Genomic DNA, 57,671 nt, shown 5'->3' with positions numbered 1-57,671 from the left:
AGCCCTCCCACCCAGTGGGCGAGCTGTCGGTGGACGCCTTTGGACGAACCCGTACCTACGTGGACCGGGGCCACCGCCTGCGTTGTCTGCTGGCTATGGGCCGGGTGGACTACGGAGAGAGCGACGACCTCATCCCCCGGGAGCCGGGCATCAAGGTGCTGGGTGCCTCCTCCGACCATACCATTTTGGATGTGGAGGGAGCCACCCGGCGGCTGAAAACCGGAGACGTGCTGGAGTTTGACTTGTGCTACGCCACTATGGTATACTTAACGGGCAGTAAAAGCGTCCACATTTATTACAAGAATGAGACGTAACCGTCGGGCGGCTTCTGGCCGCCCGGTTTTTATGAGAGGCGAGCATCATGCACAATGAACTGACGCAAAAAGATCTGGAGCTTATGCGCAAGGAGCTGGACCACCGGCGCATCGTTCTGCGCCCCCAGCTGCTGGAGGCGGTGAAGGAGGCCCGGGCCTTCGGGGATCTCAGCGAGAACTTTGAGTACAAGGCGGCCAAGCAGGAGAAAAACCGCAACGAGAGCCGCATCCGCTTCCTGGAGAATATGATCAAGACCGCCGTGGTCATCTCTGACCAGTCGGGCAGCGACCAGGTGGGACTGTACGACAAGGTCACCGTCTACATGGAGGACGATGACGAGGAGGAGGTCTACCAGATCGTTACCACCATGCGCCAGGACGCCCTGAAAGGGCTCATCAGCAAGGAGTCCCCGGTGGGGCGCTGCCTGCTGGGCCGCCGGGTAGGGGACCGGGTGCATATCCAGGTCAACGAGAACTACGGCTATGACGCGGTGATCCGCGCCATCGAAAAGGGCAGCGACGACGGGGAGATCCCTCTCAACCGCTACTAAATGAGAGAAGGAACCGGAGCTATGGTTCCGGTTCCTTTTTTGGTGTAAATTGGGGACGTGGCGGACCGTTGACAGGGGCGGCCCGGGATGGTACAATCACATAAATTAGTGTAAGCTAACCAGAAAATAAGATAGGAGGTGTCCTTTGGACCATCGAGTATTTTTGGCATTTTTTCTCACCCTGCTGGCTGGACTGAGCACCGGCATCGGCAGCGGCATCGCTTTTTTGTGCCGCAGTACCAATCGCAAGTTCCTTTCGGTCTCGCTGGGCTTTTCGGCTGGTGTGATGATCTATGTATCCTTGGTGGAGATCATGGGAGAGGCCCGGGAGGCTCTGGTGCGGGAATTGGGTACCCGACCGGGGAGCTGGGCCACCGTGGCGGCCTTTTTCGGCGGCATGCTGGTGATTGCTGTGATCGATAAGCTGATCCCGGAGGAAGAGAACCCCCATGAGGTGAAAAGCATGGAAGGGGATCCCAAGGCCGGGCAGCTGATGCGCATGGGGGTGTTTACCGCCCTGGCCATTGCCATTCACAACTTCCCCGAGGGCCTGGCCACCTTTGTCTCCGCCCTCCAGGAGCCCGGCCTGGCTATCCCCATCGTGGTGGCCATCGCCATTCATAACATCCCGGAGGGAATCGCCGTTTCCGTGCCCATCTACCAGGCTACCGGTTCCCGGAGCAAAGCGTTCCGGTACTCCTTCTTGTCCGGTCTGGCGGAGCCTCTGGGGGCGCTGCTGGGGTGGTTAGTATTGCGGCCCATTATGAACGATACTGTGTTCGGAGTGCTATTTGCCGGGGTGGCGGGGATCATGGTGTTCATCTCCTTTGACGAGCTGCTGCCGGCGGCCCGGGAGTATGGGGAGCACCACCTGTCCCTCTACGGTCTGATTTCCGGCATGGCGGTCATGGCGGTGAGCCTGCTGCTGTTTCTATAAGTTTTATTACGCGCTGCACGGGAGTGTTCCTGTGCGGCGCTTCTTTTTGCTTAAATTGTAAATCTATATTTGTTTTAAGTTGACAATTGCGGGAGAGCGTGGTACGATGCACAAGAATCGTAAACCAATAAAATAATAAGGCTTACTAATAGAGGCCGTGCATAAGAAGGAGGATGCCTTATGAACCGGGAACGAACTGTGTCCATCACTCCCAGAACCCTGGCTCTGGATGGAATGTTTACCGCCCTGCTCATCCTGCTGGGTATGATCAAGCTGCCGTCTATCCTGCCGGGAGCCGAATTTCAGCTCTCCGCGCCCTACGCGGTGTGTCTGGTGGCCGGCGTGGGGTTTTGGCGCTATCTGGGTATCGGGGTGTGCGCCAGCCTGGTTCAGCTGATGATGGGTACCCATACCCCGTGGAATGTGCTGGTGGCCATGGTGTTTCGGGTGGCGGCAGGACTGGTGGTGAGCCTGCTGCCCGGGAAAAAGTGGGCTATGGTGCTGGCAGGTCCGGTGGGAACAGGCTGTGCCCGGGTGGTGCTGGCCGGTGTGCTGGGGGTGCCGGTGCTTCCTCTGCTGGGTGCAGCAGTACCCGGGATGGTGTTTACTGGTGTGTGCGTAGCGCTGCTGGAACCGGTACTGCGGCGTATTCCGGGGATGGAGCGGTGTGCCAGGGAGGAATAAGCATGGAATTGTACAGCGTAAAAATGCGGGCCAGCCAGCGGGAAGCTGGACGGGAGCGGCATATCTCAGGAGCAGAAAAGATTGTCCGGGAGGAGCGGCTGGAGAAGGTGGTCAGCCAGCTGCTGGAGCGGGCGCTGCACCACGCCAAGGGCAGAGCGGACTTTGTCAACCTGAAGGTGGAGGCTGTATCTCCGGAGGAGGTGACCCATCTGGAGGCCCTGCCTGTGACCACCTGTCCGGTGGACACGGTGGAAGAGGGACGGGATCAGCTCCGGAAGCTGCTGGCGCAGGCGGGGATCGACCACGGGGAAGCGATTTTGGGGCAGATGGAAGCGGCCTATGGGATGCGGGGAGCCATGCTGCTCCACGTGGATACCCTCCAGCGTCTGGAGCCCGACCCACACCGTGGGATCCGAGCAACCTACATGGATGCGGCACAGGATGGAGAGACCGGGCCGGAGAAAAACCACTTCCGGGAGGCGCTGGTGCTGGCCACCAAGGTAGCCAACCAAAAAAATATTCTGGGGGAGCTGTGTATCTCCGATGACCCGGACTATGTGACCGGGTATTTTGCCTCCAAGGAGCTGGGCTATGTGCGCATCACCAAGCTGAAGGAGCCGGGGAGCCCCAACGGCGGCCGTATCTTTCTCTTTCGTGGAAGCAGAGAGGATGCTGAGGCCTGCATCCGCTATCTGGAGAGGGAAAAGGTACTGGTACATCTGCCGGAGGAGGCGGAGCGATGAAGGAATGGAACTGGCTTTCGGAGGAATTGGACAGACTGCGGGAGCAGGAGCTCTACCGGACCATGACGGTGCTGGAGGGGCCTCAGACCACTGTGGTAGAGTCGGCAGGACGTCCCCAGAGGCTTTTTTCCTCCAATAATTATCTGGACCTGGCCAATGATCCGGAGGTGAAGGCCGCCGCCTGTGAAGCCTTGGAGCAGTACGGTGTGGGGGCAGGGGGGTCCCGGCTGACCACCGGCACCGGGCCTCTTCATGTGCGTCTGGAGGGGGAGCTGGCCCGGTTCAAGGGCCGGGAAGCCGCCCTGGTGTTCAACACCGGATACATGGCCAATGTGGGGATTCTCTCCGCTCTGATGGGGCGAGGGGATGTGATTTTCAGCGACCAGCTCAACCACGCCAGCATCATTGACGGCTGCCGTCTGTCCGGGGCGGAGGTGGTAGTCTACCGGCACAACGATATGGCTGATCTGGAGGCCAAGCTGGGGGCATACCGGGGACGCAAGGGCCTCATCGTCAGCGACGGAGTGTTCAGCATGGACGGTGATCTGGTCCCTCTGCCCCAACTGGTGGAGCTGGCGAAGCGGTATGGGGTACATACCATGATCGACGAGGCACACGCCACCGGCGTAGTGGGGGCCACCGGCCGGGGGACGGAGGAGTACTACCACATGGAGGGCAGCGTGGATGTGCTGATGGGCACTCTGAGCAAGGCGGTGGGCAGCGAGGGGGGCTTTGTGTGCGGCTCGGCGGAGCTTATCCAATACCTGACCAATAAGGCCCGCAGCTTTATCTTTTCCACTGCCCTCTCGCCGGTGACCATGGCGGCAGGGTTGCGCGGGCTTCAAAAAATCCAGGAAGAGCCCCAGCGGGTGGCGCAGCTGCGGGATAATATGGCCTTTCTCTGCCGGGAGTTGGGGCGTTATGGGATTCCCGCTCAGTCAGACAGCGCCATTCTCCCCATTGTCGTGGGAGAGGAAAAAAAGGCCATGGCGGCGATGGAGGCATTGAAGGAGCGGGGATACTACGTCTCAGCCATTCGCTACCCCACAGTAGCCCGTGGGAGCGCCCGGCTGCGTGTCGCCCTCATGTCCTCCCACACCCGGGAGGAACTGGCAGGGCTGGCCCAGGCCCTGGCCTGTGTGCTGGGACGTAATACGGAACGATAAGGCAGGAGAAACATATGAGCCAAAATCTTTTTATTACCGGAACCGGGACCGATGTGGGCAAGACCTTTGTCAGCGCCCTCATGGTCAAAAAGCTGGCCCAGAGTGGCTGCCGGGCGGGCTACTTTAAGGCGGCTATGAGCGGAAACAGCCGCCGGGCGGACGGCAGCCTTATTCCCGGGGACGGGGCATGGGTACAGCAGATCTCCGGGATCAGCCAGCCCCTGGAGGAGATGTGTCCCTATGTGTATGAGCACGCCTGGTCCCCCCACCTGGCCTCCCGCGTGGAGGGAAATCCGGTGCAGCTGGAGGAGGTTCAGCGCCGATTTGTCCAGGTGTGCGGGCGCTATGACTATGTCACCGTCGAGGGGAGCGGGGGCATCCTGTGTCCCATCCGCTTTGACCAGGAGAAAATCTGGATGGAGGATGTCATTCAGGTTCTGGGGCTGTCCTGCCTCCTTGTGGCCGACGCCGGGCTGGGTGCTATCAACAGCGTAGGATTGACGGCGGAATATATGCGCAGCCGGGGAATTCCGGTCAAGGGAATCATTTTGAACCGCTTCCACCCCGGAGACGGGATGGAGGAGGACAACCGGGTGATGTGCGAAGCCCTGACTGGCCTGAAGGTGCTGGCCTGTGTCAAGGTGGGGGACGACCAGCTGGACCTGGACGCGCAGGCGCTGGCGGCCCTGTATGAATAAGATTTGGAGGATCCTGCTATGATCTGGTATCCCTATCAGCAGATGAAAACCATGAAAGAGCCCTACCACATCGTAGATGCCCAGGGCGTGTACCTGTATACCCGGAAGGACAAGCTTATTGACTCGGTGTCCTCTTGGTGGAGTGTGATCCATGGCTATAAGCACCCGGAGCTCAACCGGGCCATCCAGGAGCAGACAGAGCGGTTTGCCCACGTGATGTTAGGGGGACTGACCCACGAGCCGGTGGAAAAGCTGTCTCAAAAGCTGGAGGAGTGGCTACCGGGGGATCTGGACTACTGCTTTTTCTCCGACTCGGGCAGTGTGGCGGTGGAGGTGGCCCTGAAGATGGCCCTTCAGTACCATATAAATGGGGGCAGCAGCCGCAGCAAGGTGCTCTCCCTCACCCACGCCTACCACGGCGATACGTTTAAGACCATGGAGGTGGGGGACGACCCGGACTACCACGGGATCCTGCGGGAGAAGCGGGATGTGGTCCACATCCCCACCCAGGTAGAGGAATTGGAGCGGGTCTTCGCAGAACAGGGAGAGACCTTTTCCTGCTTTATCGTGGAGCCTCTGCTCCAGGGCGCGGGGGGCATGCGGATGTACGACGTGTCCTTCCTGAGACGGGCCCGGCAGCTGTGCGACCAGTATGGCGTGCTGCTGATCTTTGATGAGGTGGCCACAGGGTTTGGGCGCACCGGCCACCGCTTTGTGGCCGACCTGGTGCTGCCGGACATCCTGGTGCTGGGCAAGGCGCTCACCGGGGGATACATCGGCCACGCGGTGACGGTGGCTAATCATAAGGTGTACCAGGGGTTTTACAGCGATGACCCGGACCATGCCCTGATGCACGGGCCCACCTTCATGGGCAACGCTCTGGCGTGCAGCGTGGCGCTGCGTTCCATCCAGCTGTTTGAGGAGGGGGACTATCTGTCCCGCATTGCCCGCATCCAGCAGATCTGCCGCCGGGAGCTGGCAGATCTGGACGATCCCCGCATCCAAGAGGTGCGTATCATGGGGGGATGCGCCTGTATCGAAGTAAAAGACAGTCGGGACGTGGAGGGATTCCAGGAGTTTGCCCGTCGGCGGGGGGTGTTCAGCCGCCCCTTCCTGCGGTATATCTATTCCATGGTCCCCTATGTGATCACAGAGGAGGAACTGGTTCAGGTGACCGACACTATGAAGGCCTGGTTCCGGCGGTAAAAAACGCAAACGAGGACGCGGTGGATACCGCGTCCTCGTTTGCGTTACCAATTCTGCGCCAGAAAGATCAGAATGTTCTGGATAAACTTGGGTGCCCCGTGAGCGGCCTCCCGAATGGCGGCGGCCACGGCTGCCGGGTCGGCGTTGAGGCCAAAGGTCAGCGCGCCCTCCGCCGTCTGACCGATGGCCAGGGGAGCGTGGGCCGAACCGCCGATGGCGATTTCCGAGGCGATAGCTCCGCCGCCCGCAGCGTACATACCAAAGGCTCCGCCTCCCATGGCGAACAGCCCCACCGCCGCACCGCCGAAGGCGAGAAGGCCCACCGCCAATCCGCCGATGGCCAGAGCGCCCATGGCCCAGCCGCCCAGAGAAAACAGCAGACCGAAAGAGAGCCCGCCCACGGACAACAGCCCAAAGGAGAAGCCGCCCAGGGTGAACACACCCACGGCCACATTGCCGATGGCCAGGATTCCCTTGGCCACGCCCATCCCCCGGTGTCCCAGCCGGATGTGGACCAGGGGTAGGCCGAAGAGGGTGCGCTTGCTTTTGTATTCGTAGTGGAAGGGAGTGTAGTAGTTGTTGACGATGGTGGTGGTAACCTGGCTGGGAGAGACCTGTGCCTCCTGGCCGGTGACCAGATAGTCCAGAGACACATTGAAGTATCGGCCCAGGGCGGCCAGGTTGTCCAGGTCGGGCCGGGAGGTCCCTGCCTCCCATTTCTGCACTGCCTGACGGGATACCCCCAAGAGATCGGCCAGCCCCTCCTGGGACAGCCCGGATTGCTTTCTCAGCTCATAAAGCCGCTGTTGAAATTCCATTTCCAGCCCTCCGAAACAAAGAGTAGTCAAGGGCCCTTGACGGTGTTTAGCATAGCAAAAAGCAGGCAGCAGCGCAACCTAAAGTGGGATACAATTTGACAACCAGTGGTTGCAATGGGGAAAAAGGCGTGTTTTTGCAACAAAAAAGGAGGGAACCAGAATTCTGGTTCCCTCCTGATATTCAGGAATTACTCCTTCTCAAAGACATCCTTGCCCATGCCGCAGATGGGGCAGACCCAATCCTCAGCGACCTGCTCCCAGGGGGTGCCGGGAGCCACGCCGTGCTCGGGATCGCCAACCGCGGGATCATAGACATAGCCGCAGGGGCAAACATACTTATCCATGTTCGTTCTCCTTCTTGTTAGAAGATTAGCCGAAGTAGCGCTTCAGCAGGCCCTCGAAAGCCTTGCCGTGGCGGGCCTCGTCGCGAGCCATCTCATGCACGGTGTCGTGGATGGCGTCCAGGTTGTGCTGCTTGGCCAGCTTAGCCAGCTCGAACTTGCCGGCGGTAGCGCCGTTCTCAGCGTCAACACGCATCTCCAGGTTCTTCTTGGTGGAGTCGGTCACGACCTCGCCCAGCAGCTCGGCAAACTTAGCGGCGTGCTCGGCCTCCTCATAGGCGGCCTTCTCCCAGTACAGACCGATCTCGGGGTAACCCTCGCGGTGAGCCACACGGGCCATAGCCAGGTACATACCGACCTCGGTGCACTCGCCCTGGAAGTTCTCGCGCAGACCCTGCATGATCTCCTCGGGAGCGCCCTGAGCCACGCCTACCACGTGCTCAGCAGCCCAGCTCTTCTCGCCGGCCTGCTCCACGAACTTCTCCTTGGGAGCCTTGCAGATGGGGCAGAAATCGGGAGCCTCAGCGCCCTCGTGAACATAACCACAAACAGAACAAACAAACTTCTTCATGATAAAACGTCCTCCTCAAAATGTTTTGACTGCATACATGCTTTGCATTTTCCGTAAAAGGTAAGCTCATGGCGTTCCACCTGGAAGCCATATTGCGACTGCACGGCTTGGTTTAGGTTGGCATCCATCGGGATCTTCTTGAGATCGATGACCGCGCCGCAGCAGGTGCAAACAAAGTGACTGTGGGGGGTGGTGTCCGCGTCGAAGCGCTCCTGGCCGTTGACCACGCCCACGCTTTGGACGGTGCCCTGCTGCTGAAAGAAGAGCAGGTTGCGGTAAACGGTCCCCAGACTCAGGTCCGGGTGAGTGGCCTTCAGAGTTTGGTAAAGCCACTCGGCAGAGGGGTGCGCGTCGGTCTGACGCAGTGTGGTCAGGATTGCCTCCCGCTTTTTACTGTATCGAGTGGTTCGCTCCAAAAAGCCGCCTCCTTCCTTAACAGTAGTAATTCTTGTTTGCGAGATGATAATACCACAGTCGGAAGGGCTTGTAAAGAGGGAAATCCCACTTTTTGAAAAAATTTTTTCTCCCGGAGGCTTACAGATCATCCCGCCGCAGTGCCCGCAGAATCGAGGCCTCCACCCGGTCGCCGTACTTCATGCCCAGCAGGAACAGGGCGGCACCGGCCACACCGATGAGAGCCATACCCCACACCGGGATGGAGAAGGAGGCGCCGCCCAGAGCGCTGGCAAAGAGCAGGCCCCAGGGCCGGGTAAGCAGGGCGATAAAAAAGAAGCGCCGCAGAGAAATGGGGGTGAGCCCGGCCAGGATGCACAGCAGGTCGTCGGGGAAGAACGGAAAGAGGAAGGCCAGCACCAGAAAGACATCGGTCTTGGCGTGGATCACATCCAGGTATTTGGCCGATACCCGCTCGCCCACCACCCGGTTGACAAAGGACTGCCCCAGGTTCCGGGCCAGCACAAAGACCAGCAGCGAACCCAGCAGCACGGCTGCAAAGGTGAGAAAGAAGGACAGCCAGGTACCGAACATCACGCCTCCCACCAGGGCGGTGATATTGCTGGGGATGGGAGCCAACACCACCGAGAGAAATTGCACCAGGAAAAAGCACAGGTGAGAGTAGGGAGCAAAGCGCTGGATATACGCCTGCATGGATTCCTGAGAGGAGGCGGCGGCAAAAAAGCCGCTGTGCCAGAGAAACACTCCGCCGCCCAGAAGCAGCAGAAGGACTGCCGCCAAAGAGAGATACTTGCCCGCTCGCTTCATGTGGTAAAACCTCTTTATTTCTTAGTTCAGACAGGAAAAGGCGGAAGACGCCCGCGCCGTCCTCCTTAACATACCACACAGTTATTGAAAAATTGCGAATGGATTCTTAAAAATCCATAAAGGACAGCAAAAGATCCCTCCGGCATTGCCGGAGGGATCTTTGAAATCTTACAGAAGGATGATGCCAGAGGCGTCGCAGGCACGCAGAGTGTCCTCGCCCCACAGGGAGACCTGGACCTCGCCGATGTGAGCCTTGCCTAGCAGCAGCATGGATACCCGGGACTGGCCGATGCCGCCGCCCATGGTCAGAGGCAGCTGGCCGCTGAGAAGCATCTTGTGGAAGGGCAGCTCCCGGCGATCATCGCAGCCGGCCAGGGTGAGCTGGCGGTCCAGGGACTCGGGGCTGACCCGGATGCCCATGGAGGAGATCTCCAGGGACTGGCCGTTGACGCTGTCCCAGCACAGCAGGTCGCCGTTCAGGTTCCAGTCGTCGTAGTCGGGGGCGCGGCCGTCGTGGGGCTTACCAGACTTCAGCTTGCCGCCGATGCCCATGAGGAAGGTGACGGGGTGGTCCTTCACAAAGGCATGTTCCCGTTGCTTGGGGGTGAGGTCGGGGTAGAGGTCCTCCAGCTCCTGGGTGGTGATGAAGGTGATCTCCTCGGGGATTTCCGGCAGCACACACAGCTGGGGGAACATGGAGCGCAGGAAGGACTGGGTGTCCCGCAGAGCGCCCACGATGTCACGAACTGTGGCTTTCAGGTAGTCCACCGTGCGGTCCTGGGCCTCGATGATCTTCTCCCAGTCCCACTGGTCCACGTAGGCGGAGTGGAGATTATCCAGATCCTCGTCCCGGCGGATGGCGTTCATATCGGTGTACAGGCCCTCGCCGGGATGGAACTGATAGCGCTTGAGGGCCAGGCGCTTCCACTTGGCCAGGGAGTGCACCACCACGGCGGTGTCATCCACGCCCCGGATGTCGAAGGCGACAGGACGCTCCACGCCGTTGAGGTCGTCATTGAGGCCGGAAGAGGCGGCCACAAACAGAGGAGCGGACACCCGGTGCAGCCGCAGCGCGCCGCTCAGCCGGTCCTCAAACAGGCGCTTGAGCAGGCCGATGGCCTTTTGGGTCTCATAAATACTCAGCAGGGGAGCATACCCCTGGGGAATGCTGGAATGTTCCATAGAAATGGAGCCTCCTTTATTTAGAATTGCGTTACGATACGAATTGAAGCGCATGGAGCGGATTTCAATGGAACATATTATAATGCGCCTTTGCAGGAATTGCAATCGCTTCTTGCCAATTTGTCATCCGTCACGTATAATGGGACAAGTAATTTTACGCTCAGGAAAGGGGAGAGCGACCGGATGAAATTGATCTCATGGAACGTAAATGGCCTGCGGGCCTGTTTGAAAAAGGGGTTTTTGGACTTTTATCAGGAACAAAAGCCGGATTTCTGCTGCCTGCAGGAGACCAAGATGGAGCAAGGCCAAGCCGACGTGGACCTGGGGGAGAATATGTTGGAGTACTGGAACTCCGCGGAAAAGAAGGGGTACTCGGGTACCGCCGTCTTTACTCCCCACCAGCCTTTGGCGGTGCGCTACGGCATGGGGAAAGAGGAGCACGACCACGAGGGGCGGCTCATCACCCTGGAATATGAGAAGTTCTATCTGGTGTGCTGCTACACCCCCAACTCCCAGAGTGAGCTCAAGCGTTTGGACTACCGCATGGAGTGGGAGGACGACCTGCGCGCCTACCTCATGGAGCTGGACAAGGTCAAGCCGGTCATCTACTGCGGCGACCTCAACGTGGCCCACCGGGAGATCGACCTGAAAAACCCCAAGACCAACCGCATGAACGCCGGCTTTACCGATCAGGAGCGGGAGAAAATGACCACTCTGCTCTCCTCCGGCTTTACCGACACCTTCCGCTTCCTCTATCCCGACCTGGAGGGGGTATACTCCTGGTGGTCCTACCGGTTCCAGGCCCGGAAGAAGAACGCGGGGTGGCGCATCGACTACTTTATCGTATCCGACCGCCTGCAAAACGCCATCAAGCGGGCGGAGATCCTCACCCAGGTAGAGGGCAGCGACCACTGCCCCGTCCTGTTGGAGCTGGATATTTAAAGGAGGGAGCGGGATGAGACGGAAAGACCGGGAGATCCGGGATCTGGATCAGCTGGAAGATATTTTAAAGGAGTGCGACGCGGTGCGCATTGCCGCCCAGGATGAAGCGGGGCTGTTTATTGTCCCCATGAACTTCGGCTATCGGCTGGAGGGGGAGAAGCTTACCCTGTTTGTCCACTCTGCTCCGGAGGGAAGAAAAATAGATGCCTTCCGTCAGGGCGGCACGGTGGCCTTTGAGATGGACTGCGGCCACGCCCTGCGTACTGCCGACACCGCCTGCGGCCACAGCTTTACCTACCGGAGTATTATGGGCTCCGGCACCATCCGGCCGCTCACAGACCGGGAGGAGAAGAAGGCTGGACTGGGTGTGGTCATGGAGCACATGACCGGCCGGACCTGGGACTTCCCGGATGATGCGGTGGACCGCACCGCGGTATTTGCCCTGGAGGTCGCTCAGTGGACGGGCAAATCCAACCAGGCGGGCTGAGGAGGGAATCGGTATGCCGGACTTTGACAGCCAGAAATACGCCTACTCCTCCCGCCGAAATATGGTCTACGCCCGCCATGCGGCGGCCTGTACCTCCATTCCTCAGGGGGCACAGATCGGCCTGGATGTGATGAAGGCGGGGGGCAACGCGGTGGACGCGGCGGTGGCCATGGCCGCTGCCATGCCTCTGCTGGAGCCCACAGGCAACGGCCTGGGCTCGGACTGCTTTGCCCTGGTTTGGATCGAGGCCGAGCAGAAGCTCTACGGCCTCAATGCCAGCGGCCGGGCACCCAGGAATCTGTCGGCGAAGCTGGTGCGGGAGCTGGGCTTTGACCAGATGCCCAAAACGGGCTGGATTCCCACCATGGTGCCGGGCGCCCCGGCGGGGTGGGCGGAGCTGAATCGCCGCTTTGGCACCAAGCCCCTGAAAGAGCTCTTTGCCCCCGCCATCACCTCTGCACGGGATGGGGTGCCGGTTCAGGTGAACCTCCAGCCCCAGTGGGAGAAGGACTCCAAGCGAATTTTGGCCGCTATGGAGCAAAACCCGGCTCCCCACGTTTGGTGGCGGCAGGTATTTTTAAAGGAGGACGGCGCTCCCTACCGCTCCGGTGACATCTTCCGCTGGGAGGAGTACGCCCAGACTCTGGAGGAGCTGGCAGCCACCAACTGCGAGAGCTACTACCGGGGTGCGCTGATGGAGAAAATCGTGGCCTTTAGTCGGGAGACCGGGGGTTACTTCAGCGAGGAGGACTTCCGGAATTACCACCCCGAGTGGGTGGAGCCCATCTCTACGGACTATAAGGGCTACCGGGTGTGGGAGATCCCGCCCAACGGCCACGGCATCACGGTGCTCATGGCCCTCAATATCCTGAAAGGGCTGTCTATGCCGGAGCAGCGGGACTGCCCGGAGACCTACCACAAGATTTTGGAGTCCATCAAGCTGGCCTTTGCCGACACCAAGACCTATGTGGCCGATCCCAAGTACATGAAGACCCGGGTGGAGGACCTGCTCAGCGAGGAGTACGCCGCCAAGCGGCGCGCTCTCATCACCGACAAGGCGATTCTGCCGGAAGCGGGAGACCCCTCATGCGGCGGCACGGTCTATCTGTGTACCGCCGACCCTCAGGGCAACATGGTCTCCTTCATCCAGAGCAACTACACCACCTTCGGCTCCGGTGTGGCTATCCCGGGCACCGGCATTTCTTTGCAGAACCGGGGCGGAAACTTCTCTTTGGATGAGAACAGCGACAACTGTCTGGCCGGAGGCAAGCGGTCCTACCACACCATCATTCCCGGCTTCCTTACCAAAGACGGGAAGGCCGTGGGTCCCTTTGGCGTTATGGGGGCCTTTATGCAGCCTCAGGGCCATGTGCAGGTCATCGTCAACACCATCGACTACCACATGAATCCCCAGGAGTGCTTGGACGCGCCCCGGATGCAGTGGATCGGCGGCAAGCACATCCAGCTGGAGCGGGAGGTGCCCGCCCATGTGGCTTTAGGCTTGGAAGACATGGGCCACGAGGTGGAGATCGCCAACCGGAACGTGGACATGGGCCGTGGAGAGATCATCTGGCGCACGGAAAACGGCCTGCTGGCCGCCGGTACCGAGCCCCGCTGTGACGGCTCCGTTGCCGCCTGGTAACCTACTTTTCTTGAAAGAAAAGTAGGCAAAAGAACTTTGTGCAAAACTTCGTTTTGCCTCTGGGGCAGAGGCCCAAAGGCAGGCGCGTAAACAAGCCAACTGCCACAGCTCTGCTGCACCAGGCGGTGCCATCTCAGCGCAGATTTTTCAAATTTTGCATACATAGGGGCCAGTGTCCCCAAGGCAAGGAGGACCAGTTATCCAGATTTTGCCCGCCGGAAAATCAGCACCAGCCCTTCAGGAGTGCGTCCCCCGTAATCGGGGGTCCGGGGGATGACGCCGATGAACACCGGCGTAAGCCAGGTGTTCATCGAAGGAGTCACCCGGCGATTCTTTGGTTCCTTTCTGATCGCTCAGAAAGGAACAACCGTTTCCCGCCCTGCCGGGCGAAACCGTAGAAAACCAGTTTAGAAAGAAGGCAAATCCCATGAAAATTGCAGAACTGTTCGGAAAAGGTAAAACCGTATTCTCCTGTGAGGTGTTCCCTCCCAAGAAGACCAGCCCCGTGGACAGCATTTATAAGACCCTGGACGGCTTGAAGGATATCAAGCCCGACTTCATCAGCGTCACCTACGGCGCAGGCGGCTCCAGCACGGTGAACCAGTCCACCCGTGAGATCGCCTCCATCATCCAGAACCAGTACCATATCCCCGCCATGGCTCACGTCACCTGTGTGGCCTGCACCAAGGGAGAGGTCACCGAGCTGCTGGCCGGTCTCAAGCAGGACGGCGTGGAGAATGTGCTGGCTCTCCGGGGCGACCGCAACCCCAACTTCCCGCCCAAGACCGACTTTGCCCACGCCGACGAGCTGGTGGCCTTCATCCGCCGCCGGGGCGATTTCGGCGTGTCCGGAGCCTGCTACCCCGAGGGACATCCCGAAAGCCCTGACCTCATTACCGATGTGCGCCATCTGAAGAAGAAGGTGGACGTGGGCGCCCAGCACCTGGTCAGCCAGCTTTTCTTTGACAATGACGACTTCTTCCGCTTCCTGGAGCGCTGCCGTCTGGCGGGCATCGAGGTGCCCATTGAGGCAGGTATCATGCCGGTACTGAACAAGGCCTCCATCGAGCGCATGGTGTCTATGTGCGGCGCTTCCCTGCCCCACAAGCTCACCCGGCTGCTGGCCCGGTATGGCGACCACCCCGAGGCCCTACGGGAGGCTGGCATCGCCTACGCCATCGACCAGATCTCTGACCTCATTGCCGCCGGGGTGGATGGCATCCATCTCTACACCATGAATAATCCCCAGGTGGCCAAGCAGATCAGCGACAGCGTGGCCTCCATCCGCCGCGTATAATTTAGGAGGTACCCTGTGATCAGCGCTCTTTCCCCTCTGGATTTGGACGAGGTGCTGCGGTACATGGGCTGCCCTGCCGAGAAGGCCGACCCCGAAACCCGGACTTTGGTAGAGACCTGTGCCCGGGAGATGGAGGCGGCGGCCCGTCCCCGGTGGACGGGGCGGGTGCTGGACATCACCCTGGAGGAGGACGGCGTACGCCTGGAGGGCGGCCTGCTCCTTCCGGGGCGTGATTTGAGAAAGCACCTGGAGGGTTGTGAGCGGGCGGCGGTGTTCTGCGCCACCCTCTCCGCCCAGGCCGATGCCCTCATCCGCCGCTGGGAGAGCCGGGACATGCTCCGGGCTCTGGCTCTGGACTGCTGTGCCACCGCCGGGGTGGAGCAGGTGTGCGACCAGGTGGAGCAGGAGATCGAGAGCCAGTTCCCCGGCTGCTCCTTCCCGTTCCGCTTCAGTCCCGGCTACGGCGACCTTCCTCTGGAACTCCAGGGGGAGATCCTTCATCTGCTGGACGCCCCCCGAAAGATCGGCCTGTGTGCCAGCGCCAGTCATATTTTGACCCCCCGCAAGTCGGTGACCGCCATTCTGGGCATCGCCCGGGGGGAGATCCAACAAACCGTGCGCAGCTGCCTGAGCTGTCCCGCCCGGGAGAGCTGCCAATACCGAAAGTCAGGTGGACATTGTGGAATTTCTTGAACTGTTAAAAACCGACCGCCCCGTCCTGCTGGACGGCGGCATGGGCACCATGCTTCAGGCCCGGGGCCTGCCCGTGGGCGCCACCCCCGAACTGGTGGCTTTGGAGCACCCCGACTGGCTGCGGGACATCCACACCGCCTACCTGGACGCCGGGTCCCAGATCATCTACGCCAATACCTTCGGGGCCAACCGGGAGAAGCTGGAGCGCACCGGCCGGAGCGTGGAGGAGATCGTCACCGCCGCAGTCACCGTGGCCAAGGAAGCCGCTAGCGGACGGGGACTGGTGGCTCTGGACATCGGCCCCTGCGGCCAGCTGCTGGAGCCTACCGGTATGCTGGGCTTTGAAGACGCGGTGGACCTGTTTGCCCAGGTGGTCCGGGCAGGCGTGAAGGCGGGAGCCGACCTTATCGCCATCGAGACCATGACCGATCTGCAGGAGGCCCGGGCCGCTCTGCTGGCTGCCAAGGAGAACTCCAACCTCCCGGTGCTGGTCACCATGACCTACGAGGCAAGCGGCCGCACCTTTCTGGGCTGTTCTCCCGCCGCCGCCGCCCTCACCCTGGAGGGGCTGGGAGCGGACGCCGTGGGCGTCAACTGCTCTCTGGGTCCCAGGGAGATGCCCCCTCTGGTGGAGGAGCTGCTGAAGTGGACCAACCTGCCCATCGTCCTCAAGCCCAATGCCGGACTGCCCCACCCCGACGGGTCGGGCTATGACATCACCCCCCTGGAGTTTGCCCAGAGCCTTGCCGCCCTGGCCGAACTAGGTGTAAAGGTGTTCGGTGGCTGCTGCGGTACCACGCCGGAGTATATTGCCTTGCTGTCCCAGGAGCTGGCGGGCAAGACGGTGAAGGCGGTGCCCCGCCATGTCCCCGCCGCCGTGTGCAGCGCCACCCAGGCCGTGCCTATCGACCGGGTGCGGGTCATCGGTGAGCGCATCAACCCCACCGGCAAGAAGCTGATGAAGGAGGCCCTCCGGCGGGGCGATGTAGACTATATGCTGGGTCAGGCTTTGGCTCAGACCGAGGCGGGAGCCGACATTCTGGATGTGAACGTGGGTCTGCCGGAGATCGACGAGGCGGACATGATGGTGCGCACCGTCAAGGCCCTCCAGGGAGTCACCGACGCTCCCCTCCAGGTGGACTCCACCGACCCCAAGGTGCTGGAGCAGGCCCTGCGGGTCTACTGCGGCAAGGCCATCGTCAACTCGGTGAACGGAGAGAGTGCCTCTCTGGAGACCATCCTGCCCTTGGTGAAGAAGTATGGTGCGGCGGTGGTGGGCCTCACCCTGGATGAAAACGGCATCCCCAACACCGCCCAGGCCCGCTTGGATATCGCCCGGCGCATCCTGGAGCGTGCCCAGGCCCTGGGCATCCGAAAAGAGGACGTGTATATCGACTGCCTCACCCTCACCGTCTCCGCTGAGCAGGCGGCCGCCTCCCAGACCCTGGAGGCCCTTCATCGGGTGAAAACGGAACTGGGCCTGAAGACGGTGCTGGGCGTGTCCAACATCTCCTTCGGCCTGCCCGCCCGGCCCCTGGTGAACCAGAACTTCCTCACCATGGCCATGTCTGCCGGGCTGGACCTGCCCATCATCAACCCCAATGTGGACGCCATGATGGCGGCGGTGCGGTGCTTCCACTTGCTCACCAACGTGGACACCGATGCCCGGGAGTTCATTGCCGCCTACGCCAATGCCTCCGTGTCCACCTCCATCACCGCTGGGAGTGCCCCGGCGGCTCCCCAGTCCACGGGACGGTCTCTCAAGGACCTGGTCATCGCGGGACTCAAGGGAGAGGCGGGTCAGGCTACCCGCGCTCTGCTGGAGACCACCGCTCCCATGGACATTGTGGATAACGTGCTCATCCCGGCTCTCGATCAGGTGGGAGCCGACTTTGAGCAGAACAAGGTGTTTTTGCCCCAGCTCATCCAGTCGGCCGGCGCTGCCCAGGCCGCCTTTGAGGTCATCCGGGAAAAGCTGTCCAGCGGCGAGGGGGGCAATGTGAGCCGCGGCAACGTGGTGCTGGCCACCGTGAAGGGGGACATCCACGACATCGGCAAGAACATCGTCAAGGTGCTGCTGGAAAACTACGGCTACACCGTCATCGACCTGGGCCGGGACGTGGACCCTGCCGCCGTGGTGGAGGCCGCCCGGAAGTATGAGGCCCCCCTGGTGGGCCTGTCCGCCCTGATGACCACCACCCTCAAGAGCATGGCCCAGACCATCGCCCAGCTCCATGATGCGGGGCTGCCCTGCAAGATCATGGTGGGAGGCGCGGTGCTCACCCCCGAGTACGCCAAGGAAATCTCCGCAGACTTCTATGCACGAGATGCCAAGGAGAGTGTGGATATCGCCAAGCGCGTGGTGGGATAATGGGCAGAAAGCTTGCCTTTTGAACCGAAAACTGGTACAATATTCTCCGCCCTTTCCCCAAAACCGGGGGAGAGGGTGGAGAATTTTACGTATTGGCCTCCGGGCCGAGCATAGGAGGCTTATCAGAATGGACAAGGCAGGAGCTGGAAAGCGGAGCGAAAAACGGCCGCTGCTGCAGACCGGCATCGGAAAGGCGCTGTTCGGATTGCTGGTACTGGCGGTGGCCTACGCCGGAGGCTACTGGTTCTGGCGGAGCCAGCAGCCGGATACCTTTTATTACCGCAATATGGAGATGACCGCCCTGGACGGGGTGGAGCGCAACACCTATATCCCCCAGGCCTTTGTGCAGGGAGAAAACGGGTGGATCTCTTATCCCGACGCCCTCCAGGGTGTGGACGTGTCCGTCTATCAGGGGGAGATCGACTGGCAGGCGGTGGCTGACGCGGGGGTGGACTTTGCCATCATCCGGGTGGGCTACCGGGGCTACTCTCAGGGAGCCATCCAGCCCGACACCAACTTCCAGAAGAATATGGAAGGTGCCCTGAAGGCAGGGTTGGATGTGGGCGTGTACTTCTTCTCTCAGGCTACCACAGTGCGGGAGGCAGAGGAGGAGGCCGACTACGTGCTGGAGGCCATCCGCAACTACCCGGTGACCTATCCGGTGGTCTTTGACTGGGAGTTTATTGACGGGCAGCAGGCCCGTACGGACGAGATCGATGGAGAGCGCATGACCGAGTGCGCCAAGACCTTCTGCGAGCTGGTGCGGGCAGGAGGATATACCCCCATGGTCTACTTCAACCAGGAGCAGGGATATCTGTACTATCAGCTGGACCAGCTGGACGAATTTCCCTTCTGGCTGGCAGAGTATGATGAAAAGCCCGACTTTTTCTACAATTTTGCCATGTGGCAGTACACCCATACCGGGACAGTACCCGGTATTCCGGGCAACGTAGATCTGAACCTGGCCTTCCAGGACTTGTCGAAAAAATAACAACGAACCCCCGCCGTGAGATACATCTCCCGGCGGGGGTTCTCTTTATTTTTCCAGAATGGTCTGGGCCAGCTCCTGGGCGGTGCGGTCTACCAGGGAGAAGTCCACGTAGGGGTGGTAGATGGCCTCCAGGTCATCGTGCATGGCCTTGGCCTGGGCCAGGGAGGCCACGGCCTCCTCCATGAGAGCCTCCCCCACCTTCTGGGCAAAGCGGATGCGGGGGCGGCTGCGGCGCATCAGGTCGCCGCCCACGCCGGTTTCGATGCGCACCCGTCGCCAGGGCTTTTCCGCCGGAGACTGACCGGGGGTGACGGAGAGGAAGGCCAGCCCGGCCTGGGGAATGAGCAGATGGGCCAGACGCTGGGGGGCCATGGGATCGGGGCAGGCCACCACGTCGTAGCCCTTGGCCACCGCGCCGGAGAGCAAATGGGTGAGCAGCCCATGGGCCAGACCACAGCGGTCATGGAGCTCATAGACCTTGGGACACTGAATGAGGGCCGTGTCGTACAAGGTCATAACCCCCTTGTGGGTGACCGCGCCCAGAAAGCGCTGCTTTACCTGTCCGGGCAGCGCGGGTCGAGCTTTCAGCTCCCGGCTGAGAATCCCTCTGGCCCGTTTGGCCAGCCGCTCCTCCAGGGCAGGGGTGGTGAGGGTGGCTCGCAAATCCTCCTGAATGGCTGCCGCGGCACCCAGACACCGATAGGCCCGCTGGTAGCAGGCCTTGTAGCCTGTCATGCAGGACATGAGCTCTCCCTTCACTTCCTGCAATCCTTCTCTCTGATAGGCCCGGCCCAGGTTGACGTACTCCTCCACCGCGCCGGGATATTTGGGCTCGACCACGTGGGAGTGAGTAGCAATAGGACACGGAATTCATCAAGACAGAGCTCCGAAATGCTATGTTGAGAAATCTGTGAAAGTATCCCGCTAACGTTTAAACTGATCGGACAAGCTATTTGAATTTAGGCGTGACTGCTCAATCTGATAACCCCATAGAATCTTAGAACAGAAGACTTATAAAAGAAAATACAGCTAATAAAATAGAAATGCAATTTTAAATTGGCGAAGGAGACAAATATGTGTAGGATTATAACAATCACGAACTCAAAAGGCGGCGTTGGAAAGACCACTACCTGTGCCAACCTGGGTGCCGCCTTGGCCGCTGCGGGCAAACGTGTCCTTCTTGTGGATAATGATCCGCAGGGAGACCTGACAAAGGTTATGCGGGCTGACCCGAAAAACCTCAAATACACTTTGGCAAACCTAATGAATGCAGTTTTGGACGATACGGAATTTGAGTTCTTTGCAGATAAGACTGTTGTCCAAAGAGAAAGCGTCCACTACATCCCAGCGAACTCAAAGCTGGCCGCTGTGTCCAGTCGGCTGGTGGCGCTGCAAATGAGCAGCCGGTATCGGGGCGGCGACAGTGGTGGTACCCCCTGTGAGTTGGTCATGGCCAGTGTCCTAAAGTATTTTGAGGAGCGGTACGATTACATCCTGATCGATTGCGGTCACAGCATGGATCTGCTGACAATCAACGCCTTGGCTGCCGCGGACCAGGCTATTGTTCCCGTACAGGCGCATTACCTGGCAATGGAGGATATGGCCGATACGTTGGAAGTTATCAAAACGATCCGTCAGGGGATCAATCCCGCCCTCACAGTAGGCGGAATTCTGCTGACCATGTATCAGGGACGCACCAATCTGTGTCGCAGTATCCAGGACGAGATCCAGGCTGACTACGGCAATGTGTTCACCGTTTTCTCCGCCCCCATTGATTTCTCCATCCGTGTTGCGGAGCATCCCATTGACGCGGCAAGTATTTTTGAATATGAGCCCACCAATCCCGCAGCGAAAGCATATTCTGCGGTAGCGCGGGAGGTGCTGTCCTATGCCAAGAAATAGAGTGCAAAATGCGCTTAGGCAGCGTAAGCAGGACGAGGCAAGTGCCAACTTGGCCACAGGGCAGCCACAGGAAAAAGCTTATGATTGCTTTTTCCATCATGATGACCTTCCATCACCTATGGAAAATGGCACCCTGTGTACCCTTCCGCTGAAACAGCTGGATGGCTTCCCAGGACATGAGGAACATTTTCCTCTCTATACCGGGCAGCGGTTGGATGATATGGTGGACAGCATTCGTCGGCTTGGGGTGCAGACACCCATTCTAGTCTGGAAAACCAGCAATGGACGTTACATCATCATCAGTGGACATAATCGAGTCAATGCCTCGCTCCCCGCGGGCTGCACCACAATTCCGGCAGTGGTACGGACTGATTTGACCATGGAAACTGCAGAGGACCTCTTCTTTGAGATGAACTTCCGGCAGCGCTCTCTGGCAGACATGCTCTTTTCCCAACGGGTGCTTTGTGTGGCGGCCCATTACAATATGATGAAGCGACAGGGGTGCCGCACAGATCTTCTGACAGCGGCAGAGACTTCTCCTGACACTCAGGAAAAGTCCCATACTGACGAGAAGATTGCTCAGGAATATGAGTTGACCCGAGATAAGGTGTCCAAATACTGTCGATATGCGACGCTGTACCGTCCCCTGCTGCTGCTCATGGATACCGGAAAGCAGTTGGGACAGTTGGCCGCTTACGAAGTCAGTTTTGTGGAAGATCACGACCTTCAGAAATGCATCTATCAGCACATTTCCACTGGGAAATCAACACTGTCCACTGCAAAGGGGAAAAAACTCCGGGCACTCTTTGAAGCGGGAAATTTGGATGCTGCCCAAATCAAAGCTATTTTGACCGAGGAGACCACTACCGCAAAATGGCCCGGGCGCCGCATCTCGGTTACGCTCTCAGCGGATTTCGAGTCGTATTTCCCAAAGAAGGCAACTGCAAAAGAAATCGAAGAAACCATTCAAAAGGCACTTGAACTTTATTTTAAGACTACAAAGAGTTCTTTATAGAGTCAAGCAAAAAGTACTGGCTCGGCGCTTCCGATAAGGAAGCGTCGGGCCTTTCTTTTTCAAATCAAATAGGAGGTAGGTAATATGCCAAAAAACCTGTATCTTCGTGTCTCAGATCCTTTTGATGAATCCACAGCGGCACGTTTGGAGCGTATGGGCATTCTTCACCCCACCGGCGAAGTAAACATCGAGACCATGCGCGCCTTTGTGCAGATATTTGCAGGCCTGTTCTTTGATGATCTGTGTGATTTCTACTCGGACCAGGAGGAGGTCTCTGCCGTGGCGGCTGCATTCTCTGAGCTGTCCGCCCGAAAGGACTGCCAGAATATCTATCTGCTGATTTCGCTCCAGTATGATACTATCCGCAAACCGCTCCCTGATCCCATCTGGTGGCTGGCCGGCTGTGCCCCCGCCTTGTCCCTATTCTGTCTGGGATTTGTGGAGCGGCTTATGGAGCTGATGAAAGGCCAGGCCTGCACTGGGAAGGAGAGAGTTGCGCATGAAGTTGCAGATTGTTGTACCGGTTGAGGGCGCTACGCCCTTCCTGGAGTTCTTCGATACTCTGGATGAAAAGCAGCGACAAAAGCTCATGTCGCTTTTTGCCATGCTTTTGCAATCGCCCGCAGCAGTGATGCGGGAACCCTATGTGAAGCATTTTTCCATCGAACGATACCAGGCTCTCTATGAGCTGCGAGCCAAAAGCAAGAACTTGGTTCGGATCATCTTCACACTCACCGACAGCGGCGACATTCTCTTTCTAGCTCCGTTCATCAAGCGCCATAAGAGAAACACCATGCAGGCGCTGGAACGCTCTCTGGACTACCTGGCGTACATCAAGGATGGGTCATGCTCCATTCAGGAGCTATCCATAAAATTTTTTCTCAATGGAGGTATCACAGTATGACGAAACACAAATTGATCTGGGCGGGGCTCATCATTGGGCTTCCCACGCTGTTCCTGGCGCTCTGGAAAGGCTGGTGGGCGAAGGTATGAAGAGAACGGCTGTATTATTGATGCTCCTGTGTATGCTGACTGTCACGGCCTCTGCGGCCTATGTCCCGGAAGATGTGGTATCGGAAAACCGGGACGGCAGGCAGCTGATCATCAAGACCTACACCCTTCCCCCTGATGCCGACCCCAGCGAATTGATCGAGGAACCCTTTGAGCTGGAGGGCTACACCTACCATCACCTTGAAACCGTCAAGGAAGAGCAGGCATTTAAGGATTCCAAGGCACAAACGGAAGTTGTCACATTGGAAACCAGTACGGATGATCTGGCAAAAATACTTGAGCAGCTGGCCCCTACCATGGAATACAACAAGGACGGCTATTCTGGTACGTTAACTCTGGATCATACCACCATTCAGACTGAGGCCGCAGGCTACACCACGAAATACTATACCATCACTGATACGAAGCAATTTCCGGGACTGTCCCGGAACGATCCTTCCTGCGTCCCCACAACGACCGTGAAAAACGGCAGTACCTTGACGCTGAGTGATATTTCCTGGACCGTAACAGGCACGGGTCTGGCTGATGACACTCTCGTCCCCACCTCGTACACAGCCACGGCAACCTATACGGCAACTGGGAGCCGGAGCGTGGCTACCGGCTATGTGACTACGGCCAGTTATACCGGAGAAGTCATAGCTGAAGGCATTCAGTCGATTGCTTACACGGTCACCTACTTGGGCACCCCTGTTGAAACGCCGGTTACTTTCCAGCCGCTCTGGCTGGCTGTGCCTGGCGCGATTCTCCTGCTTCTGGTATTAGGCGGCATCGTGTATGCAGTGCGCTTCCGACCCAATGCAGTAATCTATGCCATGAACGCAAGAGGTGTCGCCTACAAAAAACTGGGCAAGCAACGGGTTTCCACCCGCACCCCCAAATTGGATCTCACTAAACTGCGGGAGTACCCGGCGGGCGATGCAAGCGTGGAGTTGCCCAACAAGCTGGCACACAAACTTGCCGGCAGGATCATCACCATCCAGATGTATGGCGGGAGTCGTACACACCTGGTGGAACCTTTCGAGGGGGATGACAACTACTGGTTTGCAATCAATGAAGACGAAAAGGAGGATGATGAATTATGAAACGATGCAGAGGGCTATTGCTCTCCTTGGCGGGCTTGATGCTCATGACCACCCCTGCTTTTGCTGCGGACTACAATTTTGAAACGCCGTCGCCTAAGGATTATTATGGGAGCACTTCCTACGAGGAGGTTTACGGTGCGCAGTACAATTACGGCGGCATCAACGCTGTGGACTTCCTTGACCCCTTGGCTGACGGCGCCCCGGTCTCCACGGTGGGCGGTGGCTCTACTGTGGAATATGGGATCAACGCGGGCAACGGAAGCATCTATCCGGACAGCAGTTCGGACGGTTACCCCATCCAATGGGGAGATGTTTCCACACTTCCGACAACGCAATTCACTTCCGCCAGTGAAGTAAAGCGTTCCGATGGCAGTATCGGTACCCTGGTTATCCCTAGCCTTGGGATTCGCTATAAGGCCTATGAGGGTACAGACTCGGCCGCCATGCGAAATGGTGTGGGCCACTTCCCCAGCACCAGTGCATGGGGTGGAAACATTGGCTTATGTGGTCACAACAGAGGATCGAGTCACAACATCGGCTCAATCAAGAACCTGGATGTCGGCGATACCATTCGCTATGAGACCAGTCTGGGAACGCGTACCTATGCGGTAAGCGCTGTCAAGATCATCGACTGGACAGATTGGAGCTATCTGAATGCCACATCGGATAACCGCATTACCATTATCACCTGTCTGGCAGACCAGCCTACTAAACGGGTTTGTGTCCAGGCGGTCGAGGTCAGTTCATAAAAAATTCAAAATAAACTTTTATGACCTCAATTCGTCCCTCGAAAAGCAAAAAACGGCAATAACAGGAATATAATAAGTAACTTTTGATTTATCGGCAAAGGCGTTTCAAAAAAACCTTTGACATGGCTCCTTTTTCGCATTATTTTGGGCTTGAGGAAACATTTCAGGTGGAAAGGGGGCACCGTTATGACATGGAAGTTTCCAAGCGAAAGGGGCCGGAAACCGGATGACTCTACTCTTCGCATTTGCTTGGATATGACATTTGACGTCCCCAATGAGATCGCAGAACAACTTGAATTATGGGGACTCAATACATTCCAGAAATGTGAGTACGATCAGGATTGCCGGCAGTTAAAGGTGAGTGCTCAAACAACGCTGTATCGAAAGGGGGCTTAAATCAATGAACTGGAAACGCTTTTTGCCATTCCTTCTCAGCCTGTGTCTACTGTTTGTTTTTTCCGCAGAAGTAGCTGCGGCTGCCGTTTCCTCTGAACAAGAGACCGCGGCCAGCTATCTTAAAAAGCAAGGAATCATGGTGGGCGATCAGGCCGGAAACATGAATCTGGACAAAGGGCTTACCCGGATAGAACTGGCCACGATTTTAACTCGCTTGAATGGAAATCCAGAGCATGTTCAGGCCGAACAAGTATTTTATTCCGATCAGTGCAAATTCCCGGATGTCCCAGATTGGGCCCGTCTCTATGTAGGCTACTGCTATTTTAACGGCCTTATGGTCGGTTATGATACTGGAGCCTTCGGCGCCTATGATGGTGTGACCCCTGCGGCTGCCTCTACAGTTGTTCTAAGGTATATGGCCTTGCAGGAGGTTGAATGGGATTATTCCACCGCTTGCCAAACTGCCCTGGAGCAGGGGCTGATTACATCCGAAGCTGCGCTCAAAGCAGAAGTTACGCGAGGCGATCTGGCAGTCATGATCTACCGGGCTTTGGGGAATACAGGTCCGACGGACACAGAGGAGCCGGAGACTCCGTCTACCACGGGTATCAGTAAAAATCCAGATGGTTCGATCAATCCGCCCGCTGACGGTTCTCGGTATGTTCCCCAGGTCGGAGATGTGATCCGCTGTGATGATGGAAATAACTATACGGTTATCAATGTAGACAGATATTATCTGGGAACTGCTGCACCTGGAAACCTCCAGAATCTGCCAAGTGCTGTCTGGGACGGAAGTATCTTCCCGCAGGTAGAACTCCCGGAGCCGGTAGCCCGCCACTTTAATAACGCAGGAGATGAGCTCTTTCTCCGTAACCTCTATGAGACCCGGCGGATGCAGTACACCCTGTATGCGGTAGCGCAGCGTGAGGGAAACAACAAGCTCAACATTCAATTGGGAATTCCGGCAGCGTATGAAGCTATGACACAGGTGTTCTGGCCCTGGAACGAGGGGGAGCTGACCAAACAAATTTCAAACTTACCTTATGGAACCTACTATGTGGAAGCCTGGGACTACTACCTTAACGGAGTGTTCCAGCATACCCGATACTATCTGACAATCCGATAAATCACTTCTGGGCCAGGCACACCAAACGGTGTGCCTGGCATCATGTTATGAGGAGGTACAGCATGTTACGAAGACTTTTTTCTCTCCTTCTGGCTGTCCTGGTTTTGGTGGGTACATTTGCCCTTCCTGCCAGTGCGGCCCCCACACTGGAGGAGGCTATGGCGGAGGTCAATGTCTATGCAAAGAACATGGATCTGAACTGGCTCACCATGAATGGTAGTATCAAGACCCAGCACTATACCTACTACAACTACACATCACCCATCTCCGGGGAGACTCAGGAGATCCCGGCCTACTGTGTGGACCCGCGCTTGTACGGAGTCCCTGCTCTGGTGCCGGAGGGGACTGCCATCAAGTATAGCGGGGAGCGTCTGGTATCGGACCCCAAGGTTTGCGGTATCATTGCCAACGGCTATCCCCATATCACGTTGGAAACCCTGGGCGTCAACAACGTGGAGGAGGCCTACTACGCCACCAAGACGGCCCTTTGGATCTATCTGTTGGATTCCTGGTCCCTGGACGGCTTGGGTATCAATCCCAACCTGAACAGCTCGGACCGGGCGGCGGCTGAGCGCGTCCTTCAGGCCACACGAGACATCTACTGGCGAGGAATGCAGTGGGATTCGCTGGTGTCTCCCAAGTTAACGGTCTCCGCAGACCGGGAGACTGCCTATCCGGTGCAAGTGGATGGACAGGCCTACTACCAGCAAATTTTTACTGTGACCAGTGACACCTGGGCTATCGGACAGACGATTGGTCTCACACTGCCTGAAAATGTACCCTCCGGGACCAAACTGGTAGACAGCAGCAACCGGGAAATCGAGGAGGTGCCACTGACCACTACGGGGGATGTGTTCCAGGGACAGTTTATATGCACACCCTGATCGAAGTAATCGCCGACGATCCGGACACTCTGGAACAGCGCATGACCGCGGTGGAAACGCTGTGCGTTGCCTCCGATATGCTGGCCAAGCGGTGTGAGTACAAACATGAGCAGGCGTTTCTCTCTTTCCTTCCGTTGCTGATCTCTGACCCTGACATTGAACGCAAGAGCCGCCGAAATGCCTTGACTTCTGGTGTGGCAGCATCGTTCCCCTTTGCGTCTTTCGAGTTGAGCGACCAGAAAGGCATTTTCCTCGGCCTAAATCTCTACAACCGTTCCCCGGTGTTCCTGGACTTCTATGACGACTACAAATACACCAACGGCAATTTCGCAGGTTTTGGCAATACCGGTGCCGGCAAATCCGTGCTCCTCCAGTGCATTGGAAAGCGTGTGAGGGAGCAGCAGCGCAAGGTAATCTATATTGTCCCGGAAAAAGGACACGAATATATCCCGCTCTGTGAGGCTCTGGGTGGCCAGTACATCAAGCTGGGTCCGTCCTCCGACGACAGTATTGGCCTGATGGACATTCGACGCTTCCGGGACGACCCCTATAATGCCCGTACCAAAGGCCTGCGCCACGACTCACTGATGGCTGAGAAAGTGTCCTGGCTCACCGGATGGTACTCGCTGAATAAGAAAAATCTGACCGAGGAGGACAGAGCCTACATTGATGCCGCGTTGATCGAGTGCTACAACAATTTCGGGATTACCTTCGACAATGCCTCTGTGTTTGAGGAGGACGGCGTGACGCCCAAACGAATGCCCGTCATCAAGGATTGGTATGACGTTCTCATGTCCAAGCCCCAGACAGAACATCTGGCAACGGTACTGACACGCTATGTATCCGGCTCCGCCATCTCCATGGGCGGCCCGTGCAACATCGACCCGGATAATCCCTATACCGTCATCGACTTGTCCGGTCTGCCTGACGATCTGATGCTCCCATGGGTCTATGCAGCCACGGGCTTTGCCACGGACATCATCCTCCAAAACGGCGATGTGGGTACCGCCCTGCTATCAGATGAGCTGTGGAAGCTGGTGGGCGCCCACTCCAATCCGTTGGCTGCCGACTATACGGTGCGCATGGTAAAGCTCATTCGCTCTCAGGGCGGCATTGCCGGCGTTACCTCCCAGGGTATGGCCGATATGATGGCGTTGGACGGCGGCAAGTACGGCAAGAGCATCCTGGACAGCTGCCGCATTAAGGTGGTCATGCAGATGGAGGAGCAGGAGGCCCGGCTCATTCAAAAGGTCTTGAATCTCACCGAAGAAGAGACCAAGATGATTACCCGTTTCCATCGTGGAGAGGGGCTTCTCTGCATCGGCCACAACCATGTTCCTATCGCAGTACATGTATCGCCCAAGGAGTACGACGCCATTACCACTTCGCCCACCGATTTGAGAGCAAGAAATAATCGTTGACCACATAAAGGGCACACCACGCAATCTTGAGTGGTGTGCCTCTGTCGTTATAAATCATCTATTTTGATATCAAGGATAGTACCTCCTTCTGGATGGCCCTTAACGAAAGGAAGGCGATAACGAACTGAAAAGCGTCTTCCAATCGTGTTCCACACCAAAAAGTCAAAATCTATAGTTTGTGTCTCTCCTGAGAGGTGTGGAGTCTCTAAAAAGCAGACTTCGCCTGGAGCAATTACAAATACTTCGGGTGAACTAGTTGCTTCATATGGAATATCGTTAATGGATAATTTGTTGCATACAATGTTATTAACACCAGAGATTCCAATGTTTTTTAAGTGTACCGATATTGTTCCAAACGTTAATTTTTGAGACAATGAAACCGTGATACGGCGCAATCTTCCGGAGTCTGTAAGCCCGCTTCCTATTTGGATGTTTGGGATCATTTTCTCATTTTCTAGCGATAACAGCATCCGAGTTTGTCGGTCTATGTTTTCCTGCAAAAGTAAAAATTTCTTATTTGTGTCTTCTAATATTGCCTCTTGCTCTTGTTGATGCTTATCAGCTTCATCTTTATAACGTTGATTTTGCCAATAAGCTATCCACGCCAATAAAATGGTGCTGATATAAGATAATATGTCGCCAGCGCCCCATACATGTTCAAAAAATGGAAGCGGTGCAGGTATCTTAAACAAGCAATGAATACCAAGAGCAAATAAAGCAGACCAAAGAAGCCATTTCCAAAATTTATCAAATAGTTTGTTCATAAGCACCAAAGTATAAATAATAGATTTATTTTAACAGTCCTAGCTGAATTCATCAATCTACAGTCTATGTTGAGAAAATACACGGAAGTAGCATCATTATATTTACGCGAATCGAGGAATAAATTATGGCACAGCAAAAGGAAAATATCAAACGAATCCAAGAGATTACTTTTGAAGCATTCAAGTCCAGCGGGCGGATCGCTGCCTTGCTGGACCAGAGTTTGGCCCCGTCTGTGGAGTTGTCAAAGGAATTGGAGCAGACTGCCTTCCAAATGGAACAGGGCACTGTAGAGCTGCGGACGCTCTGCGCCCACTATCTGTATCCCACCCAACCCATCGGCTATAAGCCTGTATTGGAGCCTCTGGAGATTGCCGGCCGGGCGGAGTGCAACGAGTTTGGATGGCTGCACATCCAGCTCAACACCCTGCTGCCCAACTGCCGCTTTGCAAGCCCCATATGGATCACTGACACGGTGACCCGTCTTCTGGACCGTCTGGAGCGAAGACATGGAAAGCTCCCCATGTTGAAAGAGGCTCTACTGGTAATCGACGAGCACAGCGACATCCACGGCCGGCAGGTCTATGATCAGGACAACAAGGGCTGGAAGGCGATCTCCAACGCCCTCAAAGGACGAGTGGTCGAGGACGATGACCAGTACACCCTGGGCGTGTGTCTCATCTCCACGCGCTCGTCGGAGCAGGTATGCCATATCTATGTCCTTCCTGGGGCGGATGCCGGGGATTTCTTCTGTATGCGTGCTGATCAATACCCCATCTTCCGTTGATTGCTCCAGACATTTTCCTGCAAGGATTTCGGTTACATTCCGCTGCGCTGGCGGCGGAGATGCCCGATTTCTTCCGTTACATAAGGCGCCCCATTTCAATCCGGATGATCGGTGACTCCCAAGCCGGGATGTAACTGATGGTCCGGCACTTTTTCTATGCGCATACGGCCTTTTGAAGCGTTAGACCATCGGTTACATCTCAAATTTGTAGATGTCCTATGCCACCTACCGTTACAAATGAGCCCTGAATCCGAGAGGAGGGCTACCATGCTTTATGACCGCAGGGACTTTGGCCTGCTCCGTCTGGCAGGAGCCTATCAATGGCTCCCCCTGGCGCCGCTGCGAAGCCGTCGTTCCCTGAAACAGCTTTACCGGGAAGCGGAGCTTTTGTCCGCCCTGGGACTTTTGACCTTTTCCCGCAGCAATCAGTATCTGATGCCCTCCCCGGAGGGTTATCAATTTCTGACCTCCCTGGAGGTCCCCTGTCATGTACCCACCAAACGACCATACGCCCAAAGCCCGGCCCTGCGTCGCCGCTTAGAAGTCGGGACCGTTCTGCTTACCTGCCTGGGGGCAGGAATTGAGCCCGCCTATGACAACGTAGAACGGCTGAAACGGCAGCCTGTGTTTTTGCCCGCTTTCGCTCTTCGCGGCGGAAATGGAAACCTGATGAATGCGGCAAGCTGTGTCGGCTTCGGTCATTGGGGAAACTGTGCTTACCTTCTCCAGTACGCCAGTCGGCAAAGTCCCGGCTTTTTTATGAACAACGAGCTATCCCATCTTCATAACCTGGCCAGCGTGTTCAGCGAACGGCTGGATACGCCCCAGGCGCTGATTCTAGCGGGGGAAAGCTATCGTTCCCTCTATGAGCTAATATCCACTCAGACGCCTTCTGAGCGGAATGGAAAGAAGGGATTTATCGATTACAGTCAGGCTTATCCTCAGCTGGGCATTCCTGTGTCTCTAGTGGCCTGCGATGACACTGGAGTCATGCAGCTGGCGATCATGCGTCAGGAGAACTATCGCGCCCGCATTGCACAAGCGGCCTTTGGCGCCCGGTGGAATCCCAAAGACAGCCGGCTCCCCGAAGCTGACGGCCATGTGGACGGGAATCCGTTTGTAATCGCTGTGGACATGGACCTGCGACGTTTGGAGCGGGTTTGCCGCGATGCCGTCCAACAGAGTCGGCGTGAGATCCTCGTGGCTGCCTTGGAAGGTCAGATGTCCGGGCTTCTTTTGGATCAATTCCCACGGGGGGCTCCGATCCGGGCGCTTCGTATCAATCATCAGGTGCTTGCGGCCGCGTTTGGAGATCGCTGTGTCACAGGCGACCCCTGGCCGGATGAACCGCTGAGATGGAAAGGCGGGCTGGTACATGTTTAGACTATCGGAAAAGTTGGCTCACTTGGAGGACCGCATTTCGGCCCGCTGGGGGAAAAAACTGGACCGCTTTTTGGAGCGGCGCAAGGGAAAGTGGAAACTCTACATTCCTTTGGCGCTGTTTTGCTGGTACTTTTACGGAATGCTGATCAACTCCATTCGCCTGGGCATCGAGTCAACCTTTGGAGGCAATCCGGCCGTTGTGACCACGATCTGGGTGGTCAATCCCTTTTCCAACTGGCTCGCCGTGTTTACCCCCACCGGCCTGGGGGTGACCGGCTTTTGCTTCTTGATGTTTTGCCTCCTCACCAAGAAAGGCTATATTTGGTTTTCCGGCTATAAATACATTCGAGATAAACGTGGGTTTGACATTTTGCCAGACGGTACCCACGGTACCTCCGGCTTCATGTCAAAAAAAGAACAGGAAAAGGTCTTGCTGACCGGTCCGATCTCTGAGCTGTCCGGGACGATCCTGGGGAAGCAGAAGGACGATCCGGACGATGCCGACAAGTACGCCGAATATGTATCGCTGCGTCCCGACAGCGGCCTTACTGAACACATCATGGCTTATGGCGCTACGGGTTCCGGAAAGACACGCGGTCTGGTGAAGCCCTTTATCCTCCAGTGTGCTGCAAAACGGAATACACAGGAAAGTCTGATCTGCGTGGACCCCAAGGGAGAACTCTATGAAAGCACCTCTTCGTTTCTGCGAGAACAGGGCTATGAGGTGAAAATGTTTAATCTTTTGGACATGGAGAACAGCGACGCATGGAACTGCCTGAGTGGCATTGAAAAGGACAAGGATCTGGTACAGTCCATTGCAGAAGTCATCATCAAGAATACCTCTAACGCCAATGAGCGGCAGGACTTCTGGGAAAAAGCAGAGCTTAACCTCCTCATGGCCCTGATGCACTATGTCGCGCCCCAGACGGTTCCTGGGACCAATGAGCTGCTGCCGATCCAGCAAAGGTCCCTGGGCGCCATCTATCGAATGCTGTCCAACGAATCCTTTGCAGATCTGGAGCGGCGCTTTGAGACGCTTCCCAAAAATCATCCGGCATTGGCACCATACGGCATCTTCAAGCTGGCAAACCGCCAGATCTGGGGTAACATCGCCATTGGCTTGGGCAACCGTCTCTCGGTGTTTCAAAACCCGCTGGTAGACAAGATTACTTCCTACAACGAGATCGACCTGACTTTACCCGGCAGGAGACCCTGTGCGTTTTTCTGCTGTATCTCTGCTCAGGATTCTTCGCTGGAGTTTTTAAGCTCGCTGTTCTTCTCCCAACTTTTTTCTCGGCTTATCGACTATGGGCGCCGACACGGAGAGCATGGGCGGCTTCCCATCAAGGTCAATGTCTGTTTGGAGGAATTCTGTAATATTGGAAAGTTGCCCGATTTCAAAAAGGTTTTGAATTTCTGCCGCGGCTCCGGGATCTTCTGCCAACTCGTGGTTCAATCCATCCCTCAGTTGCAGGACCGGTACCCCAAAACCGAGTGGGAGGAGCTCATTGGCTGCACGGATATTCAGATCTGCCTTGGATGCAATGATGTGGATACAGCGACCTATATCTCCAAAAAGTGCGGCATGGTCACCATCAAGGTGGAAAACAATCAGATGCCCCTCCAGCCGCTTTTCTCCCCAGTCTATAATTCCACCCGGCCATACAGCCAGACCAAGAGCAATACCCAGCGCGCCCTTATGCTCCCGGACGAGATCCTGCGGATGGATAACCGGGAGAGCATCGTTTTGCTGCGCGGCCAGAAGCCGTTGAAGCTCTATAAGATCACACCGGAAGAGCATCCCAGCTTTTCCAAGCTGCATGATGTTCGGATCGCCGATTATGTTCCCGAATGGCGCCGCTGGGAAGAGACCGCAAAAACAGAGACCGAGCAGGCTGCGGCACAATCCGCAGAACAGCCGGTTCCGTCTGCAGGCGATCCGGTCCCGACAGTTTCCGAGCCAGAAGCGGCTCACCAACCCGCATCGGATACCGGGAAGTGCACCAGCCAAGAGTGCGAGCGGGCCCCGGAGCCGGACGCTGGCGGTGAGGATCAGCCGGATGTGGATTCTCCCTACGGAGCCTTTGATTTGATTGAAATGCTGCCGGACGAGGTGGGCGGGTCATAGGCAGAGGAGGAAGAAATCTTCCTCCTTTCCCTTTTGCCTGGCAGGACGGCAATCCCCAAATTCGATTGATAGGAAAAGGAGTGAATCACCATGAAGGCAGCACCCATGACAAAAAAGCCGTCTTTCCCGCTGATGAAGCAGGGCGACATTCAAAATATCTACCATCTCCAGATGCCCCGGTGGCTGTTCACGGACTCCAGATACATGGAGCTCTCTTTGGTGGCAAAGGTGGCCTACACCTTTTTGCTCAACCGCTTTCAGCTCTCCAGGCTCAATGGCTGGATCAACGATGACGGCGAGGTGTTCATCGTCTATACCAGACGCTCCCTGGCTGCGGAGATGCAGGTGAGCTACCACAAGATCATCGAGGCCATGAAAGAGCTGTCGGCCTCCGGGCTGATCTGGGAGCGCCGCTGCGGGCGCGGTGACGCCAATCAAATCTACCTGGCTTTGGTCAAGCACGAGGAAGTGGTGGACGGTAGCGCGCCGTTTGTTCCGCCGGAGCACGAGGCAGCCGGCGGAGAACAGCCGGGCTCCATGAATGCCCCGGGCGAATCCCCTGAAGGGCCTGCAGAAGGGGCACCTGCAGCAGAATCACAGGAGGAACAAGCACTGGCCAGAAGTGCCGGCTCAGAACTTCTTGATCCCAACCAGCAGGCACCGGGCGCACCTATGTCTGCTTCAGAAGTTCCAAACAGGGACTTCATGAGGGCCGGGGATGAAACTTCAAGAGGTGCGCAAACAGAACTTGCAGAGATCGACCAGCGGGACCCTAATTATATTGATTCAAGTCATACTGAGCGGATTCATACTGAAGTCAGTCTATCTATCCCACCGGAGGGCTATCCGGAGGGGACGGACAGACTTGGACAGTGGTGGAGAAATCTTTCCGAGCAGGAGCAGTTGGAGCAGATCCTGGAGAACTGTTCGCTATGGCTGTTCGACGCGGAAACGGTAAAGGTGTTTGAAAACGCGATTGAGCGGCTGTTCTACACGAAAGAATACCGCATTGGGCGGGCCGTATTGCCCCAGGCCAACGTACGCTCCCGGCTGTGGGATCTGGACAGCACCACCCTCCAGACTGTGGAGCGAAAACTGCATCAAAATCAGAGGTCCATCAAGAACTCGACCGCCTATACCATGGCGGTCATTTTTAATGCAATCTGTGAGGCACAAAGCGATCTTCTGCTTGACCCCTATCTCAACAGCCTCGGCGGGTATTCCGGCGACGGAGCGTGAGAGGGGGCGGGGCAGATGCTTTTGACGAAAGACCAGCAGTTTCTTCTCGGCGTGCTGCGGGAGACGGGATGGATGCGGCAGGATCAGGTGCTTCCCCTCATGCGGCTTTATGACCCTGCCAAAGTGCAGTCCCACTGCGAAGCCATCCTGCGCCACCTCCGCTACGCCGGTGAGCTGATCCCCATGGACGACGGGCTGATCTGTCTGGCGGAGCTCAGGGGAAAGGGGGCGGACCATGCAATGCTGTGCGCCCTTGACGTTCTCCTCTCGCTGGCGTCTGGACCGCCGATTCAGCTGACCAGCCGGATGCCGCCCTATAAGCTGTGTTTTCTGTTGGAGCGGGAGGGCGGGCGGATCGACGCCTTCGGCGTGCTGCCGGTGGAACCCGGGCGCGAGTCGATCACCGGCATACTCCTAGCCCAGCAGCCCCAGGATGTGACCGTGCTCCTGTTTCTCACCAGTCTGGAGCAGCATCAGCTTCTCCATCTGCGCCAGCGGCACTACTTTGTCATCCGGCAGGAAGGCAGGCTGCGGTTCTTTAAGGGAGGTGATGCCCGGCAATGACACGCAATGGCGGACCAATCTCAAACCATACAGGAAGGAGTCAGACTATGAATTACGACGTACAGGAAGAACGGATGGAGCTCAACGATGGCGGGGAGCAGAGCGGCGCTGTGCTGCTTGAAGATGTTCCCATGGGGGGCACCGCCGGGGAAAGTGAATTTGCCGGTGACGGGGTAAACGACGGTGCTGCGGAAGATGCCGCCTCCTTTGCCGAGCAGGGAGATGGGCAGCTGGAGCCCGATGTTCCCATGGAGGACAGCGGAGAGACCGCTCAGGAGGCCCAGGAGCCCGCGGAAGAGAAACCCAAGCGTAAGCGTACGTCCCGGAAAAAGGCGGCGGAGGGCCCCGCAGAGGCGCCCCAGGAGACGCCCGGTGAGGGCGAATCTGAGGATGGAGACCCTGTGGAGGCCGCCTTGGACGAAGATGCTTCGGATGGGGTAGACGCTTCTGACCCCGGCGGTGAGGAGCATGATGCCGAGACGGCAGCATTTGTTCTGGAGGAAACCGGCGAACCGGCAGATCCGGAAGCAGTGTCCTTGGACGGCGCAGACCCTGGGGGCGCGGAAGAGCCGGCGGACGAACCGGCGTCTGCACCTGCGGCGGCGCCGCCTGCCGGCGGAGCAAGGCCCCGGCGGGTCCGGAGAACGGCCGCTGCAGAAACGGGCCCCAAGGAGCAGTTTGCCAGCAGGCCGCTGAAAAACAAGCCGGCGCTCCTCTCATTGGACCTGAATGAATTGGACCGGGACCTCACGGAGGAAGAGCGGGAGGAATGGAATGCCATCTATGCCTCCTACCGTTCCAAGTCCCTTCTGACTGGGCGGATCATGGGCATTGACACCCACTCCTTCACAGTCCGGAACCGGGAGACCGGCCAGATCGAGCGGCGCAGAATGCAGTGCGCGGTCATCATCAGCTATCGCGTCAAGGTGTTGGTCCCGGAGACGGAGGTGTGGATGCCCGGCCAGGAGCGCCCCCCCTACGTGCTGCGCAATATGACCGGTGCTGAGATCGACTACACCATTATGGACGTGGACCGCGAGGGCGGCGTGGCCATTGGCTCCCGCCGGATGGCCATGCTGGCGCGCCGGCATTTCTTCGATACAGCAAGGAACGGCCACGAGCTTGGAGAAAAGCTTACCTGCCGCGTGCTGTCTGTGGGCCCCAAGCGGTGCCTGGTGGAGTGCGGTGGCCGGGACATGAGCCTGAGCCAGAAGGACTTAACCTATACGGCCACCCCCGATCTCCGGGAGCGGTACCATCCTGGTCAGGAGCTGGACTGCATTTTGAAAGAATACAACCGGCAGTCCGGTCAGATGTGGGTCTCCGTCAAGGAGACCATGGCGAACCCCTTCTTCGGCGCCATCAAACGCCACCCCATCGGCAGCCGCAGACAGGCTGTCATTTCCGGTAAATACGGCGGCGGCGTGTTCTGTACGCTGCCCGATGAAACGGTGTGCCTGTGCCTCTATTCCACCCGCCATTCGGACAGTGACTTCCACGGTGGAGACACCGTGATCCTGGCGATCAAGCAGTTCGACTACGAGCGCCACCTAATTTATGGGCGCATCTTGTCCAAGTGGTGAGTGGCATGGGGCAGGATAAACAGCTTTTGGAGGATCTGCAGACGCTGGTAGGGTGTGACTACCTATCTGATCTGCGCTTTCTTCCTGATCGAGGGCCCATTCATACGGCTATCAGGCAGCTTTGTTCTGAGGACTATTCTCCTGCGCAATGGAAAGAAGCGATATGTTATCTGCTTTTTTAGCTGCAGAATACAGGCTATGAACGATAATCGGTCCCCTGAGATTTTGCTCAGGGGGCCGATTTTTTGTTTTTATTGACAACCAAGTTCATTACTTCAAGTATCTTGCAAAAGCTCTGCTGCCATGTCTACAGAGAGATCTTCAAAGGTGTTTCGATATGCACGGAGCACCTCAGGGACAGTCTTGTTTTTTCGATTTCACTCAGGTATTCCTTGACTGTCATTTATAAGCCATCCTTTCTACTCGGTACATGGTCACTAGAATGTGTTCTTTTTCCTTTTGGGGCTTATCATAGATTCTACAAGATGTCAATATGGTACCGCATTAGTCTGAGTCGCAACTTGATAGCTTTGGCATAGTTCATCGTATGTGTATGTGACTTGGGGGAGAAGTTTGTTTCCTGTAGGTGTAGTTTATTGTTACGCTAAGAAAACCGGTAAATAGGAGGTATAACCCGACGAAATAGCATGTAGTAAATCATCTGCAGCCTCGCCTAAGCACCGAAGTGGCGATCCGATTTTACGCCCCAAGCTTTGAGGGTTACAAAATAAGAATCAGTTATGCATATGTTTGAATTGAGAATATAAAAAACGGGCAACCAAAACTTTGGCTACCCGTAAAAATGTGTACTATTGAGCGATTTTATCTAAAAGTTTTAATTATACAGATTCAATCTGAGCGTAATCCACCATGATAGAATCTGTCTTGGAGTCATTGCGGACAACAAAGCAATAATTTCCGTCCATGCCAATTGTGATTGAGGTGCGATGTGCATACTTCTTTTCAGTAGCATTATACACGTAAGTAGTGTTGCCCAGACGGTCATATCCGATGGAAATTTTTGCCGCAAAGTCGAGGGCGACAACTACATCCAAAACGTCACCTTTCTCTAAGGTAAAACGGTCTCCATCTTCATTATAGTATTTTTTTGTTCCAGCAGCAGGGATTCTCGCATAGCCATAATCATACAGGGGCATCGGGACGACATTCCCATCTTTATCGTACGTTACGGAGGTCATGGGACGTCCATCAAAGGTGAAATTGCTTTCTGACCCATCAGCATGTTTAACAGACACCCCGATAACCGCGCCCAGCTGATCGGCCTGCTCCTGAAATTGCTGTGCCATATTATCTGCAGGCACTTCGGCCGCAGAAGCAAAACTGGTGATGGAAAGACACATGGCCAAAGTCACAAACAATACGCCAAATCGCTTAAATGCTTTCATAAGATATTAACCTCCATTGTTAATTAAAGTACGGACGCTTCGATCAAATACATGCTGTCGATACAGTAGTTGATCAGATAGAAATTATAGACACCATCCACTGGTGCGGAAAAAGAAAACTTGCCTGTTTGCTTGAGCTTATAGATTTCTTCTCCCGTTAATTCATGCATCTCACCATTGCAGATATAGCCGATTTCAGCAGTCTGTCCTTTGCTTTCATAATGCTTTACCTGAGCCATCTGCAATTCTAATTCAAGAACGTCTCCTTGTGACAGCTTCCAGCCGGTTCCATTTTCGGAAAAAACGCACATATCCCCATTGTAGATTCGTATAGGCGCATCTGCGTATTTTCCAACGGCAATATCTAACTGCTCAAACCCATACTCATTAATATTCTGGGAAATATTAACCGACGGTTCAACATCTCCATCCACGACAACACCACCACTATCCTGAGGATAGACAGGAGTAGTCGACACAGGAGATGCTGCACCTATCAAAAGGCTGGAAGACATCACAAGCACAAGAACGATGGCAAGCAACAACGCCTTGGGGCTAGTCCTTCTTGTCTTCATAATCAAAGCAATCCTTTCATGCAGGTCAGTCTTCGAACAACAAGGATACAAAACTGTAAGAGTGCTACATTCTATTGCATCTAAGATGGCGCTTGCATATTCTTTATTTGATTGATACCCCAATTTCAAAACTGTCATTCTATCACAGTCGATCTCTATGTCCTTAGACAATAAAACGAAAAGCAACCATGCAAACGGGTTATACCAATGCAGACACACAACCAGAATAGAGAGACACTTTGTAAAATTGTCTCCGCGCTTAATATGCGTGTATTCATGCATCAAAATCACTGGTACATCTTTGTCCTTAATCGAGGTTGGTAGAAGAATAACTGGCCGCAAGAAGCCATAAGTCAAGGGGGTTAAGCTTCCAGAATAATCCTTGACCGTTATCTGTCTACTCACATTGTTGTTGTTCAGCCATTCCGTAACTGCGCTACGCTGAGAATTTGTTGATTTGAAAAACCTAAGCTGCCAGTAAACCCAAAGAGCAATAAAAACACTCACCAAAAGGATGGAAATGATGATCCAAACCAACTGAATGGAGTCCAAGTCTAGTATCAAATCTTTTTCAACGTTAGGACTGTTGAGATTTGGCGATCCGATGGTAGATTTTACTTCCTGAAGGTCTGTATACGATGGAGTAGTGAATGTATAAGAGCTATTAGGGGCTTTAGGGAGCGAGAAAAGCCCTAAAACATTCGTAACCTGAACTGGCAGTAAGAACCGTGCTATCGCAAAACACCACATTCCTGTCAAAAAGCCTGGAGGTCCATGGTGTTTTACAAGTTTCCGGACAGCCAAAATAAACAAAACAAAGAAACTCCCATATAAAGAGGTTTCTGCCCAATACATCATAGTATATCTCCTACTTCATTTTTTCGATTAACTCCCGAAGTTCATCAATATCCGACTGTGTTATATGAGAACTTTGGAATAGAGTAGAAAATAAAAGCTTTGGGGAGCCTTTGAAAAGCGTTGACATCAGATTATTTACTTCTGACATTTGGACATTTTTCTGATCAACAAGTGAATGACAGGTAAAATTGGGTTCTCTGCGTTCAATAAGGCCCTTCTTGATGCACTGATTGATTACAGTATAAGTGGTATTCTTATTCCAACCATTTTTCTGGTTCAGGATAATACTTAATTCCTTTGCAGTTGTATCACCTCGTTCCCAGAGCACACTCATAACGCGTAAAGCTGACTTTGACAATTCCATGGTGCACACCTCATACTACAATTATAGTCCGGACGCCTTCAGTGTAGCACCTCCCCTTATCATTGTCAAGACTATAATTGTAGTCTATTCGCGGATGATGCACTTAACCTAATAAGATGTTTTTCTATAAACTGCGGCTATACTGAGCATGTTTCGCACAAGAAACTCCTGGCTCTCGTTGAGAGCCAGGAGTTTCTTCAAATATAAACAGACCAATATTCAAAATTTACTCACCATATTCAAGCGGCTCTTTACGCACAGAGTTCAGTAAGAGCTGTTCCAGATATTCAAACTCAGAGAATTGATCCAGTGAAGCCATCACGAAGGCATCGCGAAGATTGCTTGCGTTGTTCTCCAAAAACGTTTGTTCTACAGAGTATCCATAGTGCTCCGTAAAAAATAACATCATCATGATAACAGACTGTGTATTTCCCTCTCTGAAAGGATGTACCTGCCAGATGGGCGGAAACGTCCGGGCCATTTCGTAGACAAACTGCTCCCGGTTGAGTTCAGCCCAGGGGATGCAGAGCACCCTGCTAAAAGCCACCTTCAGATCTTCCGAAATATCTTTCTCACTGCTATACCAGACGCTGCGCCCGCACAACAGATGCTCCGGTTTCTCAAGACCGATGTAACGATATTGGCCTGCCCAATCGTAGAGGTCACCAAACAGCGCATAGTGGATCTCACACAGACCGGCTGGAGAAAAGTCCCCAAATCCCTTCTCGTATAAGAGCATCATATTGGCTCTGGATAGTTCTGCTTCAATGCGCTTCAGCGTTGTTTTATCCCTAGTTCCCAGTTTATTTCTGAAAACGGGAGCATCTATATAGAAGTACGGATCAGACATGGCTCCGGCGCTCTTGGTCTGCGAGCTTGCGGTGATAGGTCAACAGAGCATCTTTCATTTCTTCTCCGGTGATCTCCCCTCGGGCCCAGCTTGCAGAAAGATCTCTGGCATAGTCAGAGATTGGAGTGCCTTCGATGGCACTGACAGCATCTGCTGCCTTAACCGCTGCGATCCGCTTTTGTAGCAAAGAACTCAATGCACCTTCACCTCCTCGCATAGTTTTCATTCAGTATAGCACAGGAGTACTTTGATTTCCAGCACAGAGCTCAGGTCTTCTGCAATATAAATTGAAAAAATGTGTAAAATCATGTCGCTCATTATTGAAAAAATGTGTTTTTATTTCATTGAATGACTTGAAAAAATGTGTTACACTGTAATTGCCCCGAGGAAAGGAGGGCGATCCGGATGAAACGTAATGCAATGCGCGACCTGGTTCAATGGAAAGAGAGCGAAGACCGCAAACCGATGGTGCTCAAAGGTGCGCGTCAGGTAGGCAAGACTTGGCTCATGAAGGAGTTCGGCAGGAACTACTACCAGAACTATGTTTACTTTAACTTCGATGAAGAGGACGAGCTGAAGTCCATTTTTGAGAAAAATAAGAATCCCCAGCGGATCATAGAGCTACTTTCCATGGTTGCCGGTGAGAAGATCCTTCCTGGTGAGACCCTTATCATTTTCGACGAAGTTCAGGAGTGCCCAGAGGCTTTGAATACCCTGAAATATTTTAAGGAGAAGGCCAACGAGTATCATGTGATCGCGGCCGGTAGTTTGCTTGGAACACTGCTGGCGCAGCCGAAGTCCTATCCAGTCGGAATGGTCAATCTATTGAACATCCATCCGCTGACCTTTGACGAATTTCTGGAGGCAACGGATGAAAGCCTATATAAGTATTATTGCAGCATTCAGAAAGAGCAGCTCATTGAAGAGATCTTCCATAACCGACTCATGGAGGCATATAACCTCTATTTGATCATAGGAGGAATGCCGGAGTGTGTGACCTCATGGGTCAACCACAAGGACCCGGCTAAAATTTCTCAAATCCAGCGTGAATTGATTGAGGTCTATGAGAACGACTTCTCCAAACATAACGGGAAAGTCAACAGCGGCCGCATCCTGATGGTGTTTCGCAGTATTGTCGCTCAACTGGCCAAACCTAATGAGAAGTTCATGTACGGTGCCGTCCGTGAGGGAGGCCGGGCAAGGGACTTTGAGGAAGCAATCGAGTGGCTTGTGTCTGCCGGAATGCTCAATCGTGCCTACAATGTCTCCAAGATGGAGCATCCGCTTGCTGCTTTTGATAAGCTGGATAGCTTCAAACTCTTTGTCTTTGACACAGGGCTTCTCAAGCACATGTCCGGCGTAGACAACAGTGCAATCCTTCTGCAGAGCAATTATCAGTTCAAAGGTCCGCTGACTGAGAATTATGTCTTACAACAGTTTTGCGGGCAGTTCGAAATAGAACCCAGATATTTTTCAGACCGCAGCGGCGAGATCGACTTTGTCCTGCAATATGGTACGGAGATTATTCCGGTAGAGGTCAAGGGAGGGGAAGATAAATCTGCCCCCACCTTTAAGCGGTACGTCAATGATAAGCATCCGCCTCACGCAATCCGGATATCCAAACGCCCATATTTGAAGAACGGCTTGATTACCAATATGCCATTGTATCTTGCCAGAAAAACAAAGGACTTACTTTAAAAAAATAATTTGTGGATTGCGCTATGTTATGCAAAGTATAATAATAAAATGAGCAGGCCCTCTACCGTTAATGTAGGTAGAGGGCCAAAATATAGTTGATTGATCAATCCAGAAATTCCAAACTGTCATCTTCACCGATGGCAAGCTTAACATAGGACATGCTGTCATTCTCATAAGTGCAGTAAACACCCAAGAAGGCCGCATCATCCGACACAAGATCCTGTTTGCTGTAAACAGTGCCGTTAAAGGTTACATCAGGGCCGCACGTCACTACACTGACGGCGCATTCCGTCTCCACCGCAACTCCTTCGCAGGCGACAAACACTTTGACGAAGTTATCTTCCATGGTAGTCTCCTTTGCAGCTCTGGGCGTAACCTCCTTACAGGTTATAATGGACCCATCCCCAAAGGAACAGCCGCTGCCTAAGCTGATCATAGCATGATAGTCGCCCTGGATCATAAGGCCGCCATTGAAGGTGCAGTTGTCAAAATAGATGCCGCTCGGATTGAAAAGTACTAAAACATGTTTGACTTCCAGTGTGGTTCGGCGCATTATATCGTTGTAGCAGTATCTAAAATGAATTTGCGGATCATTTCAAGTTGATGTCTACTGTGACAGTAGTCCATGGACTTTCTTTCCGAACAGACTGTCATATTTCTATTTGTTATAGCAAAACACGAGACTACTCATAAAGAAAAATGGACGGAATTCTCTAAGTGCATTTAGATTAGATTTTGTAGGATGGTGTAGCGACAATTATCCGATTGAACTTATTTTTGGTGCACACAAGCGTATATGATACTTTTGGGTAAATATGTTTAATGTATTTTAAACTCATCTGTTGACATACTGTATCTTGTGCTAACTATGTAATTTCTCTTATAGAAGACCATAGATAATATGTTACACTATTAATTTATAGCTGATCTATGTACTGAAATTTGGTGGTTTTATAAAGAATTAATAGAAAATATGAAAAAAGAGGAGAATCTGGGCGGAAAATAAGAATTTTTAGAAAGAAACGTCGGATTGGGCTAAATTTGCTATACTATAATTATCGGTACAGGAAGTTTTGATGTACTAAATTAAGAGGAATCTTAATATAGATCTCTTGAACGAGGCATAACAAATACGGCATCCAATATTTGTGTATATTTATAAGTACAACAAGCTTAAAAACGGTGATTTGTTACCCGAATAATGAAAAAAATTCCAAAATTCGTCATCTCGAAGTATTGACATTTTGATGCAAAAAGGTATAATACTTGTTATAATAGTGGGATTATTTTCACTATAGGATATCTTTTTGCCTTTATAACTTATTTTGAAAACTGCTCGATAAAAATTTGATTCTATACTTGATGCTTGGCCGGCACACCTACTATTAGGGGTGCCGAAATTAGTTTCCCTTAAACGGAGTTATGTCGGACCGTGGAGGATGATCAACATGGTAAAGCTGAAATATGATCCTATGGCACGCTCATTAGAAAAGGCAGCGCGCACGGTTTTAGGGTCATATTATGAAGATTTTGCTTTGTGCTTATTGAATTTATATTTGCATTGTGACAAGCAAGATAAGCTTTACCATGAAAAACAAATAGTGCCAAGCATTGTTGTTGCCAATATTACGCGTCGTAGCAATGTGCTAAGTGCTATTTTTGGTGCGATTATGCGCTACTATGCTGCAATGCCTAAAGAGAAGCAGCCAAACTTCTTTCAAACGTGTGATCTTACTGCAGAGAGGATTGCCTATTTAGAACACTGCTATTTTATCACGGACACCTCATTAGTGACACAGAGTCAGGAGATCGCAAATCATTACCTACGTTACAATGAGATGCCTGAAATTATCATTTTTGACGAATTACTTTTGCATGGTAGAGCGCTGAACAATCTTTTGAGTCAGCTAGAAGACCGAATGTTCAGTTTGGTGCAGGACCATGTTAGCCAAGATCAAAACTGGGACGTTGTTCAATTTCAGCAACAGCTATTAAATCATATAGAGATTTTAGTCTATATGCAGAACGACGATGAGTTGCTTTTAGTGTCTCGGTATCAACAGCGGTTAACCAGTTGGCGTGTTGCGCCATTGGTCCAGGTGAGGGAGTTATCCAAACGCTTTAGTATGCTGATAGAGAAAGCGAATCAAAATAATGTAGCATACAGTTGGTCCCTATCTATTCCCTATTTTTCCACCCAGGCTAAGATGCTTCAGACTTGTCAGCCAGGGCAGAATGGTTTTTTCCCTAGACTTTCGGTGCTCCAATATAATGAAGTCGTAGATTATATATGCCCATATCCGAATACTAGCCAGCCCAAAGCAATTTGTGCCGTCCGGTGGCGGCACTCCTGCCTGGATATGGAGGAAAAAAACAATGTATTGATGCTGGTTCCCTATATCATTTTTGAAAAATATTCATTAGAACGTTTGTTGGCTTTGCATTATCGGATTGCCAAAGATCTTGAAAACTTAGATGTGAAATTTTTTACAGCTCTAGATTCTTATATAGCAAAGGATAGTGCTCGTTATGCCAGATGGCTTTCTGAAACGAATGAACTAGTACTAAATAGCCTTATGTTTCATAGATTTCTAAAGACTCAGGGTGTAAATAACCTGGAGTTGGGCCAAGAGAATTTGTTCTTTTTAGCGAGAAATTATACTACCTTGTCTCTTCGAAGCGATGAAATATATCAGCAATTGATTTTGCTATGGAAGTGGGGAGAAGAGCATTGTGAGGAAGAGCTTTTTGAAACATACATGGATTTATTATTGGCAGATACGGACCCAATTTGGACAGAAGGAGAAGCACACTTAGAAACTAGGCCCATAGATATAGATTTAGAAGATCAGAAAGAGCAAATACTTGTGTCAGCGGTAGAAAATGCTATTATTTATATCGCTAATGAAACCGAACGCCACGCTTATGATAAGTATCATAGTATTATTCCATTAGAAGATATGGCGTTGTCGAATTGGGGAAAATATTATTCTATCCGTACAATACTAGATAAGACTGTTGATTATCTTGGCGGGACCGCTTCAGTTGCCCAGAGAATTTCTATTCTGGCGTTAATTATCCATGAAATGGATTTGGGGATTATTGGAATGAATTCCTTGTATGAGTCAGAGCATCAGCAAGTATATACTGTTATTCGTGCAGGTGAACAGGCACTTTCAGTAGAACCGATCCGATATCAAACGTATATTCCGGTGTTGTTAGAGATTTTGGAGCGTTGTCGCCAATATCAGATGGATCTTTACGAAGAAATTTCACACTTCTTTTCGAAAATTCCGGAGGTATCAACAGAAACAGTCCAGCAGCTATATGAATTTGTAGTAAGAACAGTTCAATTTGGAGGTGGCTTAGATAGTTGGCTGCCTGCTATTTCTATTCCTATGCATACCAAACTATTTAGAAGAAAGGTGGAGAGAGACATTTCAGATGCCAACCGAGTAAATATAGAGAAGCAAATGTTGTATTTAGAGGCATACGCAAGGTTTTGATTCCACGCATTAAAATTAAGAGCCAGGCAGGAGAGCATCCGGCCTGGCTCTTTTGAGAAAGAGAAAAGGAGAGCGGGAATATGGAGGACAACAGAAGTTATGAGACAAATCAGGAACCTAAAATGCAGATTGTCATTACGCAAGGTACAGAGTATCAAAGTCGGGTAGAGGATATATATTGTCCCAACATTTTTTTTCATTCTGCCTATAAGCAAGCCGCAGATTGCGTAGAAAGTATACTACAAATTGGGCAAGAGCCAAACTGGATAAAAACCACTCAGTTTCAGGAAAGTAGTTCAGATCTGGAACTTAATGACAAACTGCTTGGGTATCCCAATAATGTGATTGCCTTCTGTGCGGAACGGGGCCAAGGCAAGACGAGTGCCATGGTATCCTTTGCGAAAGCCCTCTCTGGCCTAACGAAAGCCACTCAGGAGAAGTGGATAAACTTTTCGGACAAGCCACAACCTCTAGCACCTCAGTATCGTTTTGAAGTGCTAAATAGCATTGATCCTACCTCCATAGTAAATCATCAATCCATTTTGGATGTAATCCTCTCACGAATGTTCAGCCGTTTCCAGGATGCTTGGGAACAACAGTATTGCCGGAGTGGTTCGTTGCGTGGCCAGGATGATACATTGAATCAGAGACGTTCTATCCTTCAAGCATTCCAAAAATGTTACAGTAGTCTTCATGCCGTTTATCGAGAGTCTTTAGAAGAAGATGATGCATTAGAACGAATGATGGAGTTGGGGGATAGTGGGAATATACGTGGATCTCTGTACAGATTGGTTTCTGCGTATTTAAATTTTACGCAACGAACAGAACAATCTTATTTGGTGCTTCAGATTGATGACGCCGATTTGAGCTTAGGAGATACTTTTCAGTTAATTGACCAGATTCGACGTAATCTTATTATTCCGCGAGTAATTGTTCTTCTAGCGGCCAACATGTTTCAATTAGAAAGTACAGTAGAACAGCATTTTATCAAGCAGTATGAGCAGTCGATTAAACTACACGGCATGGTATCTACAGAAACATGCCACAACATTGCCGCCCGTTATCTGGACAAAGTTATTCCAAGTACCAGACAGATTTATTTACCTGACTTGGGTAAGCTGATTGCTCAAGATTATGGGAATATCCAGATAAAATACGAGAGTCGGGAAGACGGTCAAACTAACCTCTTAGAAGAAGGTAAAGATAGGGAACTTCGCTATCAAGATCAGTTGCTTCGGTTTCTCCATAAACGCACGGGACTGATACTGTTGAATCCCAAAAATCATCTTCATAATTTGCTTCCAGGGAATATGCGGGAACTAGCCCACTTTTTGCCTTACTTTCAGGAACTTCTTCCGCTAAGAATTGGATATAGTGACTTAATTGATGCGGCTATGAATCCCCTTTTTCTGGATAGAAAAGCTGTCGATGATTGGCTAAGTAATCTGAATCGACTGAAATCATATCTAATTAATATTTGGGCCCCAACAAATCTGCACACGGAGGAGCATCAATTTTTGAAAGGATTGTTCCGATATGAGGATGCCAACCTTCACCGTTATGTTTTAGACTTCCTTCCCGATTATTATGCCAGTGGCCGGCTCCGTTCTGTTACTCTGTTGGGAAATTCTTCGGCACACAGTGAAAACTACCGCCAAATATTTACTGATCAGTGTGCGGCACGTGGTCTGCGGTACTACAAAGGGCAAGCGGGGAAACAATATGCCTCATATGTAGATGTGATGGAAGCTCTGAATGTTTTGAGCAGACTGCCTGATGCTCAGCGACACTATAAATTTATTTATGCTATCCGGATTTACTACACAGTCCAGATGCACCATCTATTGCTGGAACAAATTCTATCTTTGGGTTCTCAGGGCTTGTCGGAATTCTTGGGTGATGTCTTGTGGCGAAAAGATGATGTTGAGGATAATTTAGTACGGACTCGCTATGGACACTATATGTTAGATTCACAGGAATTAAGTACCTGTCTGGACAAGTTAATTAGCGACGCATCTAATATCAGCAAAAGCACTATATCTCTGGATAGTCTGATTAGCAACGCATCTAGTATCAGCAAAAGCAACATGAATCAGCAATGCCAAGGTTATATTATGGCTTTCTGCAGAAAGAAAGTATTACGGCATAATTTTTATTCTTTCGACTCTATTCAGAATACGGATTTACGAAAAGATTCGCCTTCAAAAAGTTTTTGTTTTCATTTGTTTTATCCACGTATGCTTGACCTGGAGATTCTTTTGGGTGCTGGTACTGCTGTGACTAAGGACGGAGTAAAATCTAGTCCTGCACTACAGAATCGAATTCTAGGTTCTATGATTTTACTGCTTAATTGGGATGTGCAGTATATTCTATCCAGATGGTATAGGGGAGAAGGGAACGCTGACAGCAATGTGTTAGAGTATGTGCTGCTTCCACGTCTTTGGAGGACTACCTATTATAGCAAACCTATGAAGTTGACCTTTGAGTCAATTAAACGAGCCACAGGAGAAGAATGGAATGAAGATTTATTCCGTAGTATGAGCGAGAAAAATACGGATCAAGAAATAATTAGCTGGTCAGAAACTAATGAGCGTATGGATCCGGCTATTCTGTCGCTCTATGCCATACAATTTTGTGTACCAGAGTTGAGACAGTATTTTATAAACTACTGCAAGGACGCAGTGAGTGCGTTTGATGCCAGCCTTAAAGTCCTGCATAGAAGGAATTTTGAGCGTAATGCTACTCTTCGAAGTCTTTATAGAAGTAAATCACAAAATGCCCTTGAGGACTCTATTGTACAAGCAATTGGCACTCTCTATTCGTTTGCAATCAATGCAGATACACCCCTATGGGCTTTTATCCAAATGCAGAGACCTAAAGGGAGAAAGATTCCACATGAAGATGAACAGTTGATCAATCTGACTCCTTCGCAACTAAGAGAATTTGTGCGTTCCGTTAAGGCCCTCATTAACGAAGTAATGCCTTTAGAATCTGCAGAGTTAAAAACGGCGACTCCCCAGGTACAGGACACTCTTCCTTGCATGAATTGCCAGATAAATATCGATCGGTTAGTTGGTCAGTTGCAAGAACTTTTCTCAAATGCAGCTATTGTTAAACTAGAGCCAATTAATTCGGACAAACAGACACCCAAGGATTAAGTGGGAGGTGAACATGTATGGAGACCCGGGCGCATATCCAGGCCTTGTTTCGATATCTCCAGCCAGAGGTGTTATTGACTTCACTAGTGGGCCAGGACAATCGAGATACTTGGGGTGCTCAAGGAATCCCCTTCCAGGTGGACAGTTGCTCTGTCTCCATGGAATGCTACGTTCACGGAGCACGTACCGCATTTTCTGAACGGAGCGATGATGAACTGCGGCAATTGTATTGGGATCTGGGGGATTATCTTCAAAATAAACCTGCTGGGGGGATCCTATCCCTATTGGCTGTAGAGGGCCGACGGTTGTTGCACCTTTATGGGGAGGAACCTCTCTGTCGCCTAGATACCCTATTGCAATGGCGGGATCTATCTCTGGATTTGGGCCAAGACCTACTGACATGTGCTGCATTAGCCCAGCAGGATTTAGAGAACAGCACCATGCACAGCGATTTCTGCTGGCCCATTACAGTTGGCACCAATGATCCCGAACTGAAAAATATTTTAAGTCGGGGACTGGCTGAGAATCACTTCCATCTATATGGCTCTACCCAAGGTTTTCCCCTGACCTGGGGCTTTTTGATGAACCATCCGGAGAAGGCCAGTAGGTATTTTTTGCAGTCATCTTTTGAGGATAACCTTAATCCTGGTAGCAGCTGGGGAACCAGAGACAACGCTATGCCGTGGAAGAAGAGAATCTATTATGCTGCTTGGCTGCGGGCCCTACTGTTTACATGTCTTCAACCGGGGAGCGGTATGTCCGAGGATAGAAATAAGAGGGATGAGAAAGAAAATAACATAGAAGCGGGAAACAAAAAAGAAAAGTCCCTGCTAGATTTTCATTTTGCAATAGATCAAGCTGCTGTAGTACGGCGTATGGTTGAGAAAGTACGTTTCCTCTATGGCGTTCCTTTGCAACAAAGAGCTGGTCATAAATGCTGTCTTGATTATGCAATACCTCCGCAAGTAGATCAGACTTGTTCTACGCGTTTTCTAAGCGGCGAGCGGCAGTTCCTGTACGACTGTTTCAGGCGGTGTTATTCCGGTCAGTTCTCCCAACTGCAGAAAGATATGTTTTATCTCTACCTGCTTCTTAAGCAGAGCTTTCGGGGAGAGATTATTCAGACAAACCGACGCTATGGTTTCCGAAATTTTGCGTCTTATACACATCGTAAAGACCTTGTATGGGGTAGTCGAAGAGAATATTTGTTTGAATCGGTTCGACTTGCTATCAATGCCAGCTTGGAACAGCACATTACCTCTCTGGAATTGCGCATTGTTCCCGGAAAAACAAGACAAGTTCTTCTGCAACGGGTGGCTCAACCAGATCAAATCAGCCAGTATCAACTGGGCAATGATTTAGAGGGATCTGCTGAACGTCGGAAACGAGCTATTGAGCAAAATGAGACTTTTTTTGTCTTGCATTATGCAAAGACACCTCTTCCAAGGATGAAGGCCCCACCTAAAACTGAATTGATGACCTTGCGTCACGGGAAATACCGTTATATGGTGGAGCGACAGGCTAAAGTAATAGCTTCCAGCCTAGAGCACAACAGCTATCTATGTGCCCGTATCCGCGGAATCGACGCAGCCTCTCATGAAATTGGTTGCCGACCAGAAATATTTGCATCGGCTTTCCGGTTTCTTCGTTATTTTCCTATACGGTCTAACATATTGCTGCGGCAGGAAAGGTATTGGCCGACGCTAGCGGCCAGTTATCATGTAGGAGAAGATTTTTTAGATCTGTCAGATGGTCTGCGCGCCATTGATGAAGCGGTTTGTTTTCTGAATATGGAGCGTGGAGACCGTTTGGGCCATGCTCTAGCCCTTGGTATAGAGCCAGAAGAGTATTACCATTTAAAGGGAGACCGTGTGGTTTTACCTGCTCAGGATCTTTTGGATAATTTGGTCTGGCTCCAGTTTCGAAGCCTAGAATGGGGAGTGCAAATTCCCAGCGAACTACGTAGCCGCCTAAGATATCAAGCAGAGGCATTACTTAGGGAAATTTATGGACAGGTCTGTCCCTATGCTACACTGCAGGAATATTTTCAAAGTTGGACTCTTCGTGGCGATTCACCAGAACTATACTATTATCTTGATGATAACGATACTTTCTTGCGCAAACTCCAGATTAGACGTTATAGTCCATCGCGCTTTGATACTTTTGGAATCAATAATCGTATCTGGTCTGGACGTGACCTAGAAAGCTATCGGGCCGATAGTAACGTGCGATGTCTGGTACACTATTATCAATATTGTGATGCGGTCCGTTGGAAGGGGCAAAAAAGCCGTTCCTACCAAGTGGAGGAGGATTATATCCAGTTGGTTCGTTCGGTCCAGGATTGTATGATGCAGAGGCTTATGGCACATGGGATATTTATTGAATGTAATCCATCCTCAAACTATTTAATTGGTACATTCCGACGGTACGATAAGCATCCAATTTTCCGCTTTAACGCCTATAATTTGAACATTTCTGGCGATAAACGGTCGGGTGGGGATATGCAGGTTTCTATTAACACAGACGACCAAAGTGTGTTTGATACCTCGCTGGAATATGAATATGCATTATTGTACTGTGGAATGAGTCAATACGTGGACAAGAATGGTGTTCGGCAAATTAGTAACGACGCAGCAGATCGTTATTTGGACCACGTGCGTTCTATGAGTGCTTCTATGGTATTTGCTAAGGCCGCGAAACAACTTCGTTACCGCTTTACTCCCTGAAGGAAATTTGAATTCTGCGAGGAGGGATGAATTAATGGAACAAGAAGGGAAAGAGGCTTTAGTGCACTTTCTTCGACGTTATACTGTTATTGACTTTCTAGGTTATCTTATTCCTGGTGCGATTGTTACACTCGTTTGGAACCAGCGTTTCAATGGCATGTTAAAGGCTCCCTTTACTGACTTTTTTGGTGAACAGGCTGTGTTACTGGGACTTTATTTTCTAGTATTATCCTATTTAGTAGGAACTGTTATTCATGAGCTCAGTAAGCCTATAGATTTATTGTTAAATAAGATTCTTTATACATCGAAGAGAGATCGAGAGCAGAGTGGCGCTACCTTGGACAACGTGAAAAAAATATTTGGCGTGTCGGCATTAAGTGAAAAAGAGAAAGCTGACCCAAAAAGCAAAAAGAGGGATACACAAGAACGCTTTCAGAAAATTTACCATTGGATGGCACCTCAGTTGGACAACACTAAAGTTCCTTTGTTTCACGCTTTTTCTACTTTAGGGAGAACTGGATCTGTTACTGTTTTATTAATCGCACTGTTATATTGGACTGATCCATCCCAAGCGGTTTTTCAATCTTGCTGTCCTTTTTGGGTACAAGTATCCTTGGTAATCGCGCTCGTGGTTTTAATGATTGTTCGGTGTTATAGGTTCAAAAAAACAAGTATAGGATATATCTATGATGCTTTTGATGCTATTTGTATGAAAAATAAGAATTAGTGTATGTTCTAAAGTATCTTTCCTATTTTAACCATAATGTCCTGGAAATTAACTTGAGCGTTGTAGCAAATAAGATCGCGCTGAACCTGAAAAGTGGATGAAGCAATCAATAGTTTCTAAATAGATTATATATTTAAATTTTAGAAGAAAGAACGGGCATAAAATATAGATCCTATCAAAATATAATCTCAAAAGTTATCCCAGATTTCTGTTTTAGAAATCTGGGATAATTTTTTGGATATGTTTAGTGGAAAAGGCGTCTAGAACGATAGTGTCAGGGAGAGTGTCCAGAATTTTGTATAATTTGATTTGAAGATACTGGAATGAATTTGCCCCGCAATAGGGATATCCTCAATCCCATCCATTACCTTCTTAGCAATCTTTTTCACCATGACGTTGGCTTTCTGTGTGGTTGTATTATCAAATCCTTTGAGTCAGTTGTGGCGTAGACATATGGTAAATAATTGTTACGCCAATTTTGTTTATAATCAGAAGGACTTTATAGCTCATCTACAAATAGTTCGGTGAGTTTTATAAGTATGCCACCTTTTGTGATACCTGTTAACCGAAATATACGTGAGTCTATTTTGATATATCATAGTAAAATTATTTAAATGTAACCTGAATTTTGGTTGCTCTTCAAAAAAAACAAGTCTTATATAATAAAAAGAATAAAACAGTGAGAAGATGAAAGACACCTAATTCTTTGTTATCAGATTCTACTATTCTCAAAATAATGATTTGCAGTTTTTGAGAATTATTTCTCCGTATGCAGATATCACAAGTTTATCTTTAGTTCAAAATGGAGCAATGATATCCCAAGCATACTTTATTCTTTATGTTGCATGAAGTTATTTATCATCGGGGCAACTACATAGGATTGATAGTCTTATGCTGTAAACAAAAGGAATAGCTGAGTAATTGAAAAACACACAATAATGATATCATAAAATGGAGGTTAATATGAGACGAAACGTAGCCATTGCAACAGTATTCCTGCTCATATCATTCACATTTTCTGCGTGTACCCCTGCAAACCATAACCCCCAAGCATCAGAAAGTTCCAGTGTATCAACAAAAATTCCGGATCATAGTAATACAAGCACCCCTGAATTTTTTAATGACATTGGGAAAACACTTAGTGAATTAAAAAAAGAGCATCCTGAAGGCGAATTTGTTGTAAGATTAGATGGATTCCCAGATAGCGCTGCTATATGTTTTGGGGAGCCGGAGGCGGAATATGTTTCCTACTTTTTTGAAACACAGAGTGGGGATGCTGAAAAGGCCATGAAGGAATGTGAAGACCAGCTAAAATGCGCTGGTTTTGTCACAACAGCGAACGTACTATTTCCAGATATGGAAGATAACATGTCCTTTGAAGATTTCTTCGCCTTAATAGGTGTGGATAATTATGAGTACTTAACAGGAGAAGAGGTGCTAAGCGGAGAAGGCTGGTTAATATTTACGTATAATGATATGGAAGTAATGGTGAATACAAACGAAATTAATGCTGATGGCGGATGGGATTTTACAGGAGCAGAAATCGTGAAGAGTAATGCTCCGGTTTCTATTGCAGACCGAGAAATATCAAATGCCAATCAAGATTTAGCTGATGCGGTTATGCTCAATTGAATTGTGTTATGAGAACACAATTATTGGTGCCATTTCTAACAGGCTGCCCGCTACCTATGTTGGTAGCGGGCAGCCTGTCGATATAGATAGCAGTGTTGTTCCTGTTTTCACAAATTATCTATATCTAGCAGATTCTCGGTAAGCATTAAATCACGCTTCGACTCTCAAATGGAATACGTCTCTCTCAAGCTATTAGTGTCTGAAATAGTACACGATAGTATCTAATACTCCCAGATAGTGAGCTGGAGGCAGAACAGAATCTTTTCTTCCGGTGAAAGCGCCTCAGCAATGTATACTTTAAAACTTCAATAAGGTAGAAATACTAACCGCCATCTCAGTGCACAGGTACTGAGATGGCGGCCTTTTTATGCGCCGTGAGATTTGATTGTTACCTGGCAAACATTACTTCAGATAATCGCCCAAGTACACAAAGGATACTCCGGATGCCGGGTAGGAGTAATTGGAAATCCAAGAATTCGGGGTCTTATCGGTCAAGGAATGGCCGGTATGGATAACGGTGGCAGTCTTATTTGCGGTATTTACAGAAACGACAACGCCGGTGTGACCGCTGGGAGTTCCGGTACAGCCCCAGGTCTTATAACCACCAGCCACGCTGAAAATGCCAGGAGCTTGGGGAGTGCTCGAAGTGGTAAGGCCATATTTATTCGCGAGGTTGGACACCAAAGCCTCGCCATTGCCAGTGGTGGACGTCAGAGTGGTATACGTATCAATATACCATCTTACGATGTCAACACACTGGAGCCCATACGCGCCGTCATAGTCCCCCACCTTCTGGAATTCCTTCTGAAGCTGGGTTGCATCAGTAGCCCCGCCGCTGCCAGAGCCGCCAGTGCTTACTTCGGTAAACTTCCACTGCTGTTCAGTGCCGCCGGTATAAGCTCTCCAGGAACACTTGGAGCTGTTTCCAGTTCCATCAGCGGTCAGATAGCGGTTAGAGTACTCAGACAGTCTGATGGTGTAGACGTTGGCTTTGTTCGCGACCTTGGTAAGAATCACGTAGCCGTCAATGTTGCCCGAAGCCTTGTACAGAGTACAGTTCCAGTTGGTGCCAGAACGATATGCATTCAAAGCATAGGCCTGGTTGGAAAAGTGCTTGATGTACTGTTTGCCAGTGGAGGTAAGGGAGTCAACAACCCAATTCTGGTCATTGCTGCCGGAGGTCGCGTAGATGTTGACCTGCGTACCATTGGTGATACTTGCGCTGCTCGCAATATTGAGGGAACGGGAAGGTGCGGACAGCGGACTGAGCGTATAAGTTGCCATACTTGAAAGTCTCCTTCTAAAATATATTTCTTAAGCAAATGACCAATTGGATATAACGACGCCAACTGGATATCCGACCAATTGGAACCGGGTAATTTGCTTTGGATATCAATTAAAGAGAGACAAGAGGACAAAAATGTAAACCCCCGTATCTCTCTTTTTTGAAATTATGACTTCTTAGAAGGTTTTTTCTCTTTCAATTGAAGCAAAGTATTTTTGTGCTGTATAGGTAACTCAAAACCTTTTTATATGAAACCACAAGATCTTAAAATTACATGTTCTATAGATTAAAGTGCAACTGTTTAAGCGGACAGAAATGTGATATCCTAGAACTGTATTTAGGACAGATTTTGTAGGTCAGATTTTCACCCGGAGGGGCCAGTGCGCCTTCTGGAGACTTGCCCAAGCCTAAATACCGAATCTACCACGAACAAAAACCGCAGTTACCCCGGCCCGGGGTGGCTGCGGCTTTTTTGTGCAAAAAAGAAAGGAGATACCACATGAATGAATGCAAGCAAACTGATGAAGGTCACTTACTTCGACCCCAAAAGCGACATCCGCCTGCTCTGCTATGCGGATACCGTGGTGTGGGATACCAAGCCCGCGCCGACCCTCATCGCCCTGCGATTCGGCGGGTACCCCGAGCGTGTGCAGGGGCTGGCGGACGCCATCTATGGCGGAGCTACCATCGAAATCGAGGACGATAACGCAACCTATTCTCTCATGACACTGCCCAAACAGTACCGCCGTAAAGTCAGCCGGGACGGGGTATATGCCGAGGCCACCCTGATTGCCGAGGATGACGGGCAAAACGCCAGCCGTCCGTCCGGCAAGAAAGAGGACACAACGCAGGACGATGCCCCATCTGACGAGGAGTTTGAACAGGTCGAACAGGATCTCCCACCCCGCAATACTTATATCTTCTGCACGCCAGGAGAAGGTCAGGAGCTGTTTGACGCGGTGGACCAGAAAACCTCCGTTCCCATGATCCCCGAGTACCAGGACTATGTCCTGGCGGAGCTGAGGAAGCGAAACATTCTCCGTCCCCTGCAGGTCAAGTCCCTTTCGCGAAAGCTGGAAGCATGGCTGCTGCGCTGCGAGGAAAAGGACAAGAACATTGTTGCCGTCATGGAGGATGGTCTGAAAAGCGGTGAGATCTCAATCCCCGGGGCTGCGCAAGGACTCAATCCCCTGGACGAGATCAGCTCTGTGACCGAGTATCTGAATACCTTTGGTGTCACAGTGGCAGAGCGCATCAAAAAACTGTTTGTGCCGCTCTTTGACCCCTCAACGGAGTCACTGTCGCCTGAGGTGCTGGCCATCAACCAATACATTGAAAAGCACGCCGGATACTCACTTTATGACGCGCAGCTGGCAGTGGCTGAAGCCATCAAGCGGCAGTTGGAGCGGAGCAAAGTGGGATTGATCGTGGCTGAGTGCGGTGTCGGCAAGAGCAAGATCGGAGCAACCTCCATCGCCGCCGTGGCCGCGGGGCTTGCCTCCTATCAGCGGAGCGCTAAGCTGGCAAAGACCTTTAACCTGGTCTTGTGTCCCTCCCATGTCACGGACAAATGGGTCCGAGAACTGGAGGAAACCGTACCAAATTCCTTTGCCGCCGTTGTGCACACCCCCACAGAGCTGGATTCCCTGTATCAGATGTTCGAGCGGGGCTCAAAATCCTGCTATGCCATTCTCTCCAAGGAGAAGGCGCGGGATGGCTATATGCGTGCGCCTGCCGTGATCCATCGCAGGTGGAACCGGGAGGCACTTCCTATCGAGCGCACACCGCCGCTCCACGATGGTGCGGACATAAACGGGAATCCCAAAGACTCGGTATTCTGCTGTCCTGAATGTGGCGCGGTCGTGATGGCTTCCTACATGGAAGACGGCGTTCCCTATCGCATTCCGGCCAATTCCCGGTATTTCCAAAGAGAACACGCCGGGAACCACAAGTGCGCTGCCTGCGGTGCTTCCCTATGGTCTGCCTTGAATCCGGACGC

The 57,671-nt window shown here is 52.3% G+C and carries 52 protein-coding genes (2 of these 52 only partly in view); 37 read left to right on the top strand and 15 right to left on the bottom strand.

The genetic code is table 11. The features are described from left to right. From ACEVJL_RS04840 to bioA, 8 genes are all read left to right on the top strand, one after another. A protein-coding gene (locus tag ACEVJL_RS04840; RefSeq protein ID WP_235395677.1) for an alanine racemase crosses the window boundary here: on the top strand, positions 1 to 314 show its 3' portion. Its footprint begins 781 nt before the window's first position; only the last 314 of its 1,095 coding nucleotides appear in the window; its start codon lies off the left edge, out of view; its stop codon occupies positions 312 to 314. A 47-nt stretch (positions 315 to 361) separates the two neighbouring features. Further along, positions 362 to 865 (top strand): GreA/GreB family elongation factor, encoded by a 504-nt coding sequence (locus ACEVJL_RS04835; protein ID WP_008981654.1) that lies wholly within the window; start codon positions 362 to 364, stop codon positions 863 to 865. A 145-nt stretch (positions 866 to 1,010) separates the two neighbouring features. Further along, a complete protein-coding gene (gene zupT / locus ACEVJL_RS04830) occupies positions 1,011 to 1,802 on the top strand; it encodes a zinc transporter ZupT (protein WP_110442121.1) in 792 nt (263 codons plus the stop codon). A 180-nt stretch (positions 1,803 to 1,982) separates the two neighbouring features. After that, on the top strand, positions 1,983 to 2,486 hold the full coding sequence (locus ACEVJL_RS04825) for a hypothetical protein (protein ID WP_374737070.1): 504 nt from the start codon (positions 1,983 to 1,985) through the stop codon (positions 2,484 to 2,486). A 2-nt stretch (positions 2,487 to 2,488) separates the two neighbouring features. After that, positions 2,489 to 3,229: a 6-carboxyhexanoate--CoA ligase gene (locus ACEVJL_RS04820; protein WP_374737069.1), complete on the top strand. Its 741-nt coding sequence runs from the start codon at positions 2,489 to 2,491 to the stop codon at positions 3,227 to 3,229. After that, positions 3,226 to 4,395 (top strand): 8-amino-7-oxononanoate synthase, encoded by a 1,170-nt coding sequence (gene bioF / locus ACEVJL_RS04815; RefSeq protein ID WP_374737068.1) that lies wholly within the window; start codon positions 3,226 to 3,228, stop codon positions 4,393 to 4,395. The genes ACEVJL_RS04820 and bioF overlap by 4 nt, the downstream gene beginning before the upstream one ends. Before the next feature lie 14 nt (positions 4,396 to 4,409). Continuing rightward, complete coding sequence (gene bioD, locus ACEVJL_RS04810) at positions 4,410 to 5,093, top strand: dethiobiotin synthase (RefSeq protein ID WP_374737067.1); 684 nt, start codon at positions 4,410 to 4,412, stop codon at positions 5,091 to 5,093. A gap of 18 nt (positions 5,094 to 5,111) precedes the next feature. After that, a complete protein-coding gene (gene bioA / locus ACEVJL_RS04805; RefSeq protein ID WP_374737065.1) occupies positions 5,112 to 6,299 on the top strand; it encodes an adenosylmethionine--8-amino-7-oxononanoate transaminase in 1,188 nt (395 codons plus the stop codon). 44 nt (positions 6,300 to 6,343) lie between these two features. On the opposite strand, the gene ACEVJL_RS04800 is transcribed toward bioA, so the two are convergent. The 6 genes from ACEVJL_RS04800 to asnA form a co-directional block, all read right to left on the bottom strand. Further along, positions 6,344 to 7,117, bottom strand: a complete 774-nt coding sequence (locus tag ACEVJL_RS04800; protein WP_374737064.1) for a helix-turn-helix domain-containing protein — start codon at positions 7,115 to 7,117, stop codon at positions 6,344 to 6,346. Between the two features lie 188 nt (positions 7,118 to 7,305). Continuing rightward, complete coding sequence (locus ACEVJL_RS04795; RefSeq protein ID WP_110442125.1) at positions 7,306 to 7,461, bottom strand: rubredoxin; 156 nt, start codon at positions 7,459 to 7,461, stop codon at positions 7,306 to 7,308. A 25-nt stretch (positions 7,462 to 7,486) separates the two neighbouring features. Further along, positions 7,487 to 8,029 (bottom strand): NADH peroxidase, encoded by a 543-nt coding sequence (locus tag ACEVJL_RS04790; protein WP_008981661.1) that lies wholly within the window; start codon positions 8,027 to 8,029, stop codon positions 7,487 to 7,489. Next, positions 8,026 to 8,445 (bottom strand): Fur family transcriptional regulator, encoded by a 420-nt coding sequence (locus ACEVJL_RS04785; RefSeq protein ID WP_302668562.1) that lies wholly within the window; start codon positions 8,443 to 8,445, stop codon positions 8,026 to 8,028. The genes ACEVJL_RS04790 and ACEVJL_RS04785 overlap by 4 nt, the downstream gene beginning before the upstream one ends. Positions 8,446 to 8,563: 118 nt before the next feature. Then, positions 8,564 to 9,250 (bottom strand): TVP38/TMEM64 family protein, encoded by a 687-nt coding sequence (locus ACEVJL_RS04780; protein ID WP_235395694.1) that lies wholly within the window; start codon positions 9,248 to 9,250, stop codon positions 8,564 to 8,566. 168 nt (positions 9,251 to 9,418) lie between these two features. Beyond that, positions 9,419 to 10,432, bottom strand: coding sequence for an aspartate--ammonia ligase (gene asnA / locus ACEVJL_RS04775; protein ID WP_374737063.1), 1,014 nt, complete (start codon positions 10,430 to 10,432; stop codon positions 9,419 to 9,421). Between the two features lie 183 nt (positions 10,433 to 10,615). Here asnA and ACEVJL_RS04770 point away from each other — a divergent pair, with 183 nt between their 5' ends. From ACEVJL_RS04770 to ACEVJL_RS04740, 7 genes are all read left to right on the top strand, one after another. Further along, positions 10,616 to 11,374, top strand: coding sequence for an exodeoxyribonuclease III (locus tag ACEVJL_RS04770; RefSeq protein WP_008981665.1), 759 nt, complete (start codon positions 10,616 to 10,618; stop codon positions 11,372 to 11,374). Between the two features lie 13 nt (positions 11,375 to 11,387). Continuing rightward, complete coding sequence (locus ACEVJL_RS04765; protein WP_374737062.1) at positions 11,388 to 11,861, top strand: pyridoxamine 5'-phosphate oxidase family protein; 474 nt, start codon at positions 11,388 to 11,390, stop codon at positions 11,859 to 11,861. 13 nt (positions 11,862 to 11,874) lie between these two features. Next, complete coding sequence (locus ACEVJL_RS04760) at positions 11,875 to 13,503, top strand: gamma-glutamyltransferase family protein (RefSeq protein ID WP_374737061.1); 1,629 nt, start codon at positions 11,875 to 11,877, stop codon at positions 13,501 to 13,503. A 427-nt stretch (positions 13,504 to 13,930) separates the two neighbouring features. Continuing rightward, positions 13,931 to 14,800 carry a methylenetetrahydrofolate reductase [NAD(P)H] gene (gene metF, locus ACEVJL_RS04755; RefSeq protein WP_302668566.1) on the top strand — a complete coding sequence of 290 codons (870 nt, stop codon included), beginning with the start codon at positions 13,931 to 13,933 and terminating at the stop codon, positions 14,798 to 14,800. Positions 14,801 to 14,815: 15 nt separating this feature from the next. Then, complete coding sequence (locus ACEVJL_RS04750) at positions 14,816 to 15,493, top strand: methionine synthase (protein WP_151076225.1); 678 nt, start codon at positions 14,816 to 14,818, stop codon at positions 15,491 to 15,493. After that, positions 15,480 to 17,864, top strand: a complete 2,385-nt coding sequence (locus tag ACEVJL_RS04745) for a homocysteine S-methyltransferase family protein (RefSeq protein ID WP_374737060.1) — start codon at positions 15,480 to 15,482, stop codon at positions 17,862 to 17,864. Before ACEVJL_RS04750 ends, ACEVJL_RS04745 begins: the two co-directional genes overlap by 14 nt. 127 nt (positions 17,865 to 17,991) lie before the next feature. After that, entirely contained in the window at positions 17,992 to 18,855 is an 864-nt protein-coding gene (locus ACEVJL_RS04740; RefSeq protein WP_374737059.1) for a glycoside hydrolase family 25 protein, read from the top strand. Positions 18,856 to 18,900: 45 nt separating this feature from the next. On the opposite strand, the gene ACEVJL_RS04735 is transcribed toward ACEVJL_RS04740, so the two are convergent. Next, complete coding sequence (locus tag ACEVJL_RS04735) at positions 18,901 to 19,695, bottom strand: hypothetical protein (protein WP_374737058.1); 795 nt, start codon at positions 19,693 to 19,695, stop codon at positions 18,901 to 18,903. Between the two features lie 234 nt (positions 19,696 to 19,929). On the opposite strand from ACEVJL_RS04735, the gene ACEVJL_RS04730 reads away from it, so the two are divergent. The 9 genes from ACEVJL_RS04730 (at position 19,930) to ACEVJL_RS04690 (ending at position 28,441) form a co-directional block, all read left to right on the top strand. Beyond that, positions 19,930 to 20,757, top strand: coding sequence for a ParA family protein (locus tag ACEVJL_RS04730; RefSeq protein ID WP_374737057.1), 828 nt, complete (start codon positions 19,930 to 19,932; stop codon positions 20,755 to 20,757). Beyond that, positions 20,744 to 21,772, top strand: a complete 1,029-nt coding sequence (locus ACEVJL_RS04725) for a ParB N-terminal domain-containing protein (protein ID WP_374737056.1) — start codon at positions 20,744 to 20,746, stop codon at positions 21,770 to 21,772. The genes ACEVJL_RS04730 and ACEVJL_RS04725 overlap by 14 nt, the downstream gene beginning before the upstream one ends. Positions 21,773 to 21,856: 84 nt before the next feature. After that, the gene (locus ACEVJL_RS04720; protein WP_374737055.1) at positions 21,857 to 22,300 is read left to right on the top strand and encodes a hypothetical protein; all 444 of its coding nucleotides are present in this window, start codon (positions 21,857 to 21,859) and stop codon (positions 22,298 to 22,300) included. Next, positions 22,272 to 22,676 (top strand): type II toxin-antitoxin system RelE/ParE family toxin, encoded by a 405-nt coding sequence (locus tag ACEVJL_RS04715; protein ID WP_087389079.1) that lies wholly within the window; start codon positions 22,272 to 22,274, stop codon positions 22,674 to 22,676. The genes ACEVJL_RS04720 and ACEVJL_RS04715 overlap by 29 nt, the downstream gene beginning before the upstream one ends. A gap of 85 nt (positions 22,677 to 22,761) precedes the next feature. Continuing rightward, complete coding sequence (locus tag ACEVJL_RS04710) at positions 22,762 to 23,865, top strand: hypothetical protein (protein WP_374737053.1); 1,104 nt, start codon at positions 22,762 to 22,764, stop codon at positions 23,863 to 23,865. Then, a complete protein-coding gene (locus tag ACEVJL_RS04705) occupies positions 23,862 to 24,614 on the top strand; it encodes a class D sortase (RefSeq protein WP_374737052.1) in 753 nt (250 codons plus the stop codon). Before ACEVJL_RS04710 ends, ACEVJL_RS04705 begins: the two co-directional genes overlap by 4 nt. Before the next feature lie 400 nt (positions 24,615 to 25,014). Then, the gene (locus tag ACEVJL_RS04700) at positions 25,015 to 26,136 is read left to right on the top strand and encodes an S-layer homology domain-containing protein (protein ID WP_374737051.1); all 1,122 of its coding nucleotides are present in this window, start codon (positions 25,015 to 25,017) and stop codon (positions 26,134 to 26,136) included. 62 nt (positions 26,137 to 26,198) lie between these two features. After that, entirely contained in the window at positions 26,199 to 27,020 is an 822-nt protein-coding gene (locus tag ACEVJL_RS04695; protein ID WP_374737050.1) for a thioester domain-containing protein, read from the top strand. Next, positions 27,008 to 28,441, top strand: a complete 1,434-nt coding sequence (locus ACEVJL_RS04690) for a VirB4 family type IV secretion system protein (protein WP_374737049.1) — start codon at positions 27,008 to 27,010, stop codon at positions 28,439 to 28,441. Before ACEVJL_RS04695 ends, ACEVJL_RS04690 begins: the two co-directional genes overlap by 13 nt. Before the next feature lie 47 nt (positions 28,442 to 28,488). Here ACEVJL_RS04690 and ACEVJL_RS04685 read toward each other — a convergent pair whose 3' ends face one another. Beyond that, positions 28,489 to 29,205: a hypothetical protein gene (locus tag ACEVJL_RS04685; RefSeq protein WP_374737048.1), complete on the bottom strand. Its 717-nt coding sequence runs from the start codon at positions 29,203 to 29,205 to the stop codon at positions 28,489 to 28,491. Between the two features lie 125 nt (positions 29,206 to 29,330). Between ACEVJL_RS04685 and ACEVJL_RS04680 the strand changes: the two genes are divergently transcribed. The 6 genes from ACEVJL_RS04680 (at position 29,331) to ACEVJL_RS04655 (ending at position 36,887) form a co-directional block, all read left to right on the top strand. Continuing rightward, complete coding sequence (locus tag ACEVJL_RS04680) at positions 29,331 to 29,990, top strand: hypothetical protein (protein ID WP_374737046.1); 660 nt, start codon at positions 29,331 to 29,333, stop codon at positions 29,988 to 29,990. 267 nt (positions 29,991 to 30,257) lie between these two features. Further along, positions 30,258 to 31,373 (top strand): hypothetical protein, encoded by a 1,116-nt coding sequence (locus ACEVJL_RS04675; RefSeq protein WP_374737045.1) that lies wholly within the window; start codon positions 30,258 to 30,260, stop codon positions 31,371 to 31,373. Then, on the top strand, positions 31,366 to 33,501 hold the full coding sequence (locus tag ACEVJL_RS04670; RefSeq protein ID WP_374737043.1) for a VirD4-like conjugal transfer protein, CD1115 family: 2,136 nt from the start codon (positions 31,366 to 31,368) through the stop codon (positions 33,499 to 33,501). Before ACEVJL_RS04675 ends, ACEVJL_RS04670 begins: the two co-directional genes overlap by 8 nt. A gap of 90 nt (positions 33,502 to 33,591) precedes the next feature. Further along, positions 33,592 to 34,740, top strand: coding sequence for a replication initiator protein A (locus ACEVJL_RS04665; protein WP_374737042.1), 1,149 nt, complete (start codon positions 33,592 to 33,594; stop codon positions 34,738 to 34,740). A gap of 15 nt (positions 34,741 to 34,755) precedes the next feature. Further along, entirely contained in the window at positions 34,756 to 35,304 is a 549-nt protein-coding gene (locus ACEVJL_RS04660; RefSeq protein WP_087389072.1) for a DUF5697 family protein, read from the top strand. Positions 35,305 to 35,351: 47 nt separating this feature from the next. After that, on the top strand, positions 35,352 to 36,887 hold the full coding sequence (locus tag ACEVJL_RS04655) for a hypothetical protein (protein ID WP_374737041.1): 1,536 nt from the start codon (positions 35,352 to 35,354) through the stop codon (positions 36,885 to 36,887). An 839-nt stretch (positions 36,888 to 37,726) separates the two neighbouring features. Here ACEVJL_RS04655 and ACEVJL_RS04650 read toward each other — a convergent pair. From ACEVJL_RS04650 to ACEVJL_RS04630, 5 genes are all read right to left on the bottom strand, one after another. Continuing rightward, positions 37,727 to 38,293, bottom strand: a complete 567-nt coding sequence (locus tag ACEVJL_RS04650; protein WP_374737040.1) for a hypothetical protein — start codon at positions 38,291 to 38,293, stop codon at positions 37,727 to 37,729. Between the two features lie 23 nt (positions 38,294 to 38,316). Then, on the bottom strand, positions 38,317 to 39,726 hold the full coding sequence (locus ACEVJL_RS04645; RefSeq protein WP_374737039.1) for a M56 family metallopeptidase: 1,410 nt from the start codon (positions 39,724 to 39,726) through the stop codon (positions 38,317 to 38,319). 10 nt (positions 39,727 to 39,736) lie between these two features. Further along, on the bottom strand, positions 39,737 to 40,090 hold the full coding sequence (locus ACEVJL_RS04640; RefSeq protein WP_374737038.1) for a BlaI/MecI/CopY family transcriptional regulator: 354 nt from the start codon (positions 40,088 to 40,090) through the stop codon (positions 39,737 to 39,739). 226 nt (positions 40,091 to 40,316) lie between these two features. Next, positions 40,317 to 40,940, bottom strand: coding sequence for a Fic/DOC family protein (locus ACEVJL_RS04635; protein ID WP_374737037.1), 624 nt, complete (start codon positions 40,938 to 40,940; stop codon positions 40,317 to 40,319). Further along, positions 40,933 to 41,136 (bottom strand): antitoxin VbhA family protein, encoded by a 204-nt coding sequence (locus ACEVJL_RS04630; RefSeq protein ID WP_374737036.1) that lies wholly within the window; start codon positions 41,134 to 41,136, stop codon positions 40,933 to 40,935. The genes ACEVJL_RS04635 and ACEVJL_RS04630 overlap by 8 nt, the downstream gene beginning before the upstream one ends. A 209-nt stretch (positions 41,137 to 41,345) precedes the next feature. Here ACEVJL_RS04630 and ACEVJL_RS04625 point away from each other — a divergent pair, with 209 nt between their 5' ends. After that, positions 41,346 to 42,638, top strand: coding sequence for an ATP-binding protein (locus ACEVJL_RS04625; RefSeq protein ID WP_374737035.1), 1,293 nt, complete (start codon positions 41,346 to 41,348; stop codon positions 42,636 to 42,638). Positions 42,639 to 42,741: 103 nt separating this feature from the next. Here the strand turns inward: ACEVJL_RS04625 and ACEVJL_RS04620 are convergent, their stop codons facing one another. Next, positions 42,742 to 42,984: a hypothetical protein gene (locus tag ACEVJL_RS04620; RefSeq protein WP_374737034.1), complete on the bottom strand. Its 243-nt coding sequence runs from the start codon at positions 42,982 to 42,984 to the stop codon at positions 42,742 to 42,744. A 1,102-nt stretch (positions 42,985 to 44,086) separates the two neighbouring features. Here ACEVJL_RS04620 and ACEVJL_RS04615 point away from each other — a divergent pair. From ACEVJL_RS04615 to ACEVJL_RS04595, 5 genes are all read left to right on the top strand, one after another. Further along, positions 44,087 to 46,144 carry a hypothetical protein gene (locus ACEVJL_RS04615; protein ID WP_374737033.1) on the top strand — a complete coding sequence of 686 codons (2,058 nt, stop codon included), beginning with the start codon at positions 44,087 to 44,089 and terminating at the stop codon, positions 46,142 to 46,144. An 80-nt stretch (positions 46,145 to 46,224) separates the two neighbouring features. Beyond that, positions 46,225 to 49,302 (top strand): hypothetical protein, encoded by a 3,078-nt coding sequence (locus tag ACEVJL_RS04610; protein ID WP_374737032.1) that lies wholly within the window; start codon positions 46,225 to 46,227, stop codon positions 49,300 to 49,302. Between the two features lie 17 nt (positions 49,303 to 49,319). Beyond that, on the top strand, positions 49,320 to 52,028 hold the full coding sequence (locus ACEVJL_RS04605; protein ID WP_374737031.1) for a hypothetical protein: 2,709 nt from the start codon (positions 49,320 to 49,322) through the stop codon (positions 52,026 to 52,028). 34 nt (positions 52,029 to 52,062) lie between these two features. Next, positions 52,063 to 52,755, top strand: coding sequence for a hypothetical protein (locus ACEVJL_RS04600; protein WP_374737029.1), 693 nt, complete (start codon positions 52,063 to 52,065; stop codon positions 52,753 to 52,755). Positions 52,756 to 53,718: 963 nt separating this feature from the next. Further along, complete coding sequence (locus ACEVJL_RS04595) at positions 53,719 to 54,387, top strand: hypothetical protein (RefSeq protein WP_374737028.1); 669 nt, start codon at positions 53,719 to 53,721, stop codon at positions 54,385 to 54,387. A gap of 402 nt (positions 54,388 to 54,789) precedes the next feature. Here ACEVJL_RS04595 and ACEVJL_RS04590 read toward each other — a convergent pair whose 3' ends face one another. Next, entirely contained in the window at positions 54,790 to 55,671 is an 882-nt protein-coding gene (locus tag ACEVJL_RS04590) for a CHAP domain-containing protein (RefSeq protein WP_374737027.1), read from the bottom strand. 504 nt (positions 55,672 to 56,175) lie between these two features. Here ACEVJL_RS04590 and ACEVJL_RS04585 point away from each other — a divergent pair. After that, on the top strand, positions 56,176 to 57,671 hold the beginning of the coding sequence (locus tag ACEVJL_RS04585; RefSeq protein WP_374737026.1) for a helicase-related protein. The gene runs 1,714 nt beyond the window's last position; only the first 1,496 of its 3,210 coding nucleotides appear in the window; the start codon lies at positions 56,176 to 56,178; the stop codon falls past the right edge of the window.

It is taken from the genome of Flintibacter porci, assembly GCF_041925195.1.
Classification (GTDB): Bacteria; Bacillota; Clostridia; order Oscillospirales; family Oscillospiraceae; genus Lawsonibacter; species Lawsonibacter porci.
Note: the sequence above shows the minus strand (reverse complement) of the source record. Positions and strands in the feature narration are given on the sequence as shown.

Excerpts from the sequence above, each read along its gene's own strand:
- ACEVJL_RS04835 (WP_008981654.1), top strand. The coding sequence starts at position 362 with ATGCACAATGAACTGACGCAAAAAGATCTGGAGCTTATGCGCAAGGAG.
- ACEVJL_RS04825 (WP_374737070.1), top strand. The coding sequence starts at position 1,983 with ATGAACCGGGAACGAACTGTGTCCATCACTCCCAGAACCCTGGCTCTG.
- ACEVJL_RS04820 (WP_374737069.1), top strand. The coding sequence starts at position 2,489 with ATGGAATTGTACAGCGTAAAAATGCGGGCCAGCCAGCGGGAAGCTGGA.
- bioF (WP_374737068.1), top strand. The coding sequence starts at position 3,226 with ATGAAGGAATGGAACTGGCTTTCGGAGGAATTGGACAGACTGCGGGAG.
- bioD (WP_374737067.1), top strand. The coding sequence starts at position 4,410 with ATGAGCCAAAATCTTTTTATTACCGGAACCGGGACCGATGTGGGCAAG.
- bioA (WP_374737065.1), top strand. The coding sequence starts at position 5,112 with ATGATCTGGTATCCCTATCAGCAGATGAAAACCATGAAAGAGCCCTAC.
- ACEVJL_RS04800 (WP_374737064.1), bottom strand. The coding sequence starts at position 7,117 with ATGGAATTTCAACAGCGGCTTTATGAGCTGAGAAAGCAATCCGGGCTG.
- ACEVJL_RS04795 (WP_110442125.1), bottom strand. The coding sequence starts at position 7,461 with ATGGATAAGTATGTTTGCCCCTGCGGCTATGTCTATGATCCCGCGGTT.
- ACEVJL_RS04790 (WP_008981661.1), bottom strand. The coding sequence starts at position 8,029 with ATGAAGAAGTTTGTTTGTTCTGTTTGTGGTTATGTTCACGAGGGCGCT.
- ACEVJL_RS04780 (WP_235395694.1), bottom strand. The coding sequence starts at position 9,250 with ATGAAGCGAGCGGGCAAGTATCTCTCTTTGGCGGCAGTCCTTCTGCTG.
- asnA (WP_374737063.1), bottom strand. The coding sequence starts at position 10,432 with ATGGAACATTCCAGCATTCCCCAGGGGTATGCTCCCCTGCTGAGTATT.
- ACEVJL_RS04770 (WP_008981665.1), top strand. The coding sequence starts at position 10,616 with ATGAAATTGATCTCATGGAACGTAAATGGCCTGCGGGCCTGTTTGAAA.
- ACEVJL_RS04765 (WP_374737062.1), top strand. The coding sequence starts at position 11,388 with ATGAGACGGAAAGACCGGGAGATCCGGGATCTGGATCAGCTGGAAGAT.
- ACEVJL_RS04760 (WP_374737061.1), top strand. The coding sequence starts at position 11,875 with ATGCCGGACTTTGACAGCCAGAAATACGCCTACTCCTCCCGCCGAAAT.
- metF (WP_302668566.1), top strand. The coding sequence starts at position 13,931 with ATGAAAATTGCAGAACTGTTCGGAAAAGGTAAAACCGTATTCTCCTGT.
- ACEVJL_RS04740 (WP_374737059.1), top strand. The coding sequence starts at position 17,992 with ATGGACAAGGCAGGAGCTGGAAAGCGGAGCGAAAAACGGCCGCTGCTG.
- ACEVJL_RS04730 (WP_374737057.1), top strand. The coding sequence starts at position 19,930 with ATGTGTAGGATTATAACAATCACGAACTCAAAAGGCGGCGTTGGAAAG.
- ACEVJL_RS04725 (WP_374737056.1), top strand. The coding sequence starts at position 20,744 with ATGCCAAGAAATAGAGTGCAAAATGCGCTTAGGCAGCGTAAGCAGGAC.
- ACEVJL_RS04720 (WP_374737055.1), top strand. The coding sequence starts at position 21,857 with ATGCCAAAAAACCTGTATCTTCGTGTCTCAGATCCTTTTGATGAATCC.
- ACEVJL_RS04715 (WP_087389079.1), top strand. The coding sequence starts at position 22,272 with ATGAAGTTGCAGATTGTTGTACCGGTTGAGGGCGCTACGCCCTTCCTG.
- ACEVJL_RS04710 (WP_374737053.1), top strand. The coding sequence starts at position 22,762 with ATGAAGAGAACGGCTGTATTATTGATGCTCCTGTGTATGCTGACTGTC.
- ACEVJL_RS04705 (WP_374737052.1), top strand. The coding sequence starts at position 23,862 with ATGAAACGATGCAGAGGGCTATTGCTCTCCTTGGCGGGCTTGATGCTC.
- ACEVJL_RS04700 (WP_374737051.1), top strand. The coding sequence starts at position 25,015 with ATGAACTGGAAACGCTTTTTGCCATTCCTTCTCAGCCTGTGTCTACTG.
- ACEVJL_RS04695 (WP_374737050.1), top strand. The coding sequence starts at position 26,199 with ATGTTACGAAGACTTTTTTCTCTCCTTCTGGCTGTCCTGGTTTTGGTG.
- ACEVJL_RS04690 (WP_374737049.1), top strand. The coding sequence starts at position 27,008 with ATGCACACCCTGATCGAAGTAATCGCCGACGATCCGGACACTCTGGAA.
- ACEVJL_RS04685 (WP_374737048.1), bottom strand. The coding sequence starts at position 29,205 with ATGAACAAACTATTTGATAAATTTTGGAAATGGCTTCTTTGGTCTGCT.
- ACEVJL_RS04680 (WP_374737046.1), top strand. The coding sequence starts at position 29,331 with ATGGCACAGCAAAAGGAAAATATCAAACGAATCCAAGAGATTACTTTT.
- ACEVJL_RS04675 (WP_374737045.1), top strand. The coding sequence starts at position 30,258 with ATGCTTTATGACCGCAGGGACTTTGGCCTGCTCCGTCTGGCAGGAGCC.
- ACEVJL_RS04670 (WP_374737043.1), top strand. The coding sequence starts at position 31,366 with ATGTTTAGACTATCGGAAAAGTTGGCTCACTTGGAGGACCGCATTTCG.
- ACEVJL_RS04665 (WP_374737042.1), top strand. The coding sequence starts at position 33,592 with ATGAAGGCAGCACCCATGACAAAAAAGCCGTCTTTCCCGCTGATGAAG.
- ACEVJL_RS04660 (WP_087389072.1), top strand. The coding sequence starts at position 34,756 with ATGCTTTTGACGAAAGACCAGCAGTTTCTTCTCGGCGTGCTGCGGGAG.
- ACEVJL_RS04655 (WP_374737041.1), top strand. The coding sequence starts at position 35,352 with ATGAATTACGACGTACAGGAAGAACGGATGGAGCTCAACGATGGCGGG.
- ACEVJL_RS04650 (WP_374737040.1), bottom strand. The coding sequence starts at position 38,293 with ATGAAAGCATTTAAGCGATTTGGCGTATTGTTTGTGACTTTGGCCATG.
- ACEVJL_RS04645 (WP_374737039.1), bottom strand. The coding sequence starts at position 39,726 with ATGATGTATTGGGCAGAAACCTCTTTATATGGGAGTTTCTTTGTTTTG.
- ACEVJL_RS04640 (WP_374737038.1), bottom strand. The coding sequence starts at position 40,090 with ATGGAATTGTCAAAGTCAGCTTTACGCGTTATGAGTGTGCTCTGGGAA.
- ACEVJL_RS04635 (WP_374737037.1), bottom strand. The coding sequence starts at position 40,940 with ATGTCTGATCCGTACTTCTATATAGATGCTCCCGTTTTCAGAAATAAA.
- ACEVJL_RS04625 (WP_374737035.1), top strand. The coding sequence starts at position 41,346 with ATGAAACGTAATGCAATGCGCGACCTGGTTCAATGGAAAGAGAGCGAA.
- ACEVJL_RS04620 (WP_374737034.1), bottom strand. The coding sequence starts at position 42,984 with ATGGAAGATAACTTCGTCAAAGTGTTTGTCGCCTGCGAAGGAGTTGCG.
- ACEVJL_RS04615 (WP_374737033.1), top strand. The coding sequence starts at position 44,087 with ATGGTAAAGCTGAAATATGATCCTATGGCACGCTCATTAGAAAAGGCA.
- ACEVJL_RS04610 (WP_374737032.1), top strand. The coding sequence starts at position 46,225 with ATGGAGGACAACAGAAGTTATGAGACAAATCAGGAACCTAAAATGCAG.
- ACEVJL_RS04605 (WP_374737031.1), top strand. The coding sequence starts at position 49,320 with ATGGAGACCCGGGCGCATATCCAGGCCTTGTTTCGATATCTCCAGCCA.
- ACEVJL_RS04600 (WP_374737029.1), top strand. The coding sequence starts at position 52,063 with ATGGAACAAGAAGGGAAAGAGGCTTTAGTGCACTTTCTTCGACGTTAT.
- ACEVJL_RS04595 (WP_374737028.1), top strand. The coding sequence starts at position 53,719 with ATGAGACGAAACGTAGCCATTGCAACAGTATTCCTGCTCATATCATTC.
- ACEVJL_RS04590 (WP_374737027.1), bottom strand. The coding sequence starts at position 55,671 with ATGGCAACTTATACGCTCAGTCCGCTGTCCGCACCTTCCCGTTCCCTC.